Source organism: Coralliovum pocilloporae (genome assembly GCF_030845175.1).
Lineage (GTDB): Bacteria > Pseudomonadota > Alphaproteobacteria > Rhizobiales > Cohaesibacteraceae > Coralliovum > Coralliovum pocilloporae.
Genome location: NZ_CP132542.1, coordinates 288,358 through 346,028 on the forward strand (window position 1 = coordinate 288,358; position 57,671 = coordinate 346,028).

Annotated in this window: 49 protein-coding genes and 4 tRNA genes (2 of these 53 only partly in view); 15 read left to right on the forward strand and 38 right to left on the reverse strand. The window is 54.3% G+C overall.

What is annotated here, in order from left to right; all coding sequences use genetic code 11:
- From rplB to RA157_RS01530, 24 genes are all read right to left on the reverse strand, one after another.
- Positions 1-657: the 5' portion of a 50S ribosomal protein L2 gene (rplB, locus tag RA157_RS01415; protein ID WP_350334704.1), read on the reverse strand. It extends 183 nt beyond the left edge of the window; only the first 657 of its 840 coding nucleotides appear in the window; its start codon is at positions 655-657; the stop codon falls past the left edge of the window.
- Positions 658-685: 28 nt separating this feature from the next.
- Positions 686-979, reverse strand: coding sequence for a 50S ribosomal protein L23 (locus RA157_RS01420; protein WP_350334705.1), 294 nt, complete (start codon positions 977-979; stop codon positions 686-688).
- Entirely contained in the window at positions 976-1,596 is a 621-nt protein-coding gene (gene rplD / locus RA157_RS01425) for a 50S ribosomal protein L4 (RefSeq protein ID WP_350334706.1), read from the reverse strand. Before rplD ends, RA157_RS01420 begins: the two co-directional genes overlap by 4 nt.
- Positions 1,593-2,312 (reverse strand): 50S ribosomal protein L3, encoded by a 720-nt coding sequence (gene rplC / locus RA157_RS01430; protein ID WP_350334707.1) that lies wholly within the window; start codon positions 2,310-2,312, stop codon positions 1,593-1,595. Before rplC ends, rplD begins: the two co-directional genes overlap by 4 nt.
- 25 nt (positions 2,313-2,337) lie before the next feature.
- On the reverse strand, positions 2,338-2,646 hold the full coding sequence (gene rpsJ, locus RA157_RS01435) for a 30S ribosomal protein S10 (protein ID WP_350334708.1): 309 nt from the start codon (positions 2,644-2,646) through the stop codon (positions 2,338-2,340).
- Between the two features lie 60 nt (positions 2,647-2,706).
- Positions 2,707-3,897, reverse strand: a complete 1,191-nt coding sequence (gene tuf, locus RA157_RS01440) for an elongation factor Tu (RefSeq protein ID WP_350334709.1) — start codon at positions 3,895-3,897, stop codon at positions 2,707-2,709.
- A gap of 49 nt (positions 3,898-3,946) precedes the next feature.
- Positions 3,947-6,022: an elongation factor G gene (fusA, locus tag RA157_RS01445; protein WP_350334710.1), complete on the reverse strand. Its 2,076-nt coding sequence runs from the start codon at positions 6,020-6,022 to the stop codon at positions 3,947-3,949.
- A gap of 20 nt (positions 6,023-6,042) precedes the next feature.
- Positions 6,043-6,513 (reverse strand): 30S ribosomal protein S7, encoded by a 471-nt coding sequence (rpsG, locus tag RA157_RS01450; protein ID WP_350334711.1) that lies wholly within the window; start codon positions 6,511-6,513, stop codon positions 6,043-6,045.
- A 22-nt stretch (positions 6,514-6,535) separates the two neighbouring features.
- Positions 6,536-6,907 (reverse strand): 30S ribosomal protein S12, encoded by a 372-nt coding sequence (rpsL, locus tag RA157_RS01455; RefSeq protein WP_350334712.1) that lies wholly within the window; start codon positions 6,905-6,907, stop codon positions 6,536-6,538.
- Between the two features lie 464 nt (positions 6,908-7,371).
- Positions 7,372-11,583, reverse strand: coding sequence for a DNA-directed RNA polymerase subunit beta' (rpoC, locus tag RA157_RS01460; RefSeq protein ID WP_350334713.1), 4,212 nt, complete (start codon positions 11,581-11,583; stop codon positions 7,372-7,374).
- Between the two features lie 88 nt (positions 11,584-11,671).
- Entirely contained in the window at positions 11,672-15,811 is a 4,140-nt protein-coding gene (gene rpoB / locus RA157_RS01465) for a DNA-directed RNA polymerase subunit beta (protein WP_350334714.1), read from the reverse strand.
- Positions 15,812-15,969: 158 nt separating this feature from the next.
- The gene (rplL, locus tag RA157_RS01470) at positions 15,970-16,347 is read right to left on the reverse strand and encodes a 50S ribosomal protein L7/L12 (protein ID WP_350334715.1); all 378 of its coding nucleotides are present in this window, start codon (positions 16,345-16,347) and stop codon (positions 15,970-15,972) included.
- Positions 16,348-16,392: 45 nt separating this feature from the next.
- Complete coding sequence (rplJ, locus tag RA157_RS01475; RefSeq protein ID WP_350334716.1) at positions 16,393-16,911, reverse strand: 50S ribosomal protein L10; 519 nt, start codon at positions 16,909-16,911, stop codon at positions 16,393-16,395.
- Between the two features lie 299 nt (positions 16,912-17,210).
- Positions 17,211-17,912 carry a 50S ribosomal protein L1 gene (gene rplA, locus RA157_RS01480; protein WP_350334717.1) on the reverse strand — a complete coding sequence of 234 codons (702 nt, stop codon included), beginning with the start codon at positions 17,910-17,912 and terminating at the stop codon, positions 17,211-17,213.
- A gap of 4 nt (positions 17,913-17,916) precedes the next feature.
- Positions 17,917-18,345 carry a 50S ribosomal protein L11 gene (gene rplK, locus RA157_RS01485; RefSeq protein ID WP_350334718.1) on the reverse strand — a complete coding sequence of 143 codons (429 nt, stop codon included), beginning with the start codon at positions 18,343-18,345 and terminating at the stop codon, positions 17,917-17,919.
- Positions 18,346-18,443: 98 nt separating this feature from the next.
- Positions 18,444-18,974 (reverse strand): transcription termination/antitermination protein NusG, encoded by a 531-nt coding sequence (gene nusG, locus RA157_RS01490; protein WP_350334719.1) that lies wholly within the window; start codon positions 18,972-18,974, stop codon positions 18,444-18,446.
- A gap of 14 nt (positions 18,975-18,988) precedes the next feature.
- Positions 18,989-19,186, reverse strand: coding sequence for a preprotein translocase subunit SecE (gene secE, locus RA157_RS01495; protein WP_350334720.1), 198 nt, complete (start codon positions 19,184-19,186; stop codon positions 18,989-18,991).
- Between the two features lie 103 nt (positions 19,187-19,289).
- A tRNA-Trp gene (locus tag RA157_RS01500) sits at positions 19,290-19,365 on the reverse strand.
- A 156-nt stretch (positions 19,366-19,521) separates the two neighbouring features.
- Positions 19,522-21,297 carry a gamma-glutamyltransferase gene (gene ggt, locus RA157_RS01505; RefSeq protein WP_350334721.1) on the reverse strand — a complete coding sequence of 592 codons (1,776 nt, stop codon included), beginning with the start codon at positions 21,295-21,297 and terminating at the stop codon, positions 19,522-19,524.
- A gap of 199 nt (positions 21,298-21,496) precedes the next feature.
- The gene (gene tuf / locus RA157_RS01510; protein ID WP_350334709.1) at positions 21,497-22,687 is read right to left on the reverse strand and encodes an elongation factor Tu; all 1,191 of its coding nucleotides are present in this window, start codon (positions 22,685-22,687) and stop codon (positions 21,497-21,499) included.
- Between the two features lie 248 nt (positions 22,688-22,935).
- Positions 22,936-24,291: a cytochrome P450 gene (locus tag RA157_RS01515; RefSeq protein ID WP_350334722.1), complete on the reverse strand. Its 1,356-nt coding sequence runs from the start codon at positions 24,289-24,291 to the stop codon at positions 22,936-22,938.
- Between the two features lie 235 nt (positions 24,292-24,526).
- Complete coding sequence (locus RA157_RS01520) at positions 24,527-26,746, reverse strand: di-heme-cytochrome C peroxidase (RefSeq protein ID WP_350334723.1); 2,220 nt, start codon at positions 26,744-26,746, stop codon at positions 24,527-24,529.
- A gap of 312 nt (positions 26,747-27,058) precedes the next feature.
- Positions 27,059-27,132 (reverse strand) — tRNA-Gly (locus RA157_RS01525).
- Positions 27,133-27,154: 22 nt separating this feature from the next.
- Positions 27,155-27,239, reverse strand: a tRNA-Tyr gene (locus tag RA157_RS01530).
- Positions 27,240-27,433: 194 nt separating this feature from the next.
- Between RA157_RS01530 and rlmB the strand changes: the two genes are divergently transcribed.
- Positions 27,434-28,258, forward strand: a complete 825-nt coding sequence (gene rlmB / locus RA157_RS01535; RefSeq protein ID WP_350334724.1) for a 23S rRNA (guanosine(2251)-2'-O)-methyltransferase RlmB — start codon at positions 27,434-27,436, stop codon at positions 28,256-28,258.
- 60 nt (positions 28,259-28,318) lie between these two features.
- Here rlmB and RA157_RS01540 read toward each other — a convergent pair whose 3' ends face one another.
- The gene (locus RA157_RS01540; RefSeq protein WP_350334725.1) at positions 28,319-28,654 is read right to left on the reverse strand and encodes a hypothetical protein; all 336 of its coding nucleotides are present in this window, start codon (positions 28,652-28,654) and stop codon (positions 28,319-28,321) included.
- Positions 28,655-29,011: 357 nt separating this feature from the next.
- On the opposite strand from RA157_RS01540, the gene RA157_RS01545 reads away from it, so the two are divergent.
- Positions 29,012-29,087: transfer RNA gene (locus tag RA157_RS01545), tRNA-Thr, on the forward strand.
- 35 nt (positions 29,088-29,122) lie between these two features.
- On the opposite strand, the gene RA157_RS01550 is transcribed toward RA157_RS01545, so the two are convergent.
- The gene (locus RA157_RS01550; protein WP_350334726.1) at positions 29,123-29,764 is read right to left on the reverse strand and encodes a response regulator; all 642 of its coding nucleotides are present in this window, start codon (positions 29,762-29,764) and stop codon (positions 29,123-29,125) included.
- A gap of 58 nt (positions 29,765-29,822) precedes the next feature.
- Positions 29,823-31,202, reverse strand: coding sequence for a cache domain-containing protein (locus tag RA157_RS01555; RefSeq protein ID WP_350334727.1), 1,380 nt, complete (start codon positions 31,200-31,202; stop codon positions 29,823-29,825).
- Positions 31,203-31,412: 210 nt separating this feature from the next.
- On the opposite strand from RA157_RS01555, the gene RA157_RS01560 reads away from it, so the two are divergent.
- From RA157_RS01560 to RA157_RS01580, 5 genes are all read left to right on the forward strand, one after another.
- Positions 31,413-32,495 carry a TRAP transporter substrate-binding protein gene (locus RA157_RS01560; RefSeq protein ID WP_350334728.1) on the forward strand — a complete coding sequence of 361 codons (1,083 nt, stop codon included), beginning with the start codon at positions 31,413-31,415 and terminating at the stop codon, positions 32,493-32,495.
- Positions 32,496-32,575: 80 nt separating this feature from the next.
- Complete coding sequence (locus RA157_RS01565; RefSeq protein ID WP_350334729.1) at positions 32,576-33,571, forward strand: TRAP transporter small permease subunit; 996 nt, start codon at positions 32,576-32,578, stop codon at positions 33,569-33,571.
- 12 nt (positions 33,572-33,583) lie between these two features.
- The gene (locus tag RA157_RS01570) at positions 33,584-36,250 is read left to right on the forward strand and encodes a TRAP transporter large permease subunit (protein WP_350334730.1); all 2,667 of its coding nucleotides are present in this window, start codon (positions 33,584-33,586) and stop codon (positions 36,248-36,250) included.
- 104 nt (positions 36,251-36,354) lie between these two features.
- On the forward strand, positions 36,355-36,516 hold the full coding sequence (locus RA157_RS01575) for a hypothetical protein (protein ID WP_350334731.1): 162 nt from the start codon (positions 36,355-36,357) through the stop codon (positions 36,514-36,516).
- 84 nt (positions 36,517-36,600) lie between these two features.
- Positions 36,601-37,521, forward strand: a complete 921-nt coding sequence (locus RA157_RS01580; protein WP_350334732.1) for a CHAD domain-containing protein — start codon at positions 36,601-36,603, stop codon at positions 37,519-37,521.
- Between the two features lie 56 nt (positions 37,522-37,577).
- On the opposite strand, the gene RA157_RS01585 is transcribed toward RA157_RS01580, so the two are convergent.
- The 4 genes from RA157_RS01585 to RA157_RS01600 are packed head-to-tail and all read right to left on the reverse strand — an operon-like array spanning position 37,578 to position 42,443.
- Positions 37,578-38,366 carry a carnitinyl-CoA dehydratase gene (locus RA157_RS01585; protein WP_350334733.1) on the reverse strand — a complete coding sequence of 263 codons (789 nt, stop codon included), beginning with the start codon at positions 38,364-38,366 and terminating at the stop codon, positions 37,578-37,580.
- A 25-nt stretch (positions 38,367-38,391) separates the two neighbouring features.
- The gene (locus RA157_RS01590; protein ID WP_350334734.1) at positions 38,392-40,488 is read right to left on the reverse strand and encodes an acetate--CoA ligase family protein; all 2,097 of its coding nucleotides are present in this window, start codon (positions 40,486-40,488) and stop codon (positions 38,392-38,394) included.
- Positions 40,488-41,648: an acyl-CoA dehydrogenase family protein gene (locus RA157_RS01595; RefSeq protein WP_350334735.1), complete on the reverse strand. Its 1,161-nt coding sequence runs from the start codon at positions 41,646-41,648 to the stop codon at positions 40,488-40,490. The genes RA157_RS01590 and RA157_RS01595 overlap by 1 nt, the downstream gene beginning before the upstream one ends.
- 27 nt (positions 41,649-41,675) lie before the next feature.
- Positions 41,676-42,443 carry an SDR family oxidoreductase gene (locus tag RA157_RS01600; RefSeq protein ID WP_350334736.1) on the reverse strand — a complete coding sequence of 256 codons (768 nt, stop codon included), beginning with the start codon at positions 42,441-42,443 and terminating at the stop codon, positions 41,676-41,678.
- Positions 42,444-42,556: 113 nt separating this feature from the next.
- On the opposite strand from RA157_RS01600, the gene RA157_RS01605 reads away from it, so the two are divergent.
- Positions 42,557-43,492 (forward strand): GlxA family transcriptional regulator, encoded by a 936-nt coding sequence (locus RA157_RS01605; RefSeq protein ID WP_350334737.1) that lies wholly within the window; start codon positions 42,557-42,559, stop codon positions 43,490-43,492.
- A 49-nt stretch (positions 43,493-43,541) separates the two neighbouring features.
- Here RA157_RS01605 and RA157_RS01610 read toward each other — a convergent pair whose 3' ends face one another.
- From RA157_RS01610 to RA157_RS01625, 4 genes are all read right to left on the reverse strand, one after another.
- Complete coding sequence (locus RA157_RS01610; protein ID WP_350334738.1) at positions 43,542-45,203, reverse strand: ABC transporter ATP-binding protein; 1,662 nt, start codon at positions 45,201-45,203, stop codon at positions 43,542-43,544.
- A 4-nt stretch (positions 45,204-45,207) separates the two neighbouring features.
- Positions 45,208-46,101 carry an ABC transporter permease gene (locus RA157_RS01615; protein ID WP_350336251.1) on the reverse strand — a complete coding sequence of 298 codons (894 nt, stop codon included), beginning with the start codon at positions 46,099-46,101 and terminating at the stop codon, positions 45,208-45,210.
- 18 nt (positions 46,102-46,119) lie between these two features.
- Complete coding sequence (locus RA157_RS01620; protein ID WP_350334739.1) at positions 46,120-47,076, reverse strand: ABC transporter permease; 957 nt, start codon at positions 47,074-47,076, stop codon at positions 46,120-46,122.
- A gap of 78 nt (positions 47,077-47,154) precedes the next feature.
- On the reverse strand, positions 47,155-48,717 hold the full coding sequence (locus RA157_RS01625) for an ABC transporter substrate-binding protein (RefSeq protein ID WP_350334740.1): 1,563 nt from the start codon (positions 48,715-48,717) through the stop codon (positions 47,155-47,157).
- A gap of 519 nt (positions 48,718-49,236) precedes the next feature.
- On the opposite strand from RA157_RS01625, the gene RA157_RS01630 reads away from it, so the two are divergent.
- The 5 genes from RA157_RS01630 (at position 49,237) to RA157_RS01650 (ending at position 53,013) form a co-directional block, all read left to right on the forward strand.
- The gene (locus RA157_RS01630; protein WP_350334741.1) at positions 49,237-49,683 is read left to right on the forward strand and encodes a c-type cytochrome; all 447 of its coding nucleotides are present in this window, start codon (positions 49,237-49,239) and stop codon (positions 49,681-49,683) included.
- Positions 49,684-49,692: 9 nt separating this feature from the next.
- Positions 49,693-50,610 carry a c-type cytochrome gene (locus RA157_RS01635; RefSeq protein ID WP_350334742.1) on the forward strand — a complete coding sequence of 306 codons (918 nt, stop codon included), beginning with the start codon at positions 49,693-49,695 and terminating at the stop codon, positions 50,608-50,610.
- 458 nt (positions 50,611-51,068) lie between these two features.
- Positions 51,069-51,851: an NAD kinase gene (locus tag RA157_RS01640; protein WP_350334743.1), complete on the forward strand. Its 783-nt coding sequence runs from the start codon at positions 51,069-51,071 to the stop codon at positions 51,849-51,851.
- A 114-nt stretch (positions 51,852-51,965) separates the two neighbouring features.
- Complete coding sequence (locus RA157_RS01645) at positions 51,966-52,481, forward strand: response regulator (RefSeq protein ID WP_350334744.1); 516 nt, start codon at positions 51,966-51,968, stop codon at positions 52,479-52,481.
- 25 nt (positions 52,482-52,506) lie between these two features.
- Positions 52,507-53,013, forward strand: a complete 507-nt coding sequence (locus RA157_RS01650) for an Hpt domain-containing protein (protein WP_350334745.1) — start codon at positions 52,507-52,509, stop codon at positions 53,011-53,013.
- 92 nt (positions 53,014-53,105) lie between these two features.
- Here RA157_RS01650 and RA157_RS01655 read toward each other — a convergent pair whose 3' ends face one another.
- From RA157_RS01655 to RA157_RS01665, 3 genes are all read right to left on the reverse strand, one after another.
- Positions 53,106-54,257, reverse strand: coding sequence for a DUF2336 domain-containing protein (locus RA157_RS01655; protein ID WP_350334746.1), 1,152 nt, complete (start codon positions 54,255-54,257; stop codon positions 53,106-53,108).
- 185 nt (positions 54,258-54,442) lie between these two features.
- Positions 54,443-55,132 (reverse strand): FkbM family methyltransferase, encoded by a 690-nt coding sequence (locus RA157_RS01660; RefSeq protein ID WP_350334747.1) that lies wholly within the window; start codon positions 55,130-55,132, stop codon positions 54,443-54,445.
- Between the two features lie 371 nt (positions 55,133-55,503).
- Positions 55,504-56,412: a transglycosylase SLT domain-containing protein gene (locus RA157_RS01665; RefSeq protein WP_350334748.1), complete on the reverse strand. Its 909-nt coding sequence runs from the start codon at positions 56,410-56,412 to the stop codon at positions 55,504-55,506.
- A gap of 155 nt (positions 56,413-56,567) precedes the next feature.
- Between RA157_RS01665 and RA157_RS01670 the strand changes: the two genes are divergently transcribed.
- Positions 56,568-57,023, forward strand: a complete 456-nt coding sequence (locus tag RA157_RS01670; protein ID WP_350336252.1) for a MaoC family dehydratase — start codon at positions 56,568-56,570, stop codon at positions 57,021-57,023.
- Between the two features lie 4 nt (positions 57,024-57,027).
- Positions 57,028-57,671: the 5' portion of an HpcH/HpaI aldolase/citrate lyase family protein gene (locus RA157_RS01675; protein ID WP_350334749.1), read on the forward strand. 244 nt of this gene lie beyond the right edge of the window; only the first 644 of its 888 coding nucleotides appear in the window; the start codon lies at positions 57,028-57,030; the stop codon falls past the right edge of the window.

Consider the following 57,671-nt stretch of genomic DNA (forward strand, 5'->3'; position numbering starts at 1 on the left):
AGATGGGCGCTTGCCGAGCCAACGGGAGCGACCAGCTTTACCAAGGCTTGTGTTTGCGTGATCGGGGTTGGATACAGCACCAACCGTCGCCATGCAAGAGCCATGTACAAGACGCTGCTCGCCAGAGTTAAGACGAAGGATCGCATAACCCTGATCGCGGCCCACATACTGAACGTAAGCACCGGCTGAACGAGCGATCTGACCGCCCTTGCCTGGCTTGAGTTCGACGTTGTGCACGATCGTTCCGACCGGCATGCTGGCCAGCGGCATCGCGTTACCCGGCTTGATGTCGGCTTTCTCGGAAGAGATAACCGTTGCACCAACTGCCAGACGCTGCGGAGCCAGGATGTAGGCCTGCTCGCCGTCCTGATACGTGATCAGGGCGATGAATGCTGAGCGGTTCGGGTCATATTCCAGACGCTCAACAGTTGCCGGTACATCGAATTTACGACGCTTGAAGTCAATCAGACGGTAAGCGCGCTTGTGACCACCACCACGACGACGGGCTGTAATACGGCCCGTGTTGTTGCGGCCACCGGACTTTGTCAGGCCTTCGGTCAGTTTCTTGACCGGCTTGCCCTTCCAGAGACCGGAACGATCAACGATCACCAGCTCGCGCTGGCCCGGTGTGGTCGGTTTAAAAGTTTTAAGTGCCATGGCTGAAGCCTGTCCTTAAACCTGTGCCTTAAAGACCGGTGGTCACGTCGATGGACTGACCGTCTTCAAGAGTTACAATTGCCTTCTTGACGTCGGACTGACGTCCCGGAATGCCGCGGAAGCGCTTGCTCTTGCCCTTCCGGACCAGCGTGTTGACGCTCTTCACCTTGACGGAGAACAGAGCTTCAACAGCCTTCTTGATGTCCGGCTTGGACGCATCGCTTGAAACGTTGAAAACAATTTTGTTTTCTTCAGAAGCGAGCGTGGACTTTTCCGTCAGCACCGGGCTCCGGATGATGTCGTAATACCTGAGGTTGGTCATTTGAACCGCTCCTCCAGTGCGCTGACAGCAGCTTTCGTCAGAACCAGTGTTTCATGACGAAGGATGTCATACACGTTGATGCCCTGAACCGGCAGAACGTCAACATGCGGGATGTTGCGTGCAGCCAGGGAGAAATTCGTGTCGAGCTCGGAACCGTCAATGATCAGAGCATTGGACAGGCCCAGTGCACCGAACTGGTCTCTCAGAGCCTTCGTCTTGGCTTCAGCGGCTTTCGCATCTTCCAGAACGATCAGGGTCTGATCTTTCGCCTTGGTCGACAGAGCATGCTTCAGAGCCAGAGCGCGGATCTTCTTCGGCAGGTCATGGGCATGGCTGCGAACAACCGGGCCAAATGCCTTACCACCACCACGGAACTGAGGAGCAGAACGGGCACCATGACGTGCACGACCACCACCCTTCTGACGACCAAACTTGGCACCTGTCATCCGGATTTCTGCACGCTGCTTGGACTTATGCGTACCGGACTGGCGCTTTGCCAGCTGGTAGCGAACCATGCGGTGCAGGATGTCCTCACGTGGATCAAGGCCGAAAATCTCATCGGACAGATCCACGTTACCGGAAGCTTTGCCCTCAAGGGTTTTTACTTCGAGTTTCATTCTTCACCCCCTTCGGATGCAGCTTCGGCTTCTGCAGCAGCAGCGGCGCGAACGGCACCCGGTGTCGGAACACCTTCCGGAAGAGCGCGCTTGACAGCATCACGAACCAGGATCCAGCCACCTTTTGAACCAGGGACAGAACCCTGAACCAGGATCAGGCCACGTTCTGCGTCCGTGCGGACAACGCGGAGATTCTGGGTGGTGACCCGCTCAGCGCCCATGTGACCGGCCATCTTCTTACCTTTGAAGACTTTGCCCGGATCCTGACACTGACCGGTAGAACCATGTGAACGGTGGCTGATGGAGACGCCGTGAGACGCACGCAGACCACCGAAATTGTGACGCTTCATAGCACCGGCGAAGCCTTTACCGATCGATGTACCGGTTACGTCAACAAACTGACCGGCTACAAAATGATCGGCTGTAAGCTCGGAGCCAACCTCAATGAGGTTGTCCGGGGAAACCCGGAATTCAGCGAGCTTACGCTTCGGCTCAACCTTGGCAACGGCAAAATGGCCGCGCATTGGCTTGGAAACGTTTTTTACTTTTGCGGAACCGACGCCGAGCTGCAGCGCTGTGTATCCGTTTGCCTCTTCAGTCCGCTGAGCGACAACCTGGCAGTTCTCCAGCTTGAGAACTGTTACCGGTACGTGCTCACCCGCATCGTTATAGATGCGTGTCATGCCGACTTTCTGGGCGATCAATCCTGAACGCATAATGATCCGTCCTCTCTTCGCCGACTTAGAGCTTGATCTCGACGTCGACACCAGCCGCAAGGTCAAGCTTCATCAAAGCATCGACGGTCTGCGGGGTTGGCTCGATAATGTCAAGCAGCCGCTTGTGGGTCCGGATTTCAAACTGTTCGCGGCTCTTCTTATCGATGTGCGGCGAACGGTTAACTGTGAATTTCTCGATCCGTGTAGGCAGAGGGACTGGGCCCCGTACCTGGGCACCCGTGCGTTTCGCCGTATTGACGATTTCCCGGGTCGATGCATCGAGAATACGATGATCAAACGCCTTAAGACGGATCCGGATGTTCTGGCCGTTCATTTGGTTAAATCCTCAAAGAACCGGGATGCATTGTTATTGCATCCCGTCTTGATGCGTTTGTTATTCGACGATTGTTGCGACGATGCCGGCGCCGACGGTACGACCGCCTTCACGGATAGCGAAGCGCAGCTTCTCTTCCATAGCGATCGGCACGATCAGCTCAACATTCATTTCAACGTTGTCCCCAGGCATAACCATCTCGGTGCCTTCGTTCAGCGTAACAACGCCGGTCACATCCGTTGTACGGAAGTAGAACTGCGGACGGTAGTTCGTGAAGAACGGCGTATGACGACCACCCTCTTCTTTCGTCAGAATGTAGGCTTCTGCCTTGAACTTCGTGTGCGGGTTAACAGAACCCGGCTTACAAAGAACCTGGCCACGCTCAACTTTCTCACGGTCAATACCGCGAAGCAGTGCGCCGATGTTGTCGCCAGCTTCACCGCGGTCAAGCAGCTTGCGGAACATTTCAACGCCCGTGCAGGTCGTGGTCTGAGTGTCTTTGATACCAACGATCTCGATGGAATCACCAACATTGATCACGCCACGCTCAACACGACCGGTCACAACCGTACCACGGCCGGAGATCGAGAAAACGTCTTCGATCGGCATCAGGAACGGAAGGTCCATCGGACGGTCCGGGGTTGGGATGTAAGCGTCAACTTCAGCCATCAGCTTCTTGACAGCTTCACGGCCGATTGCCTCATCGCGGTTCTCAACGGCTGCAAGAGCAGAACCGGCTACGATGGGGATATCGTCGCCCGGGAAATCGTAGGAAGACAGAAGTTCACGAACTTCAAGCTCAACAAGCTCAAGAAGCTCTTCGTCGTCAACCTGGTCAACTTTGTTGAGGAACACAACGATAGCCGGAACACCAACCTGACGCGCAAGCAGAATGTGCTCGCGGGTCTGTGGCATCGGGCCGTCAGCTGCAGAACAGACCAGGATAGCGCCATCCATCTGGGCTGCACCGGTGATCATGTTCTTCACGTAGTCGGCGTGGCCTGGGCAGTCAACGTGGGCGTAGTGACGGTTGTCCGTCTCATACTCAACGTGAGCTGTCGAAATGGTGATGCCGCGGGCCTTCTCTTCAGGGGCAGCGTCAATCTCGTCATAAGCCTTAGCAGTCGCACCGCCAGCCTCAGCAAGCGTCATCGTAATAGCAGCAGTAAGCGTCGTCTTGCCGTGGTCAACGTGACCAATCGTGCCAATGTTTACGTGCGGTTTGCTGCGCTCAAATTTCTCTTTAGCCATCGGAAACTTCTCCGTAACTTACCTCTGAGAGGTCACATCTAAATCAGGATCAGGCGTATTTGGCCTGGACTTCGTCGGCCACCGCCTGCGGGACCTGCTCATAGTGATCGAACTGCATTGAGTACTGGGCACGGCCCTGAGACATAGAACGCAGGTTGTTCACATAGCCAAACATGTTGGCCAGCGGCACCATTGCATTGACAACAGTCGCGATACCGCGGGATTCTGTACCCGCAATCTGTCCGCGGCGGCTGTTAATGTCGCCAATGATGTCGCCCATATATTCTTCCGGCGTGACCACTTCCACTTTCATGATTGGCTCAAGAAGCTTCGGACCAGCTTTCTGACAGGCTTCGCGGAAACCGGCACGACCGGCGATTTCGAAGGCCAGAACACTGGAGTCAACGTCGTGGTATGCACCGTCCGTCAGGGTCGCCTTGATGTCGACCATCGGGAAGCCGGCGATCGGACCGGAAGTCATAACACTGCCGATACCTTTTTCAACGCCCGGGATGTATTCTTTCGGAACGTTACCGCCAACAACGGTTGATTCAAAGACGTAGCCCGCACCGACTTCTGCCGGCTCGATGGTCATCTTGACGCGAGCAAACTGACCGGAACCACCAGACTGCTTCTTGTGGGTATAATCCACATCGGCAGAACGGGTAATGGTTTCGCGGTAAGCAACCTGCGGCGCACCGATATTGGCTTCAACCTTGAACTCGCGCTTCATGCGGTCAACGATGATGTCCAGGTGAAGTTCGCCCATACCAGCAATGATGGTCTGGCCGGATTCTTCATCGGTTTTGACGCGGAAAGACGGATCTTCAGCAGCCAGGCGGTTGAGCGCGAGGCCCATCTTTTCCTGGTCGCCTTTGGTTTTCGGCTCAACAGCGATCTCGATAACCGGATCCGGGAATTCCATACGCTCAAGGATAACCGGCTTCAGCGGGTCACAAAGCGTATCACCTGTGGTGGTCAACTTCAGACCGGCAATAGCAACGATATCGCCTGCATATGCTTCCTTGATGTCTTCACGGGAGTTGGAGTGCATCTGCATCATACGACCGATACGCTCGCGCTTGTCTTTCACCGTGTTCATCAGGGAACCGCCGGTCTCCAGTTTACCAGAGTAGATGCGGCAGAAGGTCAGAGAGCCAACAAACGGGTCGTTGGCAATCTTGAACGCCAGCATGGAAAGCGGCTCTTCGTCAGAAGACTTACGCTCTGTTTCGCTGTCATCCTTCGGATCGATACCCTTAATGGCAGGAACTTCAACCGGGCTCGGCAGGTAATCAACAACAGCATCCAGAAGTGGCTGAACACCTTTGTTCTTGAAGGCCGTGCCGCAGAGGATTGGAACAAAAGTTCCATCAATCGTACCCTGACGGATGAGAGCCTGGACTTTCTCGACAGATGGCTCTTCGCCTTCGAGATAAGCTTCCATGGCTTCTTCGTCGAGCTCAACAGCAGCTTCGATCAGAGCTTCACGGTATTCCTGAGCACGATCAGCCAGATCAGCCGGGATATCTTCCTCGTGGAAGGAAGCGCCGAGGCTTTCAGCGTCCCAGATGATTGCTTTCATCTTCAGGAGATCAACAACACCGGCAAAATCGCTTTCAGCGCCGATTGGCAGCTGCAGGCAAAGCGGGTTGGCACCCAGGCGCTCCTTGATCATCTCAACTGAGCGATAGAAGTCAGCACCAAGCTTATCCATCTTGTTGACAAAGATCATACGAGGAACGTTGTACTTGTCAGCCTGACGCCAGACAGTTTCGGTCTGCGGTTCAACACCGGCGTTTGCATCGAGAAGAGCAACGGCACCATCAAGAACACGCAGGGAACGCTCAACTTCAATGGTGAAGTCAACGTGGCCTGGGGTGTCAATGATGTTCAGACGCTTGTCATTCCAGAAACAGGTGGTTGCAGCAGAGGTAATCGTGATGCCACGCTCCTGCTCCTGCTCCATCCAGTCCATGGTCGCAGCGCCATCATGAACTTCACCGATTTTGTGACTACGACCGGTGTAGTACAGAATACGCTCGGTCGTGGTCGTCTTGCCGGCGTCAATATGCGCCATGATACCGAAATTGCGGTAATCTTCGATTTTGTGGGTGCGGGACATTGCCTCAGCCTCAACCAGTCTTACCAGCGATAGTGCGAGAACGCGCGGTTGGCTTCAGCCATCCGGTGCGTGTCTTCACGCTTCTTGACGGCCGTACCACGGCCATTGGATGCATCGAGCAGCTCGCCGGACAGACGATCTACCATCGTGCGCTCATTGCGGTTCCGCGCAGCTGTGATCAGCCAGCGAATAGCCAGAGCCTGACGGCGCTCAGCGCGAACCTCTACAGGAACCTGATAGGTCGCACCACCAACACGGCGGGAGCGAACCTCAATCTGCGGCATGACATTTTCCAGAGCCTGATGAAACAGGACAACCGGATCTGACTTTGCCTTCTCCTCAACCTGATCGAGAGCGCCATAGACGATCCCTTCAGCTGTGGATTTCTTACCGTCCAGCATGATGCTGTTCATGAATTTTGAAATCACAACATCTCCGAACTTCGGATCCGGAATGATTTCACGCTTTTCGGCGCGGTGGCGACGAGACATATGCTAACTCCTCGCGTGCCGATTATTTCGGACGCTTTGCGCCGTACTTCGAACGACGCTGCTTACGATCTTTAACACCCTGCGTATCGAGTACGCCGCGAAGGATGTGGTAACGAACACCCGGCAAGTCTTTCACGCGACCGCCGCGGATCATGACAACGGAGTGTTCCTGGAGGTTGTGACCTACACCAGGAATATAGCCAATGACCTCAAAACCGTTGGTCAAACGTACCTTTGCCACCTTACGCAGAGCCGAGTTCGGCTTCTTCGGTGTGGTTGTGTAAACACGGGTACAAACACCACGCTTCTGAGGGCAGGCTTCCATAGCCGGCACCTTATTCCGCTTTGGCGGGGTCTTCCGCGGCTTGCGGATCAGCTGGTTAATCGTCGGCATGCTTAGCCCTTCACTTGTCCAAGCTCAAAAAATAAACTTAACTTGCAACGCTCGAGTCATAGGCGAATGGCGCCAATACCGTAAATTCAACGGCGGCGCTCCATGAACAGAGGATCCCACAGCCAAAACCGGGGATCATGCAAACGTCACTTTTTGACTTCTGTAAGCGGAGCAGCGTTTAAGAACAGAGTTCAAAGGAAGTCCAGAGAACGAGTCGTCCTTACCGCCTGCCCAGCAAGTGCGCGGAAACTACTGTCTCTCTGGGGTTTCGTCAAGATGGCCCGGAAAACTTTTTGCAGTTTCGCAGCTTGGGCCCGATACGAGCAAGAAACAGGTTTAACGGACCTCAAAGACGAAAGAAAGTTACTGCCCTTCCCGCGTCTATCCGCCAGCTTGCCTGATTCCAGCCAGACAACAAAAAAGGCCGCCCGAAGGCGGCCTTTAAAATCTTGAGAATCGCCTGCTTATTCAGCAGGTGCTTCCGGCTGGGAACCGCTTGCATCAAACAGCGCTTCCGCAGCATCCAGCGGCGTTTCTTCCTTCTCCGCTTCCAGAATGAGGTCATCCCGGTGAGACGCGATATTCTGGATACGGCTGATGGTTCCGCCGGTACCGGCCGGGATCAGGCGACCCACGATCACGTTCTCTTTCAGACCTTCGAGCGTATCGCTCTTACCATTCACAGCAGCCTCGGTCAGGACACGTGTTGTCTCCTGGAACGATGCGGCGGAGATGAAGGATCGAGTCTGCAGGCTGGCTTTGGTGATACCCAGCAGAACCGGAGATGCCTTGGCTTCCGTGCGGGCCTCATCCTTCAGACGCTCATTGACAGCATCCAGCTCAAGCCGATCGATCTGTTCACCTGGCAGGAAGTCTGAATCACCTGGATCGGAGACTTCAACCTTCTGCAGCATCTGGCGAACGATCACTTCAATATGCTTGTCGTTGATCGTCACACCCTGCAGACGGTAAACGTCCTGAATCTCGTTGACCAGATAAGCGGCCAGTGCCTCGACACCCTTAATAGCAAGAATGTCATGCGGCGCCGGGTTGCCGTCCAGAAGATAGTCACCCTTCTCGATCCAGTCGCCTTCCTGGAAGTGGAAGTGCTTGCCTTTCGGGATCAGGTATTCCACTGGCTCCATCGTCTCATCATCAGGCTCGATGATGATCCGGCGCTTGTTCTTGTAATCCCGACCGAAGCGGATGGTACCGGTCATCTCGGCGATCAGCGCGTGATCTTTCGGACGACGGGCTTCAAACAGTTCGGCAACGCGCGGCAGACCACCGGTAATATCCTTGGTCTTGGCGCTTTCCATCGGGATACGGGCCAGAACGTCACCGGCATGAACCTGGGAACCTGGCTCAACGGACAGGATGGCATCCACTGAAAGCTGGTAACGGGCATCACCGCCGCGAGACAGTTTCATCGGCTTGTCATCAGAGTCCTTGATCAGCATACCCGGTTTGAGGTTTGCACCACGAGGGCTTGCACGCCAGTCGATAACCGAGCGCTTGGAAATACCGGTCGCCTCGTCAGCGGATTCACTCATTGATACACCATCAACAAGATCTTCAAACTCAACAATACCGGAAACTTCCGTCAGGATCGGACGGGTATACGGATCCCATTCTGCAATCCGCTGACCACGTTTGATCTCATCGCCCTCGTCCACAAACAGACGGGAACCATAAGCCAGACGGTGCGCAGCCTGCTCATTGCCTTCGCTGTCAACGATGGCAACAACCATGTTGCGGCCCATGACCATCAGCTTGCCATCTGAATCGCGAACCACATTGCGGTTACGAGTCTGGATGGTGCCTTCGAAGTTCGATTCAACGAAGGAGGAGTCAACAACCTGTGCCGTACCACCAATATGGAAGGTACGCATGGTCAGCTGTGTACCCGGCTCACCAATCGACTGGGCCGCGATAACACCGACAGCCTCGCCAAAGTTGACGATTGTACCGCGTGCAAGGTCACGACCGTAGCACATCTGGCAAACGCCGGTTTTGGTCTCACAGGTCAGAACCGAACGGATACGAACGGTCTGAACGCCTGCTGCCTCAATCAGGTCCACATGCTTTTCTTCAAGCAATGTGTTGGCTGGCGCAATCACCTCACCCGTTGCCGGGCTGGTGATGTCATCTGCCGTGGTCCGTCCGAGGATACGCTGACCAAGTGTTGCAACGATCTGACCGGAGTCGACAACAGCCTGAACCGTGATGCCACCTTCAGATCCACAGTCGTGTTCGGTGACGATGGAATCCTGGGCAACGTCAACCAGACGACGGGTCAGATAACCGGAGTTCGCAGTCTTCAACGCCGTATCGGCAAGACCCTTACGGGCACCATGGGTGGAGTTGAAGTACTCAAGAACGGTCAGACCTTCCTTAAAGTTGGAAATGATCGGCGTCTCAATGATCTCACCGGACGGCTTGGCCATCAGGCCACGCATACCAGCCAGCTGTTTCATCTGGGCGGGTGAACCACGCGCACCGGAATGAGACATCATGTAGATCGAGTTGATCGGCTTCTGACGGTTGTTTTCCTCGTTCACCTGAACCGATGAAATACGCTTCATCATCTCGTCAGCAACGCGGTCCGTGCACTTCGCCCAGGCATCAACAACCTTGTTGTACTTCTCGCCCTGAGTGATCAGGCCGTCATTGTACTGCTGTTCATATTCCTTGGCGAGCTCGTGCGTCTCTTCCACAAGACCGGACTTTGTATCCGGGATCACCATGTCGTCCTTACCGAACGAGATACCTGCACGGCAGGCATTGGTGAAGCCGAGCTGCATGATCCGGTCACAGAAGATAACCGTCTCTTTCTGGCCGCAGGCACGATAGACCGTGTCGATCATCTTGGAGATGTCTTTCTTGGTCATCAGGCGGTTACAGATATCAAACGGCACTTCATGATGCTTCGGCAGAAGCTCACCGATCATCATACGACCAGGTGTGGTCTCATGAATACCGGAAACCACTTCGCCGTTTTCATCAATGGTTCTGAAACGGCCCTGGATCTTGGTGTGCAGCGTGATCGCACCGGTCTCAATCGCGTGATGCAGTTCGCCCATATTGGAGAAGGCCATACCCTCGCCCGGCTCATTGTCATTCATCAGCGACAAATAATAGAGACCCAGAACAATATCCTGCGACGGCACAATAATCGGGCTACCGTTGGCCGGGTGCAGAATGTTGTTGGTGGACATCATCAGAACACGGGCTTCAAGCTGAGCTTCCAGTGACAGCGGCACGTGAACGGCCATCTGGTCACCATCGAAGTCAGCGTTAAAGGCCGCACAAACCAGCGGATGAAGCTGGATTGCCTTGCCTTCGATCAGCGTCGGCTCGAATGCCTGAATGCCAAGACGGTGGAGCGTCGGCGCGCGGTTCAAGAGAACCGGATGCTCGCGGATCACCTCGTCCAGGATATCCCAGACTTCCGGCTTTTCCTTCTCAACAAGCTTTTTCGCCTGTTTGACCGTCGAGGAATAACCCTTGGCATCAAGACGCGCATAGATGAACGGCTTGAACAGTTCCAGAGCCATCTTCTTCGGCAGACCGCACTGATGCAGTTTCAGTTCCGGACCAACCACGATGACGGAACGGCCGGAATAGTCAACGCGCTTACCGAGAAGGTTCTGACGGAAACGGCCCTGCTTACCCTTCAGCATGTCACTGAGAGATTTCAGCGGACGCTTGTTGGCACCGGTGATGACACGGCCACGACGACCATTGTCGAACAGCGCGTCAACGGATTCCTGAAGCATACGCTTCTCGTTCCGGATGATGATGTCTGGCGCACGCAGCTCAATCAGGCGCTTGAGGCGGTTGTTACGGTTGATCACACGACGATAAAGGTCGTTCAGATCAGACGTCGCGAAACGGCCACCATCCAGCGGCACGAGCGGGCGCAGATCCGGTGGGATAACCGGCACGACTTTCAGGATCATCCATTCCGGACGGTTGCCGGATTCGATGAACGCGTCGATGACTTTGAGACGCTTGGCCAGTTTCTTCGGCTTCAGCTCTGTGGTGGCTTCAGCGATCTCGACCTTGATCTGCTCGCGAATGCGAACAAGATCCATGCTGGCCAGGATTTCATAGATAGCCTCGGCACCGATCATGGCAGTGAAGGAATCTTCGCCATACTCGTCCTGGGCACGGATGAAATCTTCCTCGGACAGAAGCTGATGCTCCTTCAGAGGTGTCAGGCCCGGCTCTGTGACCACATAGTTCTCAAAATAGAGAACCCGCTCAAGATCCTTGAGCGTCATGTCGAGCAGAAGACCGATCCGGCTCGGCAGAGACTTCAGGAACCAGATATGCGCAACCGGCGCTGCCAGTTCGATATGGCCCATACGCTCACGGCGCACACGGCTCAGTGTGACTTCCACGCCGCACTTCTCGCAGATGATGCCTTTATACTTCATCCGCTTGTACTTGCCGCACAGACATTCATAGTCCTTGATCGGACCGAAGATCCGAGCACAGAAAAGGCCATCACGTTCCGGTTTGAATGTCCGGTAGTTGATGGTTTCCGGCTTCTTGATCTCGCCGTAAGACCAGGACAGAATCTTTTCCGGGCTGGCGATCGAGATCTTGATTTGATCAAAGACCTGCGCCGGCGCCTGCGGATTGAACAGATTCATGACCTCTTGGTTCATCGGCTCTCTCCTTTAGGTCAGCGGGTCCGCAAGCCGGCGGCCCGCCCTAGAGACATTTCTTTCAACAATGAAGGCGGGACGCCGCGGATTATTCCGCAGCGTCCTGAGATTCTTCGGCCTCGTCTGCCGGATTGTACTGTGCGGAGTCCTTGAGTTCCACATTGAGACCAAGGGAACGCATTTCCTTGACCAGAACGTTGAAACTTTCCGGGATACCGGCTTCGAATGTGTCATCACCGCGAACAATGGCTTCATAAACCTTTGTACGACCGGCAACGTCATCCGATTTCACAGTCAGCATTTCCTGCAAGGTATAGGCGGCACCATAAGCTTCCAGAGCCCAGACCTCCATCTCACCGAAACGCTGTCCACCGAACTGAGCCTTACCACCAAGCGGCTGCTGGGTCACAAGGCTGTACGGGCCGATGGAACGGGCATGGATCTTGTCATCAACCAGGTGATGCAGCTTGAGCATATAGATATAGCCCATGGTCACCTTACGGTCGAATGGCTCACCTGTCCGGCCATCATAGAGCGTGGACTGACCGGATCCATCGAGACCGGCAAGTTCCAGCATGTCAACCACATCCGGCTCGCGGGCACCGTCAAAGACTGGCGTCGCGATGGAGACACCCTTGCGCAGGTGTTTGCCAAGCTCGATGACAGAGTCATCATCAAACGAGCTGACTTTCTCGTTCTTGAACGATCCGCTGTAGATATCGTCCAGAACACCACGCAACGGAGCAATGTCGCCCTGCTTCTTGTAGACATCAAGCATCTCGCCAACCTTGCGGCCCATACCGGCACAAGCCCAGCCCAGATGCGTTTCCAGAATCTGACCCACGTTCATACGGCTTGGAACGCCGAGCGGGTTGAGAACGATATCCGCATGGGTACCGTCTTCCAGATAAGGCATGTCTTCAATCGGCAGAATGCGGGAAACCACACCCTTGTTGCCGTGACGGCCAGCCATTTTATCGCCCGGCTGCAGCTTGCGCTTGATGGCGATAAAGACCTTGACCATCTTCATCACGCCCGGGGGCAGCTCATCACCGCGCTGGACTTTGTCGACCTTATCGATGAAACGCTGTTCGAGACGCTTGCGGCTCTCATCATACTGAGCCCGCAGCGCTTCCAGCTCGCCCATCAGGGTTTCATCATCAAAGGCAAACTGCCACCACTGACTGCGCGGGAAGTCCGACAGAACCTCATGGGACAGTTTCGTGTCCGCCTTGAAGCCTTTCGGGCCGCCGATCGCTGTGTTTTCAATCAGCATCTCTGCCAGACGACCATAGATGTTACGGTCCAGAATGGCCTGCTCATCGTCACGGTCTTTTGCGAGACGTTCGATCTCTTCACGCTCGATTGCCATAGCGCGTTCGTCTTTGTCGATGCCGTGGCGGTTGAATACGCGCACTTCAACGACCGTACCGAACGTGCCCGGAGGCATCCGCAGGGACGTGTCACGAACGTCAGAAGCTTTCTCACCGAAGATGGCCCGGAGGAGTTTTTCTTCCGGTGTCATCGGGCTTTCACCCTTCGGTGTGATCTTGCCGACGAGAATATCGCCTGGCTTCACTTCCGCACCGATATAGGTAATGCCGGCCTCATCGAGATTCTTCAGCGCTTCCTCGGAAACGTTCGGAATATCGCGAGTGATTTCTTCCGGTCCAAGCTTGGTGTCACGCGCCATCACTTCGAATTCCTCGATGTGAATGGAGGTGAACACGTCATCGCGCACGATACGCTCTGACAGCAGGATGGAATCCTCGAAGTTGTAACCGTTCCAAGGCATAAACGCGACAAGCACGTTCCGGCCAAGAGCCAGATCACCAAGATCCGTTGACGGGCCATCGGCGATGATCTCACCAGCCTGCACCCGGTCACCAACAGTCACCAGCGGACGCTGGTTGATGCAGGTTGACTGGTTGGAGCGCTGGAATTTCATCAGACGATAGATATCAACGCCGGACTTGGACGGGTCACGCTCTTCTGTTGCTCGGATAACAATACGGGTCGCATCCACCTGGTCCACAACACCGGTCCGGCGTGCGGCAATGGCGGCTCCGGAATCGCGTGCAACAACCGGCTCCATGCCTGTACCGACAAACGGTGCCTCGGCGCGAACCAGCGGCACAGCCTGACGCTGCATGTTGGAGCCCATCAGTGCGCGGTTGGCGTCATCGTTCTCGAGGAACGGGATGAGCGACGCGGCAACAGATACGAGCTGTTTCGGAGAAACGTCCATCAGGTCAGCACGATCACGCGGAACCATCATCACATCGCCAGCATGGCGCACAACGATCAGTTCTTCTGTGAAGAGGCCGTCATCATCAACGGAAGCGTTCGCCTGGGCAACGTAGTACTTCGCCTCTTCCATTGCGGAGAGATAGACGATTTCATCCGTTACCTTGCCATCTTTGACGCGCATATACGGGCTTTCGATGAAGCCGTATTTGTTGACGCGGGCGAAGGTGGCCAGCGAGTTGATGAGGCCGATGTTCGGGCCTTCCGGGGTCTCAATCGGGCAGATACGACCGTAATGGGTCGGATGCACGTCGCGAACCTCAAAGCCCGCACGTTCGCGGGTCAGACCACCCGGACCAAGCGCAGACAGACGACGCTTGTGGGTAATCTCGGACAGCGGGTTTGTCTGGTCCATGAACTGGGACAGCTGGGAAGATCCGAAGAATTCACGGACCGCAGCAGCAGCCGGTTTCGCATTGATCAGATCCTGCGGCATAACCGTGTCGATCTCGACGGAAGACATCCGCTCCTTGATCGCACGTTCCATACGCAGAAGACCGATGCGGTACTGGTTTTCCATCAGCTCGCCAACAGACCGGACACGACGGTTGCCGAGGTTATCGATGTCATCGATCTCACCCTTGCCGTCACGCAGCTCAAGCAGGGTGGAAATAACGCCCAGAATATCATCACGACGCAGAACGCGAACCGTATCGTCACACTGAAGGTCAAGACGCATGTTCATCTTCACGCGACCAACAGCAGACAGGTCATAGCGTTCGGAATCAAAGAACAACGACTGGAACATCGCTTCTGCGGTCTCGATGGTCGGCGGTTCACCAGGACGCATGACACGGTAGATGTCGAACAGAGCCGATTCACGGCTGTCATTCTTGTCGACAGACAGCGTGTTGCGGATATAGGCACCCACATTCACATGGTCGATATCCAGCGTTGCGATCTCGTCAAAGCCAGCATCCATCAGAATGCCGAGATTCTTCTCAACAATCTCTTCACCGGCTTCCGCATAGATCTCGCCGGTCTCGACGTTGACCATGTCTTCAGCCAGGTAACGGCCATAGAGGTCTTCGGAACGGACCTGCAGAGACTGGGTCCCATTGTCAGCCAGCTGACGGATCAGGCGTGCGGTAATTTTCTTGCCGGCTTCAACAATCACTTCACCGGAATCGGCGTCGATCAGGTCGGTGAGCGGCTTGCTGCCACGCAGGCTCTGCGGATCAAACGGAACGCGCCAGCCTTCAGCAGCCTTGCTGTAGACAACCTGGTTGTAGAAGGTCGTCAGGATCTCTTCGGAATCAAGGCCGAGAGCAAACAGCAGAGACGTTACCGGGATTTTGCGGCGACGGTCGATACGGGCATAGACAATGTCTTTCGCGTCAAACTCAATATCCAGCCAGGAGCCGCGATATGGAATGATGCGAGCAGCAAACAGAAGCTTGCCAGAGGAATGGCTCTTGCCCTTGTCATGGTCAAAGAACACGCCTGGAGAGCGGTGCATCTGAGAGACGATCACACGCTCGGTACCGTTGACGATAAAGGTACCGTGACCCGTCATGAAAGGCATATCGCCCATATAGACATCCTGTTCCTTGATGTCTTTGACGGATTTTGCTCCGGTGTCCTCATCGATATCAAACACGATCAGACGCAGGGTCACCTTCAGCGGCGCTGCGTAAGTCATGCCGCGCTGACGGCACTCCTCGGTGTCATACTTTGGCTGTTCGAACTCGTACTTGACGAATTCGAGCAGGGATGCACCCTGAAAATCAGAAATCGGAAATACAGAATTAAAGACAGCCTGAAGGCCATCTTCAATCCGACCACCCTTCGGTTCATCAACCTGAAGGAACTGATCATATGATGCCTTCTGAACCTCAATGAGGTTCGGCATCTCAGCAACTTCCTTGATGTGACCGAAGAATTTACGGATTCTTCTGCGACCGGAAAACGTGTTGGCCATATTCGTTCCTCGTATCGCTCCTGAGACGACAGTCCGGAGTGCCGGTTAGCGGCAATCGGGATTATCGTCCTGAGCCCCCAGTGATCGCGCCTGCTGAGACGCGGAAATCCGGGCCTTGGAAAGGCCCGGACAGCAATTCTGCAAATGCAGCGTCAAACTTACTTGAGTTCGACGGTTGCACCAGCTTCTTCGAGCTTTTTCTTGAGCTCTTCGGCTTCTTCCTTGGAAGCGCCTTCTTTAACTGCTTTCGGAGCGCTTTCAACCAGCTCTTTAGCTTCTTTCAGGCCGAGACCTGTGATGCCGCGAACTTCTTTAATGACGTTGATTTTCTTGTCGCCGGCAGAAGCCAGGACAACGTCAAATTCGGTTTTCTCTTCAGCAGCTTCGCCACCAGCAGCAGCACCGCCAGCAGCAGCAACTGCGACAGGAGCAGCAGCAGAGACGCCCCATTTTTCTTCAAGCATCTTGGACAGCTCAGCGGCTTCCATGACGGTAAGGGAAGAAAGATCTTCAACAATCTTTTCAAGATCAGCCATTGTTCAATTCCTATCAGTTCGAACCTGTTGTGATGGTTAACGGCCTCACGCCGCTTCGTCCTTCTTGGCATATGCTCCGATAACCCGTGCGACCTGACCGGCCGGGGCCTGAAGAACACCAGCGATACGGGTTGCAGGCGTATTGATCATGCCCACAATCTTCGCGCGGAGTTCATCCAGTGACGGCATCGAGGCCAGAGCCTTGACACCTTCGGAGTCGAGATTGGTCGCGCCGAGCGCGCCACCGAGAATCACAAGCTTCTCGTTTTTCTTGGCGAATTCGACGGCAACCTTCGGTGCTGTTACCGGATCATCGGAATAAGCGATGACGGTCGGGCCCTGAAACAGGTCCGCAATATGCTCAGCATCCGTGCCTTGAAGAGCAAGCTTAACGAGACGGTTCTTGGCGACTTTCAGGTTACCGCCGGCTTCCTTCATCTGCGCACGCAGCGAAGTCATGTCCGCAACGGTGAGACCTGCATAGTGGGCCACGACAACAACACTTGCACCCGAAAGTGCTTCGTTGAATGACGTGACGAATTCGCGTTTTTCCGCTCTTTCCACTGCCTCTCTCCAACGGGTGCAATCGATCAAAATCGATTGCGGTTACCAATACCGCCCTCTTTTCGGAGATGAAAAGGGGACGATGCTCGAATCCTGTCCCCTTACCCTCCATTAAGGCTGGCAAGGTCTGAGGTCCGAACCGATACCGGGCATTCGCCTCAAATACGGTTCTTCACCACGTCTATGCAGGACGATTAAGCCTTTCGGGCACCTGCAGTCTCGGACAGGGGTGCTGATTCCCGACAAGCAGGAATCAGCGAAACCGCCCGGCAACAACCGGGCGGAATTGCGCTTATAGCCTAACTGTTAGCAACAGTCGATGGCTCAATTTTAACACCTGGGCCCATTGTCGAGGACACGGCCACACGGCGTACATATGTGCCTTTCGCACCAGACGGCTTGGCCTTCTGGACTGCATCGGCAAAAGCCTTGATGTTTTCCACCAGAGCTTCAGCACTGAACGATGCTTTGCCAACACCAGCGTGAATGATTCCGGCCTTCTCGACACGGAACTCAACAGCACCACCCTTGGCAGATTTAACAGCCTCGGTGACGTCAACGGTAACAGTGCCGACTTTCGGGTTCGGCATCATGCCACGCGGGCCGAGCACCTTACCAAGACGACCAACCAGCGGCATCATGTCTGGCGTCGCGATGCAGCGGTCAAAATCGATTGTGCCGCCCTGGATGGTTTCCATCAGGTCTTCTGCACCAACGATATCCGCACCGGCAGCTTTCGCTTCTTCAGCTTTATCGCCACGAGCGAAAACAGCAACACGAACACTCCGACCGGAGCCATTCGGCAGCTGGCACACGCCACGAACCATCTGGTCAGCGTGACGCGGGTCAACGCCGAGGTTCATCGCAACTTCGACGGTCTCGTCGAATTTTGCAGAGGCACGCTCTTTGATCAGAGCCACAGCTTCATCGATGGAATAAAGCTTGGCGCGGTCGATACCCTCGCGGGACGCGGCAATGCGTTTTGCAACTTTGTTCGCCATAACCTTACTCCACAACCTCGAGACCCATGGACCGCGCAGAGCCTTCGATCATCAGCATTGCTGCTTCAATCGTGTCTGCGTTCAGATCCTTCATCTTCTTCTCGGCGATGTCACGAACCTGGTCTTTTGTCACTTTACCAGCAACATCACGACCCGGAGCCTTGGACCCACCCTTCAGACCAGCGGCCTGCTTGAGGAAATAGGATGCCGGAGGTGTTTTCAGCTCAAACGTGAAAGACTTGTCCTGATAGATGGTGATCAGGGTCGGAATCGGAGAGCCCTTCTCCATTTCCTGGGTCTGTGCGTTAAAAGCCTTACAGAATTCCATGATATTCAGGCCACGCTGACCGAGAGCCGGACCAATCGGCGGCGACGGATTAGCAGCACCTGCCGGTACCTGAAGTTTCAGAGTACCTGTAACTTTCTTAGCCATTGTTCATTCCTTAACAAAGCCCGCTCAAGCGGGCACATGTCAGTTTGTGGTGCGACTGGCAGCTCCTGGCGAGAACTACCCCTCTCCCACAGGTTTAATCAGAGTTTTTCAACCTGACCGTATTCAAGCTCGACCGGCGTCGCGCGACCAAAGATGGACACAGCGACCTTCAGGCGAGCCCGCTCCTCGTCGACTTCCTCGACAAGACCATTGAACGATGCAAACGGGCCGTCTGATACGCGAACCTGCTCGCCCACATCGAAACTGATTGACGGCTTCGGACGCTCGACGCCTTCCTGAACCTGGTGCAGGATCCGCTGCGCTTCCGCTTCGGAAATCGGCATCGGCTTCAGGTCTGCGCCAAGAAAGCCGGTCACTTTCGGGGTGTTCTTAATCAGATGAAAGGCCTCATCGGTCATTTCCATCTTCACCAGAACGTAGCCCGGGAAGAACTTGCGCTCTGCGTCAACCTTACGGCCGCGGCGCACTTCAACCACCTTTTCAGTCGGGACGAGCACAGCTTCAAACAGGTGCTCAAGCCCCGTTGCTGCAGCCTTCTCCTTGATGGCTTCAGCAACCTTGTTTTCAAAATTCGAGTATGCGTGGACGATATACCAGCGCTGCGCCATAGTCTTGCCTCCGCTTAGCCAGCTACGCCAAGGAGCAGACCAATGCCCCAGCTCATGAGCTGATCAGCAGCAAGGAAGAACATTGCAGCCAGAAACACCATGACAAAGACCATCGCCGTCGTAATACCGGTCTCGCGCCGGGTTGGCCACGTTACCTTGCGGGTCTCGGAACGAACCTGCTGCAAAAATGTAAAAGGGTTGGTCTTCGCCATCCGCCTGCTCATGCACGTTGTGCGCGCGACCTGTTGCCCGCGCGCTATACCGGACTGCGTATGTAGAACGCTTTGTCCATGGACACAACAAAAAAATCCCGAATGGCAGGGGCGGAGGGACTCGAACCCCCGGCCCTCGGTTTTGGAGACCGATGCTCTACCAGCTGAGCTACACCCCTACACCTTTCAGGATGGAGCGGTCTTAGAAAAAAACGGCTAACACTTCAAGGGTGAATTTGCCGGACAGCGTGTTTTGTTCACATACCTTGTCAGGAAACAGACAAAACAGGCGACGCAATTGCGCCGCCTGCTGCAAAATCAACTCTGTTCGGTCTTCATTCACCCATCGCAATGCCTTCACGGCGCGGGTCAGCCGCACCAATCAGCTTACCGTCCCTGATGAGAATCGCGTGGAGACCGGAATTCAGGTCGCGGACCTCAACATTGTGACCCTTTGTTTTCAGGTCATCGGCGAACAATTCAGCTGATGTGCCCTGCTCCAGATCCAGCGTCTTGCCGTTACGATGGAGGAAATGCCCCGTCTCCATGGCATCCTGCGGGTCCATATCCCAATCGAGAATGGCAATGATGGACTTGGCCACATAGTTGATGATTCGGCTGCCACCCGGAGAGCCGATCAGAAGGTAAGGTTCATCATCCTTCATCACGATGGTCGGCGACATGGAGCTGCGAGGCCGTTTGCCGCCTTCAACCCGGTTGGCTACCAGGCGATCACCGGATTTGGGCTGGCGGTCAAAATCCGTCAGTTCATTGTTCAAGAGGAAACCGCGTACGAAAACCCGACTGCCGAAGAAGGTTTCAATGGTCGTCGTCATCGACAGCGCATTGCCGTAAGAATCACGGATAACGATGTGGCTGGTCCCAGGACGGCCCAGATTGGCGCTCGGGGCGAAGTTGAACGCATGATCCTTCGGTGGCTCACCAGCCGTTCTCTTGTCACTGGCGTTGGCCTTATCAATCAATGCGGCCCGGGACTTCAGATAGCCTTTGTCGAGCAGTCCCTTCACGGGCACCGGCGCAAAATCCGAATCTGCCATATAGAACCCGCGATCAGCATAGGCCAGCTTGGCAGCTTCTGAATAAAGATGGGCAAACTCCGACGTCCAGCCGATCGATTTCACATCAAAATTATTGAGGATACCCAGAATCTGGCCAACGGTGAGCCCGCCGGATGTTGGCGGCCCCATACCGCAGACATCATAGCCGCGATAATCCGCACAGACTGCCGGGCGAACCTTGACCTTGTAAGCCGCCAGGTCGTCCATGGTAATGTTGTTCTCAACAAAGGAAGTCTCATCCACCGCCTTGACGATATCCTCGGCAATCGGCCCGCTGTAAAATGCGTCTGCTCCCTCTTTGGCAAGGATACGCAACGTATCAGCAAAGGCCGGGTTTTTCAGATTGTGCCCGGTCTTGTGCGGCTTGCCTGCCTCGTCAAAGAAGTAGGCTTTGGCGGCTGGGAACACATCTAGAGGACGGTTGCGGTCGATCGTCGACTGAAGGCTGTTTGCAAGCCGTGGTGAAACCAAAAAACCGGACTCAGATGCTTCAATCGTTGACTGGAACAGGCTGTCCCACGCCAGTTTTCCGTATAGATTATGGCTGACTTCCATCAGGCGCAGAATACCCGGCACCCCGACGGCCTGACCACCTGATATGGCCTTGGCAAATGGAACCTTCTCGCCATTCTCATCCAGGAAACGCTCCGGCTTCGCCTTGGCAGGCGCAGTTTCGCGGGCATCAAACGTATTCAGGGTCTTGGACGAGGCATCCCAGTAGAGCATGAAGGCACCGCCTCCAATGCCGGATGATGTGGGCTCAACCAGGTTCAGCATCAGCTGGACGGCAATCATGGCATCTGCAGCCGTGCCACCTGCCTTCAACACATCATAGCCAGCCTTAACCGCCATTGGATGTGCGGCGGCCACCATGAAGTTGTCGGCCTGAACAGAGGTCTTGTCCTCCCAACCATAGCCCTGCTCCGGCTGTGGGTCTTGCGCTAATCCAGCCTGCACAGAGACTGCCAGCATGGAACCAGCGGCCAGCATAGCAGACAGGATTCTCGATCGGATGGTTTTTGCTTGAAGCATTTCACTCTCCCCAACAAGCACTTCAAAAAATGAATTTCACACTCAATAAGGGAGAGCGTAAGGCAGAGAGGTACCACCTGCAAGATGTAAGTCCAATTCTGCAGACAGTGGCACAAACAAAAGGCCCCGCACATGGCGGGGCCTTAAGATCACGAAGAACCGGGATGCATTGTTATTGCATCCCGTCTTGATGCGTTTGTTATTCGACGATTGTTGCGACGATGCCGGCGCCGACGGTACGACCGCCTTCACGGATAGCGAAGCGCAGCTTCTCTTCCATAGCGATCGGCACGATCAGCTCAACATTCATTTCAACGTTGTCCCCAGGCATAACCATCTCGGTGCCTTCGTTCAGCGTAACAACGCCGGTCACATCCGTTGTACGGAAGTAGAACTGCGGACGGTAGTTCGTGAAGAACGGCGTATGACGACCACCCTCTTCTTTCGTCAGAATGTAGGCTTCTGCCTTGAACTTCGTGTGCGGGTTAACAGAACCCGGCTTACAAAGAACCTGGCCACGCTCAACTTTCTCACGGTCAATACCGCGAAGCAGTGCGCCGATGTTGTCGCCAGCTTCACCGCGGTCAAGCAGCTTGCGGAACATTTCAACGCCCGTGCAGGTCGTGGTCTGAGTGTCTTTGATACCAACGATCTCGATGGAATCACCAACATTGATCACGCCACGCTCAACACGACCGGTCACAACCGTACCACGGCCGGAGATCGAGAAAACGTCTTCGATCGGCATCAGGAACGGAAGGTCCATCGGACGGTCCGGGGTTGGGATGTAAGCGTCAACTTCAGCCATCAGCTTCTTGACAGCTTCACGGCCGATTGCCTCATCGCGGTTCTCAACGGCTGCAAGAGCAGAACCGGCTACGATGGGGATATCGTCGCCCGGGAAATCGTAGGAAGACAGAAGTTCACGAACTTCAAGCTCAACAAGCTCAAGAAGCTCTTCGTCGTCAACCTGGTCAACTTTGTTGAGGAACACAACGATAGCCGGAACACCAACCTGACGCGCAAGCAGAATGTGCTCGCGGGTCTGTGGCATCGGGCCGTCAGCTGCAGAACAGACCAGGATAGCGCCATCCATCTGGGCTGCACCGGTGATCATGTTCTTCACGTAGTCGGCGTGGCCTGGGCAGTCAACGTGGGCGTAGTGACGGTTGTCCGTCTCATACTCAACGTGAGCTGTCGAAATGGTGATGCCGCGGGCCTTCTCTTCAGGGGCAGCGTCAATCTCGTCATAAGCCTTAGCAGTCGCACCGCCAGCCTCAGCAAGCGTCATCGTAATAGCAGCAGTAAGCGTCGTCTTGCCGTGGTCAACGTGACCAATCGTGCCAATGTTTACGTGCGGTTTGCTGCGCTCAAATTTCTCTTTAGCCATCGGAAACTTCTCCGTCATCCCACTTGACCGGTCACTTAACCGGGCATCCAAACACACGGGCCAAGCGACACAGCCCTGATTTCCGCTGGTCCTTTACCCAAATCTGAGCCCGGTTTCAACCGAAAGAATGACGTAATTCACCGCAGATCCCAATTCGCCCCCGAAAAAGCGGATGAGTCGCCGAATTCAAAGACAGCCGATGATCCATCAAGGCACCGGATATGGCATGAGATATGACGTATCCACGGTTAGCCCCAATTCAGATTCAGTTTTTCGGGGAACGGTCCGTCCTCATAGTCAATACCGCCATCATGAGCGAGGTCATGCAGGCGGAAGACCTGACGGACCATTTCCGGGATCATCATCATGCCCACATATTTGCCAAGGCACTCATGAGAGGCAAAACCGAAATTGAAATTGTGATACCAGTTCCGGTCCGCCTGGAACACTTCCGGATTGGAATAGGCATAGGTATCGAACATGGCTGATTGCGTAAGCACCAGAACATTGGTCCCGGCATCAATCAATGCTTCCCTGTCCGTCCCCTTGGCTACGGTATAGTCTTCCGCCGCCTGTCGGAACATATAGGGGCTGATCGGTACAAATCTCAGCGCCTCCCAGACCATGGCATCAAATTCCGCCGTATCGGTCAGCTGTGCCTTGGCATGTGCCAGCCGGTGCAGCTCCGGATTATCGAGAAAATACTCAATCACCTGCGCCACAGCCTGGGATGTTGTCTCAATCGAGCCAATCAACAACCCGCCCGCATTGATGGCGACGCGCTTCAGGTCAAATTCCACGCCCTTGTCAAAGCTGGTTCCAAGCATCCGCTTCACCATATCCGTGGAGGGTTCCGGCACTGCCTTGCCAAAAGCTGCGTAGATCATGCGCCGTAGAATCTTGAATGGCAGAAGCGGCCACTTCAGCGCCTGCATGATCTTCACCGCAATCACCTTGCGGAGGATGAGAGAGCCGATATAGGCCTGCAATTCCTCATTGACCCGGTCATGCTCGCTCACAATGTGCTGGAACTTCTCCCTGGGGTTAAGATCAAACGGCTGATTGTGGAAGACATCATACTGGTTCCAGAAAGACCACTCGATCAGGTCCTCGCGATCAATCCCGTCCAGTCCGAAATAGTCCTGGACCAGAATGGCCGGGACCATCCGGCAGTAAGACTGGACAATCTCAATCCGCCCACCCGCGTTTTTCAGAATGTCGGCGGAGGCCTCCTCAATCAGGGCCCGGACTTCCGGCAGATCATTCCTGTTCAGCATTCCCTGCATGATGGACTTTTCGCGATAATGCAGGGCGTCATCATCATAAGCCATCAGATAACCGTCAGGGATACCAACAGCGCCCATCTTGGGCTTATAGAGGTTGACCGTGAAGATTTTCGGCATCTGCAGTATATCGCGCACATCATCAAACCGCGCCACAAGTGTACAGACAGGCGTCTTGAGAATGGGCCGCTCTGCCCGCAATTGCGCGAAGAAGGGCAGCGGCTCGGTCTTCATCCACTTTTTGACGAGCGGGTATTTCGCGTCCTCTGACGCTTTGTCGTATTCTTCAAGATAGTTTTTGGTGCTGGTGGTCTCTGCCATAATCGGCTCCCGTCACATGCTGTTAGAGCATATTCCCGAAATGCGTGTGCGGTTTTCGGATAAGAATATGCCTAGAAACAAAGAGATAGAGCATTTGGGGTAACTTCGTTTTCTCACAAAATGCTCTAGCTGGAACAGCGCCAGGGCTCTGAAAACATGCATAAAGCCCATGAACCGCTTGTCCTGCAGGATCAATCAGCCCGGAGCCATAAACCGGCACCGGGCTGAGAAAGCATCAGAGCGTTTTCAGGTATTCAAGGAGATCAAGACGCTGCTTCCTGTTCAAAGCTTTAAGAACAGTCTCGCCATCGGCCTGAGGTGTCAGTCCGCCTCCATATTCGTGGCCTCTGTTGGAATTCCCTCGGTCGGCAGTATTGAACAGGGTGTAGCCTTTCCCCGCTTCACCGATGTCCCGTCCCTTGAAGCCGACATGTTTGGGATCAAATTCCCGCCAACCAACAGCAAATATATCAGGTCGGTATTCTCCATACTCCGGGTCCCCTTCCCGCTTGGCGGGAAGCAAGAGATCATAGAGCGTCGGCACAGACCCGTTGTGGAGATAAGGCGCCGTGGCCCAGATACCGTTCAAAGGCCTCGCCTTATATGACAACAAGGAAGCGTAAGGGCTCGATGTTGTGTCCGGCAGATAGTTACCGGCCTTCATACTCGGTTCAATCGGGTTCTCGGTTTTGGATGCAACCAGATTGTAGATTCTCTCCGCCCAGCGACGGAAGAACCACTTATCGGGATCAGGCGTTGCGATGACCCCTCGGGCGGCCCAGGTGAGGAGCTGGATCACAGGTGCATCCTGATCAACCACCACATGACCAAGTGAATCGACCTCTTGGCGCGTATGCTTAAAGTTTCCCGATTGGCCTGTGTAGTTCACGCTGTTCTCTGCCATGACCGGATCTGTCCCTATCAGTTCGATATTTGACATCTTGGCAATGGCCAGCCGATCCGCATTGTTCCGGTCGATCACCTCATGACATCCGAGACAGTATTGATTGTATATCAACCGGCCACGCTGGGCTTTAGTCCAGTCAATCGATCCGAGAATATCCTCAGGCCAAACCGGCGATTTCAAGCTGCGAAGCTTTCGCTCAAGACGCTGCAGATTGGAAATGTCAACGGATGAGTCAAAAGTGACATGCTTTTTCTTGTTCTTCTGTCCGGTAATGTAAGCAGAAAGGCTTGGCATCCAGCGGTCTTCAGCCTTCCAGTCCAGAATACCAAAGACACCAATCACCTCACCGGTATTCCGGCCCAGAGGGCCTATGCCGGCGTTTGAGGCCAGACCGTTCCACTGCACATAATCCGACTGGGCGATATCCCAGAGGAAAGGATAACTTACCGGTGCATTGGCTTCATTGAAGACCGCATCGCGGAGAGCTATCTGACTATCAGAACTCAGCGGTATCGTCTTCAACCGTGAGAGGATAAGTGCGAAGTTCCTGTCACCGAGGATGATATCGTCGCTCTCGATACCGTCGAACAGAACATCAAGCTGAGCGGTATCCAGAATCCGTTCGCCGTCAAGCGTGGCATCAGCCAGCACCTCACGGGCCTGCTCTGTGCTGATCACGTATTGCAGCACGCGATTGTAGATCCGGCCGAAAGCATCCAGCCTAGAAAACCCGTACTCCGTGGAGCTGTGATTGATGTAATTGTAGTTCTCGACCGTACCGGTCCACTTTTTCAGATCGTCATCCACTTCCTCGGCAGACGAATAGTCATTGTTACGCGCCAGAACACGCTCAATGAATTTGTCTCTCTTCGGCCCGGACTGTGCCGCTTTCATGGCCTTTTCCAGGGCATCAAGAAAACCGACCATATCCGCCATGGCCGGGCCGCCATCAATACGGATGGCAACAGCAGGTTTTTCAGGATCTTTGGTGTAGTTGATCTGTCCGGTGTGGCAGGCAGCACAGGTATACCCGACATAATCCTTGCCGGGATTGAACATCTGATACCACTTGTATTCGCCGAGATAAGTGGTCTTCACAAACCCAACAGCCAGCCCGTCCGGATTGAAAGGTGTGGGCTTCTGGGGAAGGTAACGAAAGTCGTTCATCACTTCATTGGAACTGAGAAGACGATCTGAACCGGCCTCTTCCAGTGCCAGGAAAAAATCATAAGGCAGTAAGGCTGACCCTTGAGTGGTATTGTAGAACCAGAGGCTGTCAGTGTTATTCCAACCTTGCTGAGCCGTATAACCGCCGCGGTCACTATGATCCTTCAGATAAATTGGCGTACTGAAACGTTCCCCCAGTTTATCAGGCTCTGTCATGGCAATAGCGCCACGATCAGCATCCTGATCACCAAAGTTCTGGTACAGTTTTGATGCGATCAGAGAAACAACAGGAATAAGAATCGCAAGTATCAGCAGGTACTTGAATACATTCTTATGACGAGAAAGAAACAGGAAAATCCTGTATAGAAGCCGGCTCAGCATCTGTTCCCCCCAACATTTGCTTTAGAAACAATCTAAAATAGCATAATGCATAGAAACAACTTTATCAAATCACCATGTATAATCCTGCCAGCAGCCATGTCGCTATAGCGCGCTTCCGAAAAGTTGGCAGACTTTTCGAATAAGAGCCCGCGTTGAAAACGACCTGTTAGGGTCAAGACCCATTGATAAGGAAAAGCAGGTCATTCGGTGGGGAAAATCGGACGTCACAAGGCTTATGAAGAACCGGCCACGACAAATACGCGCTGACAATCAGTGATCAGAAAAACCGCAGCAATGAAAAATGGAAAACGATGGAGCGGGTGAAGGGAATCGAACCCTCATCTTCAGCTTGGAAGGCTGTTGCTCTACCATTGAGCTACACCCGCTCGAATAGCCTTGCAGGACGCATGGTGGAGGGAGTTGGATTCGAACCAACGTAGGCTAAGCCAACGGGTTTACAGCCCGTCCCCTTTAACCACTCGGGCACCCCTCCGGATGCGTCGCCGCCGCCTCTTTGGCAGGCTTGAGGCTTGATGCGCACTTGAAGTGCATCAACCTTGCGGCGCGTTTATGACCACCTGAGCCGGAACTGTCAACGCCCCTTTTGCACTTGCCCACGATTTTTCGTCATCTTCCTTTCATCTTTGCTATAGAAGCGCAGTGATTTGCACATGGAGACGAGCAGGCGTGACCAGAAACAATTCAAGACCGGCAGCGAAACGGCGTGCTTCGGACAGTGGCCCCAATGGCCGGAAACGGCGACCGGGTGAGCGTGCGAGGACCGATGACAAGCTCTATCTCTATGGCCTGCATACCGTTGCCACCGCTCTGAAAAACCCTGACCGCGTTATCCACAAGCTTATGGTCAGCCAGAATGCCCTGCCCCGATTGCAGGCACTCTGCGACGATCTTCGCACGGAACCGGAAATGAAAGATCCGCGTCGTCTTGACGATCTGGTCGGGAAGGATGCAGTGCATCAGGGCGTTGTACTCGAAACAGGTCCATTGCTGGAGCGCCCGATCACATCACTGGCAGACGCCCGGCTGGTTCTGCTGCTGGATCAGGTCACGGACCCACACAATGTTGGCGCGATTCTCCGCTCTGCCACCGCTTTCAATGCCGATGCGGTCATTGTTACCCGCCGACACAGTCCGGTTGAAACAGGCGTACTGGCAAAATCAGCCTCCGGGGCACTGGATACGATACCGCTTCTCACCACCCGCAACCTCTCCAACACACTGGTGGAGTTGAACGAGCTTGGCTTTCTGACACTGGGTCTCGACAGTGAGGGCGCGCAATCACTTGAACAGGCGATCGATCCTGAAAGGCCAATCGCTCTGGTGATGGGCTCCGAAGGCAAAGGCCTCAGACAGAAAACACGGGAAACCTGCACAATGATGTGCCGCATGGACATGCCCGGTCCAATCGCCAGCCTGAACGTCTCCAACGCAACAGCCCTGGCGCTTTATGCAATCGATCGCATTTCTTCCGGGAAGCTGACAGCACGTTAAACAAAATGAGGCGCAACACCTCTTCAATGTCGCGCCTTTAGAACCTGCCGGTAACCAGTCTCAGCGGCGTGAGTTGATCTGCGGATAATTGTACTCCTGGCGATCATCGACATGATACCGATGGTACCGTTTAGGGTAGTGGCGATGCCGCTTGGGATAATAACCGATATAAGGTCTGTAATACCGGTTCTTGTAACGCCGGTGCTTATAATGGCGGGATTTGTAATAGCGTCGCTTGTAGTAACGCTTCTTGTGATACCGCTTCTTGTGGACCCCGATGTGGAATCCGGATGGTCCGATATAGACGTTCACACCGGCCTGAGCCGATGGCGAACCGCCGATTGGCAGCAGAAACAAGCCACCAAAAACCGTCAAAACTGCGAGGATTCTCTTCATTTTTCCCTCCTATCAGAAGGTTCGAGTGCCCCTCTCGCGTTGTGATCTTAACAAAATCTTAACGGTTTGGCGAGTGTGCGGACCAGATGAGAGCCGGCCATTCATAAAGCACCAGACCCTTAACCTGAATTGGCAGCGGTGCTTTAAGAATCTGTCTCTACGCGCGCTTTGATCCGAAAAGTCTGTCAACTTTGCAGAAGCACGCTTTTGTTTCTGCGCGAGCTTTGATCTGAAAAGTCTGTCAACTTTGCAGAAGCACGCTGTAGAAGAAAATAACCTCAAATTGGAATAGCGCGTGGAAAACTGAAAATTCATGCTGGACAGCAGCAACTGATATCTCTAAAGAAACGCGCATGTGCCGGTATAGCTCAGCTGGTAGAGCACCTGATTTGTAATCAGGGGGTCGGGAGTTCGAATCTCTCTGCCGGCACCATTCCCAAAAATTCCAATCCTGTAATCAGATGATGCCTACAATCCCAGCTTTGCTGCGATTTTAGACAGTGCGATGGCGTTACCGCCTCCGGTTTTTTCACGGATTGACAATCTGTGGCTTTCAACAGTCCGAACGCTGATGGTCAGTTGCTCTGCGATTTCCCGGTTGGTGAAGCCCCTCGAAATCCCGGAAAGCACTTCACGCTCTCTGCCCGACAACCCGTATGCATCCTCACATTCGGACGTGTCTGGTGCGGGTTCAGCGCTCTGGGCGGCATTGATGCTGGGACCAAGATAGGTACATCCCCGCGCCACAGCCTGGATTGCGAGGATCATCTCGCCCTTCGACACATCTTTCAGAATAAAGCCGTTGGCACCAATCCGAAGGGCCTCCTGCACATACTCCTCATTGTCATAAATGGAGAGAAACAGGATTCGGATAGCCGGATGTGTCTTGCGGATCTCGGAAGCCGCCTCCAGCCCGTTCATCCCGGGCATGGAGATATCCAGAAGAACAACATCCGGATCAAGCGAGCGACAGAGTTCAATCGCGCCAAAGCCATCACTGGCCTCACCAACAATGGCAATGGAAGCCTCGTCTGTCAGGCGGGCCCTGATACCATCACGAAGCAAGTCGTGATCATCCACAATCAGAAGTCTGATCGGATTCTCGAACATGGCGATTGCGCCCTCCTCGCGGCGATTGCGCCTTATTGTTTTTGCCGGCGCATTGAGGTCAGGCCTCGTTTATCTCCGCCAGCATGGACTGTTCTATGGGCAATCTTGCATGGATGGCAAGTCCTCCACCCGCGGTTCGGGAGAATCTTATGCGTCCGCCAAAGCTCTCAACCCGCTCCTGCATGTTTCTGATACCCAAGCCAGAGGAGACTGCTCCCCGATTTTCCTCTGAAGCCAGACCGACACCGTTGTCCTCCATCGTCAGATCCACATAGCCCCTCTTCACCTTGAGGCCGATCTTGACTCTGTCTGCACCGGAGTGGCGCGCAACATTGGTCAAAGCCTCCTGCACAACACGATAAAGCGCTGTACGGGCCTCATCAGACAGAAGCTTGCGGGACCGCTCTGTATCGACGTCTACATCAATGCCGGTTTGTCTGGAAAACTCCGATGCCAGGCTCTTGACCGCTGCGGCAAGCCCCATATCGTCAAGAACAGACGGTCGCAATGCCATGGAAATCCGACGCACTTCTGAAATCGCATTGTCCAGAGTTGTCATTGACTTGCTAATCGGGTCGGAGACAGCGCCCCGCCCCTTTGCCCTGTCGAGTGCGAGATCAAGGCCATAACGGGCAGAGACAAGAAGTTGACTGATCCCATCGTGAAGCTCCCGGGACACACGCTTGCGTTCCTGCTCCTGAACATCCACAAGGCGGGCGGCAAGCTCCTTCAGACGGCTGTCCGCCATTTTCTGCTCAGAGAACCGTGCCACGGCAATAACCATGGCCGTCATCAAAATGGCCCCCAGAGACAGGACCACCAGAACAAGCTGCGTCTGCCTGATATTGTTCTCAAGTTCAGCCTGAACCGGCAAAACCTGTTTGGAGACATCATCCAGATAGATTCCGGTGCCCAGCATCCAGCCCCATTTCTCAAAGAAGACCGAATAGCCCAGCTTTTCCACATACTCGCCGCTTGAAGGCTTTTTCCACACAAAGGAATAGAACTCTCCCCCGCTCCGGGCGCGATCAATCAGGTCCTTGACCACATGACGGCCATCTTTGTCCGTGAGCCCTATCCAGCTGCTTCCAACCAGATAGGTCAGGCGTGGATTGACGATGTTCTTGCCCTCTTCGTCATAGATGAAGAAATAGCTGTCCTCCCCGAATGTCATTTTTCGAACAATCTCACGCGCCTGTCGCTGGGCCTGGCGGGTTGGCGTCAGGGTAGACTGGTAAATCGGCGAGAGCGCATTGCGGGCCAATGTAACATAGTTCTTGAGTTCCTCGCGCTTCAGGGCAATGACCATAGCCTCCACAGTCTGTGCCTGTGACTGCGCCAGTCTTGTGGACTGAAAGGTAATCACCCAGAGCATCAGGCCTGACACCAGGAGCACTGGAAACAGGGTAATGAGGAAAAGCTTGGTCTTGAACGTCATGACTCTCATTCCGTAATAGGCGCCTTGATCGAAGGCAGCCCTGCAAATCGCGGGCAGCCTATCATAACCTGCCGAAACGATTACCGTATTCGGTAGTACTACCGATCCATTCCGTACTTGCACGAATTGAGAATATATCGTGTAGTGAGTAGACACCTCTGCAACAGGCAGAGAGTCTGTATGCGTAAAAACTGATTTTGGGAGGACTTAATGGAACGCCGTACCTTTCTGAAGGGCGCAGCACTTGCCGGTGCCGCAACAACACTGGCAGCCCCGGCCGTCGCTCAGGCAAAAAAAGAAATGGTCATCGTCTCCACATGGCCACGGGACTTTCCGGGCCTCGGCTTGCCGGCGCAGCGCCTTGCAGCGCGTATCGCAGAGCTGACAGAAGGACGCATTGACGTTCAGTACTTCGCAGCTGGAGAGCGAGTGGGCGCTTTCGACAGCTTTGACGAAGTCGCATCCGGCAACGCTCAGGCCTATATCGCCGCCGACTATTACTGGAAAGGCAAGCATCCGGGCTGGGCACCGTTCACCGCCATCCCGTTTGGCATGACCTACACAGAAATTGACGCCTGGATCAAATATGCAGGTGGTCAGGAGCTCTGGGATGAGCTGGCCAGCGAATTCGGCCTGAAGAACTTCGCCATGGGTAACACCGGCGTCCAGATGGGCGGCTGGTTCAACAAGGAAATCGAAAGCGCTGACGACCTCAAAGGTCTGAAAATGCGTATTCCGGGCCTTGGTGGTGACGTCATGGCGAAACTGGGTGCATCTCCTGTATCCCTGCCGGGCGGCCAGATCTATGAAAACCTCGTCTCCGGCGCGATTGATGCCACAGAGTGGGTTGGCCCGTATAACGATTACTTCATGAAGTTCTACGAAGCCGCCAAGTACTATTACTGGCCGGGCATGCATGAGCCGGGCGCACAGCTGGCTCTTGGCATGAATGCATCCTGGTGGGGCACCCTCTCCAAAACAGACCAGGCCATCATTCAGGCCGCCTGTAACGAAGAGAATGCCCGCACAATGGCTGAAACAAACGCCAATAACGGTGCATTCCTCAATCGTCTGATCAATGATCATGGCGTGCAGCTGCGTGAGTTCAACGACGACGTTTATGACGCCTTCGGTGAAGCCGCTGCAGAGGTGATCGAGGAAGCGCGCGATCACAGCCCGCTCTCCAAGAAGATCTACGATGCTGTTCTGGAAAAACGCGCCGAGCTCGGTGCCTGGACCCAGCTGTCTGACACAGCTTACGTCCAGAAGCGGAACAACGTGATCAACCGCTGATCCGCGCAAATCCAAAACATTTCAGACAAATGCCAAGACGGGAACTTTCCCGTCTTGGTCATATATAAGGGCTGTAATTCATGTCATCCCAGGCGTTTGAGGGTCAGGTTACCTCAACCTCCGTCCCGAAGATGACCCGCCTCTTCGGCTGGTGTCTGCTGGCAGTCATGCTGGTTTATCTGATCAACAATTTTCTGACGTTCGGCGCAGGTTTGTCTGGCCCCGTTGATGCGCTTGCCGGAAACGGCAATGCCACGGCGTGGTTACTGACAGCGTTCTATCCGGTCAGCCTGGTGCTCGCGCTGCTGTATGTTCAGAGAACGTCAGCCCGCACTCTCAGGGAAGACAGCGACATTATCACCGGCATCAACACCTATTTCATCCGGGCCGCCTTCTGGTGCGTCCTGATTGTCGGGCTGGTTGATGTGACAATCTCGTTCCTGCGCGTTGAAGGTCTGCTGGAACAGGTGGTCGGGGAACAGCTGGCTAAAGACCTGGGACGGTCCCACTTCCGCGGCCCTTACGTTCATATGCCGCTTCTGGGCCTCAGTGTGGTACTTGCAGCCTTTACCCGGACACTCGGCTTCACCTGGCTTGCCCTGTTGATTGTGGTCGCCGAGCTGGCCATCGTCTTCATGCGGTTCATCTTCTCTTACGAGCAGGCTTTCATGGCTGACCTGGTACGCTTCTGGTATGGCGCATTGTTCCTGTTTGCCAGTGCCTATACCCTGCTGGAAGAAGGTCATGTGCGCGTTGATGTGTTCTATGCGGGGTTCAAAACCAAGACCAAGGCCCTGGTCAACGCCATCTGTACCCTGACAATGGGCTTCACCCTCTGCTGGACAATCCTGATTGTCGGCATGGGGCAGAAATCATCCGTCATCAACAGCCCGATCTTCAATTTTGAAACCACACAGGCCGGGTTCGGCATGTACGTGAAATACATGATGGCCGGTTTCCTTGGTGTGTTTGCTGTCTCCATGATGATCCAGTTCGTCAGCTATCTGATGAGCGCGGTTGCCGACTATTACGGCCATCCGGGCGGACGCGAACAAAACACAGACCTCACTCACTAGGCACCGGAAATCATGGAACTTCTCTTTCTTCTCATACTCGTGCTGCTCATGGCAGTGGCACTTGGATCTGGATATCCGGTTGCCTTTGCCCTTCCCGGATCCTCAATCATTGCTATCGCCCTGGCTGCTCTGTGTGGCTATCTGTTTGCAGGCGACCCCAGCGCTTACTTCGCACAGGGCGGTCCCTGGCAATGGCTCAGCGCCGGCGTCACCAACCTGCGCGGAGTTTATTGGGAACCTGAACGGGATACCCTGATTGCCATTCCGCTGTTTATCTTCATGGGCATCATGCTGCAGCGGTCCAAGATTGCTGAAGATCTGCTGATCACAATGGCTCAGCTCTTCGGCCCTGTTCCGGGTGGTCTCGGTATTTCCGTGGTCTTTGTGGGCGCACTTCTTGCTGCAACGACCGGCATTGTCGGCGCTACCGTTGTGGCCATGGGCCTGATCTCCCTGCCCGCTATGCTGCGCAACAACTATTCCCAGTCGCTGGCAACAGGTACAATCGCGGCCTCAGGCACGCTCGGGCAGATCATTCCGCCATCCATTGTCCTGATTATTCTGGCTGACCAGCTTTCAAGCGCCGCCGATCAGGCGGGGACCGCCCGTAAGACCCTGTTCAAGGAATCGACCGGCGAGCTGTCCATGCCGTCAATCTTTGACGTTGGCTCCACCAGTGCCGGTGAAATGTTCCTTGGTGCTTTCCTGCCGGGTCTTGTGCTTGTCGCGCTCTATATGATCTACATTCTGGTCTATGCCTATATGAAGCCGGACAAGGCTCCGCCGGTCCCCTATGAAGGCAAATATGACCGGGCATTTATCACCAAGGTCTTCCTGACCCTGTTCCCGCCGCTGACACTCATCTTCCTCGTGCTTGGCTCGATCATTGCCGGTATCGCGACAGTGAATCAGGCCGGTGCCATTGGTGCAGGCGGCGCGCTGATCATGGCAGGCTACCGACTCAGAGAAGGCCACAAGCGGGCCTACTGGCCAGCCCTGATTGCCATCTTCTCTCTCATCGCAATCGCCTTTGTGCTGTCATTCTTCAACACCAACGTCAAAGCCATCAATACGGATAGTGATCGTCTCGGCATCGCACTCGCAACACTGGCGGTTATCGGCCTGACAGTTGCCCTTGCATGGAGCGGCTGGCGTGCCCTGAAGATTGAGGACACCCTGCGCGGCGTAATGGTGGAAACCGCCAAGACCACCGCTCTGGTGTTCATCATCCTGCTCGGTGCTGCCATTCTGACAGCGGCCTTCCGTGCCTTTGGTGGAGAGCATCTTGTGAAGGAGTTCCTCAACGGCCTGCCAGGCGGGTTCTGGACCAAGTTTGTCATCGTCATGGCCGTGATCTTCATCCTCGGCTTCTTCCTCGACTTTATCGAGATTGCCGTTGTGGTCGTGCCCATCGTGGCACCGATCCTGCTGGCTGACCCCGGCGCAAACATCACAGCTGTCTGGCTTGGTGTGATGATCGGTCTCAACATCCAGACCTCCTTCCTCACACCACCTTTCGGCTTTGCCCTCTTCTATCTGCGCGGAGTTGCACCTGCCACGGTCAAAACACTCCAGATCTACAAGGGTGTGATTGTTTTCATCGGCCTGCAGCTTGCGGCTCTGGCCATCGTTGGCGCCCTGCCGCAACTGGTGAATTATCTGCCGAACCGCGTCGCGTTTCTTTCAGATACGGCACCGCCACCGCGCAATCCGCGCCTCACCTACTGCATTGACCGCTATGTGACAGAAGAAGTCACACGCAATGGTGTTGCAATCGCTCAGGCTGTTCTCAATGCCAAGGCTATCAACATCGATGCTCTGCCGCGTAAGCTGTCATCAGACGCGACAAAGAGCTTTGATAATGTGGCCAAGGCTATTGATCTCCTGAAACAGGCAAACGAGGCCGAGAAGCGGATTGAGGAAGCATCTGTCGCGTTCAGACCACTTCATACCGAGGTTCGGGCCATTGAAGCGGATATCCGCAAGATCCGGAAAGAGATCAAGGACTACGATACCCGTATCAGCCGCCTGAACGATCCGTCCGAGCTTGACGCTCGCAAGAAGCTGGAAGCGCGTGTTGAAGTTCTGAATGCGGAAATCAACGCTCTTGAGCAGACCATTCCATCCGGATGGGATGCGGCTTACGCCAAGTTCAATGAACTGAAGAAAGCGGAAACAGATCTCCGTCGCGCCTATATGCGGGCTTCAACGCAGGCCTACGAGCCTGTTGGGGAACTGCTGGCAGTGATCGACAGTTCAGATGCCTTCCGGGCTCTGGAAGCCGATCTGAAGGCCGTCAAGGGTCAGCTAGATGCAGCAACGGCTGACAATCTGGCGAACCTGGTTCCGGTCTTCAAAGAGCTTGAGCGCAAGGTACGCGATGTTGAAGGCACATCCGACATCAAGTCGGCTCTGTCCAAAGCCAGACGCGCTGTCCGTGCCCGCAAGCCGGATCAGGAAAAAGCGGTCAAGGAGTTCGATAAGGCCCTCAAGCTTTACGCTGAACAACTGGACTGGCGTGGCAAGGCTGAAGCGGACATTGCACCGGGCCTTCGCCAGTATGAAGCCGCTATCCGGGAGACAATCGGTATTCGGCAGCAGCAGAAAATGACAAAGGACCAGGCTCTCTATGTTGCCGCCTGTGCCTCTGATCACCGCGATATCTCGCTGCACTTCTGATCTCGTGTCAGAAAACAATTCAAAAGCCGACGGAACTCCCGTCGGCTTTTTCTGTTTCACTGCTATAATTGAGTCTCCGGAATGCCCTCAGAAGGTCATTGGCAATGAAGATTATTGGCGGCATGGCCAGAAAACTCAAAACACTGCATGAGCAGATTGAAGCAGAAAAGCAGGCGGAGAAGGCGGGAAAAGAAAAACGTCCCGCGTCCGAAAGCGATCTTCACCATACTGAGGACCAGGGACTGGATTATGACAAAGAGCTGTGAAACAGTTTGATATCCGGGACTTAGAGTACCATTCGCAGTCTCTGTCGCGGATAATGAAATCCGGATGTAAGGGGTACGGACTGAATGGCTCGTCGGTTAAAGGTCGGCAGAGGAATAGGCCAGGAACTGAAACGCATTGTCCGTTCCGGATTGAAGAAGACAATCAGCGACCTGGCCTCAGCAGCAGACGATCCCGATGCAAGAATTCTGTCCGCCAGAAAACGGATTAAGATCATCCGCGCCAATCTGGTTCTGGCGAAGTCCCAACTGGGTCCGCACTACCGGACGGAGACCGACAATCTTCGGTCCGTGGCCCATCGCCTGGCCAAGGCTCGTGATCTGCAGGCTCTTATTGTCATCGCGGAAAACCTGGCGCGCACCTCAAGAGCGCAAGACGCGGATACAGCCATTGCTCTCTGTACTCTTTCCGTGTCTCTTTCCCATCTTCTGACAGAGGAACGTCCTGGCAAGACGGAACTCACCGAGGCTATAGGAACTCTCACCGGGTGCCTCGAACGGGTGACACACTGGTCTTTGACCGATGACTGCACCCCCTATTTCGATGCCTATCAGAAAACCTATAGCGGTGTGCGCAAACGGTTGGACTTCGGGTTCCGAGAGAACGATCCGATCCACATCCATGATGGACGAAAGCTGGTTATCAGGCATCGTCATCATCTGGTCGCACTCTCACAAGCAGCACCGGACCATTTCATCTCACGGGCAGAAGACATCAGAACCCTGAGGCGCAGCCTGGGCGACTATGACGACCTGATGGCGCTTGTAGCCTTTGTCGGCAAGGAAGGCCCGGCCCTCTATGACCTGTCGCCCCGACAGAGGGATCTCATCGCAAACCGCGCCCGTGAAATAGCACAGCCGTTTGCCCAGGCGGCAAAAGCACACTTTGAGACCATGTTTGCCGAGAAACCCAAGCGTCACCGCTTCAATGCGCAGTCTCTCTGGAACCTTGCTGAAGCTGAGACCGGTCCTGCCGTGTCAGACTGACAAAGCTTCTGGTGAGCTTCTGGGGAGCCTCCGACGACTCCCCGTTTCAGAACATGTCAGCGTCCCTTCCAGACAGGGTCGCGCTTTTCTGCAAAGGCCCGGGCTCCCTCAAGCTGGTCCTCGCTGGCATAGAGTGTCTGAATGGACGCAAATTCACGCCGATTCATCTTGTTCATGGATTCCTGGAAACTCATGGTTTCAGACGCCCGAACCACTTCCTTGATTGCCGCATAGACAAGAGGCGGTCCGCTGGCCAGAAGTTCCGCCATATCCAGAGCTGCATCCATCAGCTCAGCCGCCGGTACAATCCGGTTTACAAAGCCCCATCGGTGCGCTTCCTCGGCGTCAAGGCGTCGGCCGGTAAACAGCATCTCCATAGCGATATGATAAGGAATACGCTTTGGCAGCTTGGCGGTTGCCGCATCAGCAATCGTTCCTGAGCGAATTTCAGGCAAGGCAAATGTGGCATGATCAGCAGCAATAATGATGTCTGCACTGAGCGCCAGTTCAAAACCGCCTCCAAAGGCAATCCCGTTCACCGCTGCAATAACCGGTTTGCCAAGATTGGGCAGCTCCTGAAGACCACCAAAGCCGCCTTCACCATAATCCGCATCCGGTTCTTCCCCTTCAGCTGCCGCCTTCAGGTCCCAACCCGGGCAGAAGAATTTCTCTCCGCCGCCGGTGATGATGGCAACACGCAGGTTCGGATCATCACGAAACTCCACAAACGCCTTGCTCATGACACGGCTGGTTGCCGCATCAATGGCATTCGCCTTGGGGCGATCAAGGGTCACGATAAAGATAGCGCCTTTGCGTTCTACCCGGATCGGGCTTGCCTCTGACATCAGATTATTCCTCTCAAAGCTTCAATCACGTCTGAATGCGCCGGATAACCGCATCCACAGCAACTGCCCCCTCACCTTTCGGGCGCAGCATGACAGGGTTCACATCAAGCTCCAGCAGCCCGTCACCCTCTTCCATCGCATAGTGCACGACTGCGAGAACAAGGTCAGCGGCGGCTTCAAGGTCTGCCGGAGCAGCACCACGATAGCCTGTCAGAAGCGCCGCTGTCTTCAGAGACAGTAATGCCTCTATAATCTCTTCCCGTGTAGTCGGCAGAAGAAGGGTCGCGCTGTCTTTCAGCAAATCGACAAGGACACCACCCGCCCCGAGCACCAGATGCAGGCCAAACTGTTCATCACGGTTGATACCGACAAGGATTTCAGCGACGGTCCCCGTCACCATGGCTTCGACCATAAATCGATCAGACAGATGGGCCATGGAGTTATAAGCAGCTCGCACCTCGTCGTCGGTCTGCAGACCAACAGCCACGCCGCCAACATCACTCTTGTGGGCAAGGGTGTCGCTGACAACCTTCAGCACCACCGGCAATCCAAGTGCGCAAGCCGCGTTGACCGCATCATCCTCAGACGTGACCAGCTGGCGATCCGGCACAGGCAGGCCATAGCCAGAAAGAACCGCCTTGGCAGCATCCTCATCAAGACTGACAATGGTCGCAATGTCATCAACACCGCCAGCACCAATGCAACGCAAGGATTCTCCAGGCTGTCGCCTGAACGCAGCCCCTATCTCTGCCGCAGCTTCAATCGCATCATAAGCGTCATCAATCCCGACCATCGGCACCAGGCCAAGGCGGCAGAGTTCAGCGGCACGGTCTTCTGACAGGTTTTCCTGCAATGTCGCCAGAACAGCGGCTTTGGCACCTGTCACATGACTGGCTTCGGCCAGAGCATTCACCGCGGCCTGCCAGGCCTCATCACCGCAACGATCAGTTCTTGGGAAATCCAGAACCAGGATGGACAGGTCAAACCCGTTTGACAGCATGGCCGTAAAGGTCGCCGTCAACTTCTCCTGATCGCCCCAGATGAAGGTGTGATAATCAAGCGGGTTGGCAACGGCAACAATCTCGTTCAGCGTGTCCTTGACCCTGCCCCTTTCATCCTCCGCAAGAGCGCGGAAAAAGACAGCCCGCCCTTCCGCACTGTCAGCCATCAGACTGGCCTCACCGCCTGAACAGCTCATGGATGTGATAGATGTCCCATCCAGCGGACCAAGCACATGCAGCAGTTTCAATGTCTCAAGGAAGGAGGGCAGTGAATAGACACGAGCGGCCCCCAGGCGGCGCAGAAACGCATTTGTCAGAGAATCAGATCCGGCCAGGGAGGCTGTGTGGGAGATGGTCAGGGCCTGCGCGGCTTCAGACCGACCTATTTTAAGCACAACGACCGGAATATTCTTCTCCCGAGCCTTGAGGACCGTGGCCTCAAAAGCAGCGATATCGTCAATACCCTCGATATGAAGACCAAGCACCGTCACGCGCGGATCATCAAGGGCGGCAGATGCCAGTTCAGAAAGCCCGCATTGTGCCTGATTGCCCGCAGTCAACACATAGGCAACCGGCAACCCACGCGCCTGCATGGTCAGATTAATCGCAATATTGGAGGATTGCGTCAGGATGGCCACACCCGTCTCAACCGCAGCACCACCATGCTGGTCCGGCCAGAGCAAGGCACCATCCATATAGTTGATACAGCCGTAGCAGTTGGGCCCGAGGATCGCCATGGGCCCGGCAGCCTCTATAAGCTGCTCCTGGAGGTCGGCACCATCATCAACTTCTCCAACCGCTTCCTTGAACCCCGACGCATAACAGACAGCACCACCAGCCCCGGCTTCAGACAATTGCCGAACCAGATCAATGGTCAGATAGCGATTCACGCCGAGAAAGGCTGCATCCGGCGCTGATGGCAGATCAGCAACTGACGCAAAGCATGGATACCCTTCCACAAGCGTCTTCTTTGGGTGAACCGGCCAGATCTGTCCCCGATATCCCATACGCTTGCATTGCCGAATGGCCTCGGCGGCTTCATTGCCACCAAAAAAGGCGATGGATCTTGGCCTCAGCAGTCGGCCAAGCCCCTCTCGAAACGATCGCGCCGCCATCAGCATCAGGCCCCCAGCGGACGCAGCAAATCGCGGCTGATAATGTGACGCTGAATTTCGGATGTGCCATCCCAGATCCGTTCCACACGGGCGTCCCGCCAGAACCGCTCAAGCGGGAAGTCATCCATCAACCCCATGCCGCCATAGATCTGGATCGCCTCATCCGTCACCCGTGCCAGCATTTCCGTGGCATAGACCTTGGCAGACGCGATTTCACGATTGGCAGGCAGCTCCTGATCAAGACGCCATGCAGCAGCCAGTGTCAGATAGTCAGCCGCATCAATCTCGGTAATCATGTCTGCAAGCTTGAAGGAAATGCCCTGAAACTTGCCAATCGGCTGACCAAACTGCTTCCGCTCCGCTGCATAGTTCAACGCATAGTCAAAGGCCCGGCGGGCACGGCCAACACTCATCGCAGCCACAGTAATCCGCGTTGCGTAGAGCCACTCATTCATCACGGCAAAACCACCATCAACCTCACCCAGAACCTGGGCATCCGGCAGACGGCAATCATCGAAATTCAGAACGTAGTTGAGATACCCACGATGAGAAACCGACTTGTAACCGTGCACCACCTCAAAGCCGGGCGTGCCACGGTCGACAAGGAATGTGGTGATCCGTTTTTTCGGCCCACGGGGCGTATCGTCCTCACCGGTTGCAACAAAAACGATAAAGAAATCCGCGTGTTCAGCACCGGAAATGAAATGCTTGGTACCGTTCAGAACCCAATCACCACCATCACGACGGGCGGTGCACTTCATGCTGCGCACGTCCGAGCCGGCATCAGGCTCGGTCATCGCCAGAGCATCCATCTTCTCACCACGTACAGCCGGGAAAAGATAACGTTCACGCTGCTCGTCATTACAGGCCATCAGAATATTCTGTGGTCGTCCCCAGAAATGGTTGAGCGCCATGGACGCCCGACCAAGCTCACGCTCCAGCAACGCAAACTCCAGATGGTTGAGACCGCCGCCGCCAACCTCTTCGGGGAAGTTCGGCGCATAAAAGCCAAGATCCAGCACCTTTTGCTTCAGTTCCTGGCCAAGCTCTTCCGGCACCCGACCAAGACGGTCGACTTCTGCTTCATGCGGATAAATTTCATTTTCAACGAAGGAGCGGACCGTCTCGACGATCATCTCCTGTTCCTGAGTCAAACCGAAATGCATGGTGCACCTCTTTCAGAACAGCGGTTGCTAGTTGATCGATTCCGTATGACCATCAACGGTCAGGGCCTGGCCGGAGATCATCTTCCCGGCAGGCGATGTGATAAACAGGATCATCTCTGCCAGATCATCGGCACTGACAAAGGACTTGAGAGATGTTCCTGCTGTATAACTGGCCCGGATTTCCTCTTCAGACCGACCGGTCGCTCTGGCATCTGCCGCAATAACCCGGTCCATCCGGTCTCCACTGACAGCACCCGGGCAGATGACATTGACCCGGACATTCGAACTCCCCAGTTCCATGGCCATGGACTTGGTCAGACCGATGACACCCCATTTGGCGGCAGCATATGGCGTGCGGTTCGGATAACCATAGAGCCCGGCGGTGGACGAAAAATTCACGATCGACCCGCTCTTCTGTGCCTTCATCAGAGGAATGGCTTTGCGGCTGCACAGAAAAGTTCCATCCAGCGTGACCGAGATACAGGCCTTCCACGCATCAAGAGAGAGGTCTTCAAGCGGACCCGTCGGCCCGCCGATACCAGCCGTATTGACCAGGATGTCGATGCCCCCGAGGCGGTCCAGAGCCTGTGCGAATAACTGATCAACCTGGCTTTCGTCGGTCACATCAGCCGCACAGCCGCCAGCAAGCCCCTCTGCTTCAACCGCTTGTGCAACGGTCTCATCATTAACATCGCAGATGAAGACCTGATCGCCGCGTTCTCTCAGACGCTGAGCCACCGTGCGTCCGATTCCGTTACCGCCTGCAGTGACAACAACACGTAAACTGTCGGCCATACTCGTCCTCCCAAACCCGCAGGCTTCCAAACATTATCGAAAGGCTATCGACATTTGCCGGAGTGATAAATACATTTTTCGACAGAGTTGATACGGTTTCCGAGGTATTTTTGATGCATATGGCCTTCGTCCTGTTTGATCATTTCAGCGGCCTGTGTCTCTCCAACGCTCTGGAGCCACTTCGTGCTGCCAATATGAAATCGGGGCGCGACCTGTATTCCTGGTCACTGGCCAGTCCGGACGGGAAACCTGCCGTGACCTCAAGCCAGTTACAGATCAACGCTGATTTCTCCATTGATACACTGCCGAGGCCCGATATTCTCTTTGTCATGCCGAGCTACCATTACACCCAGCATGAAACGCCCGCCGTCCTCCGTTCCCTGCGCCAATGGGCTCAGGCCGGACTGACTCTGGGTGGTCTTGATTCCGGTAGTCATCTGCTCGCGAGAGCCGGATTACTGGATGGATATCGCGCAACGATACACTGGGAAGAACTCGGCATCTTTGAAGAGCGATTCCTGAACGTGACTGTTGTCGCCGACCGCTTCGTCATTGACAGAAATCGCATCACCGCTGGTGGTGGAACCACAACACTGGACCTGATGTTGCATCTGATCAGACGCGACCACGGGGAAACGCTGGCCAATGATGTGGCAGGCACTTTTATCTATGACCATGAACGCGCATCCGGCGACCCGCAATGGTCCAATCCGGGTGGCATTCATGCAAAACGCTATCCCAAGCTGGCCCGCGCTCTGACCATCATGTCAGGCTCTCTGGAAGAGCCTGTCGCCATTGGTGAGCTGGCTCGCAAGACCGGGATGAGCCAGAGAGACCTGGAGCGATTGTTCAAAAAGGTTCTCTCCACCAGTCCGAATGCCTACTATCAGCATCTCCGCCTGGCCAAAGCCCGCAGTCTGCTGATGGAAACGGCGCTGACCGTTGCAGAGATCGCAGCACGCACCGGGTATACATCCGGCAGCGCCTTCTCTCGAGCCTTCCGCTCCCATTTTGGCCACGCCCCCGGCAAGCTGCGCCAGATGCGATAAAGGCCGCCCGGAGGCGACCTTTATACTATTCCATCGGGTCTGACATCTATCAGTTGCCAGCTGACTCCATGCCACCCTTCTGCTTCCGCTCTTCCAGCAGCTTGTCGAGCCAGTCCGGATCCATCTCCGGCACTGATGACAACAGAAGTTCCGTATATTCATGATGCGGCGGAATGAACATCTGGCTCTTTGGTCCGTGTTCAACCACCCGTCCCTGCAACATGACAACCACTTCATCGGCGATGGAGCGGACCGTCGCAAGGTCATGCGTGATGAACATGTAAGCCAGATCAAACTCGCTCTGCAGTTTGTCGAGCAGGCGCAGAATACCTTCCGCCACCAGCTGATCTAGCGCAGACGTCACCTCATCACAGATGATGAATTCAGGCTCGGCGGCAAGAGCGCGCGCGATACAGATACGCTGCTTCTGGCCGCCCGAAAGCTCACCCGGCAGCCGGTCAATGAACTGATCCGGCTCAAGCTCAATCATGTCGAGAAGCCCGCGGATACGCTCTTCCTTCTTTTTGCCTTTCATGCCGAGATAGAATTCTAGCGGCCTGCCGATCACATCCCTGATCCGCTGCTTCGGATTAAGGGCTGTATCCGCCATCTGATAAATCATCTGGACACGCCGCAGCAGATCCTTGGACCTGCTGCGATAATCCGCAGGAAGGATCTCGCCGTTAAACAGAACCTCCCCTTGCCGTGGAGGCAGGAGGCCGGTCACACAACGGGCTGTGGTTGACTTGCCTGAACCGGATTCACCCACAACAGCAACAGTTCTGCCACGATGGATCTTGAACGACACATCATGCAGAACCGGCACATTGCCATAGGCTGCCGTTACATTGCGGATTTCGACAACTGGCGTTTCACTCTCAGGGGCCGATGGTTTTTCAGCTCGTTGAAACTCGCGCACCGCCCACAGGGACTTGGTATAGTCTTGCTGCGGCGAAGACAGCATGGTCCGCGTGTCAGCCTCTTCCACCTCATTGCCATAGCGCAGAACCTTGATCTTGTCAGCCATCTGCGCCACGACCGCCAGATCGTGCGTGATGTAGATCGCGGCTGTGTTGAACTGCTCAACAATATCCCGGATGGCTGACAGCACCTCAATCTGCGTTGTCACATCCAGCGCGGTAGTCGGCTCATCAAAGATGATCAGATCCGGACGGCAGGACATGGCCATGGCCGTCATCGCACGCTGCAACTGACCACCGGAGACCTGGTGCGGATAACGGAAACCGATCTCCTCAGGGTTCGGCAATCGCATGCGCCGATACAATTCCACCGCATCCTCAGACGCTGTTTCAGCCGACAGAATACCATGCTGAACCGGTGCTTCATTATACTGATCGATGAGCTTGTGAGCCGGATTGAATGACGCAGCCGCTGACTGGGCCACATAGGCAATCCGGGCACCGCGAAGTTCCCGCTTGTGGCCTTCACTGGCTGTCACCAGATCCACACCATCAAACATCACCGAGCCGCCATTGATCCGGCAACCGCCTTTGGTATAGCCCATGGCTGCCAGACCGATTGTGGACTTACCCGCCCCGGATTCCCCGATCAGGCCCAGCACCTCGCCCTTGTGGAGTTTCAGATCCACGCCATGAACAATGCCATGCCATTTTTCGTCGGAATATCCCTCAATCTTCAAGCCTTTGATGTCGAGGAGTACTTCTCCAGAGGTCACAGATGTCTCTTTCATCTTCCTACTCCTTCAGACCGCTTGAACGATGCAGCATCCAGTCAACCACGAAGTTGACGGCAACTGTCAGCAGGGCAATAGCACCGGCGGGCAGAAGCGGCGTCAGACCAAGCGTGATGTCATCAGCAGCAAAGGTGATCAGGGTTGCGTTGTCACGCACCATGGATCCCCAGTCAGCCGTTGGAGGCTGAATGCCAAGACCAAGGAAGGACAGGGCAGCGATAAACAGGAAGACGAAGCAGAAGCGCAGGCCGAATTCCGCAATCAATGGAGCCATGGAGTTTGGCAGGATTTCATGCCGGATAAGCCACCAGAGCCCCTCTCCGCGCAGCTTGGCTGCCTCGATGTAATCCATCACCACGATATTGCCGGCAACAGCGCGGGTCAGGCGATAGACACGGGTCGAGTCCAGAACTGCAATCACCAGGATCAGAACGATCATCTTCATCTGTCCGTCACTGATGATGAAAAGACCAACATCGACCGCACCCACCTTGGAGAAAATCGTCAGCAGCAGCAGAGCAAAAATCAGAGATGGGATCGACATCAGAACATCGACAATCCGGCTGAAGAACTGATCAAGCCAGCCACCCAGCGTAGCCGCCAGCAGGCCCATCAATCCGCCAAGAACAAAGGCGATTACGGTTGTTGCCAGAGCAATACCCACTGTGTTCCGAGCACCATAAATCAGTCGGGACAGCATATCCCGGCCAAGATTGTCCGTGCCGAGGAAAAACTCGCCAAACCAGAGATCATATTCCGGACCAACAATTTCCGTCTCACCGTGCGGTGCCAGAATTGGCGCAAAAAGCGAAACCAGAATATAGGACAGGATCACGATCATGCCGAACCAGGCGCTGAGCGGAGCTGTTTTCAAACCTTTCCAGAGGTCTGTCATCATAAGTTTCCCCTCCCCTTAGCGCGGATGCAGCAAGCGTGGATTGCTGAGAATTGACAGGATATCGGCTGTCAGGTTCAGCAGGATATAGGTTGCTGCGAAAATCAGACAGGCTGCCTGCACAACGGTGATGTCACGCTTGGCGACCGAATCCACCAGCAACTGCCCCAGGCCCGGATAGACAAAGACCACTTCAACAACCACAACACCCACAATGAGATAGGCAAGGTTCAGTGCAATCACGTTGATGATCGGCGCCAGTGCATTTGGCAAGGCGTGTTTGACGATTACCCGTGACTTGGAAAGCCCCTTCAGATGAGCCATCTCGATATAGGGGGATGCCAGAAGGTTGATAATAGCCGCTCGCGTCATGCGCATCATATGCGCGATCACCACAAGCGTCAGCGTCAGGGCTGGCAGGAAGGACTTGTACATCCGTTCCAGGAATGGCGTACCCGCATCCACATTCGAGATCGGCGGGAACCAGCCAAGCTGAACCGACAGGAACAGGATAAGGATATAGGCAACAAAGAACTCAGGAAATGAAATCGATGTCAGCGTCGACACATTGATTGCACGGTCAAACAGTGAATTCCTGTAAAGCGCCGCCAGAACACCAAGCGCAATGGCAAGCGGTACGGCGATAACTGCTGCAAAAGCAGCCAGGAACAGCGTATTGCCAAGCCGGGAACCGATCAGTTCCGAAATTTCCCGCTGGTTAGCCAGGGATTTGCCGAAGTCCCCCTGAAGCACGCCACCAAGCCAACTGAAATAGCGCGTGAAAGCAGGCTGATCGAGACCAAGCTCCCGACGGAAAGCAGCAACTGTTTCTTCCGTTGCAGCCTGACCGAGAATTTCCTGTGCAAGATCACCTGGAAGAAGTTCAACGGCGGAAAAGATAATAACAGAGACGACAAAGAGCGTCAGAAGCCCCAGCCCCAAACGCTGAAAGACCATGCGTAGAATAGGATGCATATCCGGACCCCAAAACCGAGTTCAATGACAAAAAAGCTGGGGAAGATTGACTTCCCCAGCTCGGTATCGGTTCAGGTCTTAGGAATCGAACCACCAACGCTCAAGGGCCTTGTTGCCATCAAGATCCCAGTTGGAAGCGAACTTGTCATGGCCGACATTTGCAGCTGTCGCGAAGACATAGCTTGCATACATCGGAACAACCGTACCACCATCATTGCTGCAGAGTTCCTGCATTTCGTAATACATGGCACGACGCGTATCTTCGTTAAGCTCTGCACGAGCCTGAACAAGAAGTTCGTTGAAACGCTCGTTTTCCCAATGGGTATCGTTCCAGGCAGCGCCCTTGGAATAGGCAATTGAGAACATCCAGTCCTCTGTCGGACGGCCACCCCAATAACAGAAGCACCAGGGCTTCTTCAGCCAGACGTTGGACCAGTATCCATCATTCGGCTCACGGATGACGTTGATATTGATACCGGCCTTTGCTGCATGCTCTTTGTAGAGAACAGCGGCATCAACAGCTCCGGCAAAGGCTGCATCTGCAGACGACAGGTCCACATTGATGCTGTCAACACCAGCTTTCTTCAGGTGATACCTCGCCTTTTCAGGATCATAGGCGCGCTGCGGCAGATCCTTGTTGAAATATTTGTTGGCCGGGCTGATCGGATGGTCGTTGGCAACCTGACCATATCCGCGCAGCACTGTTTTCACGATAGCTTCACGGTCAATCGAATATTTCAGAGCCTGACGGACATTCACGTCATTGAACGGCGCAACATCCACGTGCATCGGAATGGTGTAATGCTGTGTTCCGGTTACCTGATGCACATTCAGTTTGCGATTGCGCTTGAGCAGGTGAACCGTTTTCAGATCACAGCGGTCCATAGCGTGGATCTCGCCGGACGTCAGGGCATTGGTCCGGGCCGCCACATCCTTAATTGAGAGAACTTCGATGGAATCAAAGTGAGCCCGCTCATCGCCACGCCAGTAGTTACCAAACTTCTTAAAGGTGGCTTTCACACCTGGCTCAAAGCTCTCGAGAACGTATCCGCCCGTTCCAATCCCTTCCTGCCATTTGCCGTCAGGCATAATTGACAGATGGTAATCAGAAATGATGTACGGGAAATCGGCATTGCCTTCTTTCAGCTCAAAGACAATCGTGTGGTCATCGTCTTTCTTGATTTCGACAACCGGGTCCAGAACGCTTTTCGCCGCTGACTTCGAATCGTCACCGCGATGGTGATTCATGGATGCGATGACATCATCTGCCGTCATCGTCTTGCCATTGTGGAACTCAACGCCCTTGCGGAGTTTCACAGTCCAAGTCTTGGCGTCAGCGGATGCCTCTACGCTCTCGGCCAGGTTAGGAACAGCATTGCCCTCATTGTCCACATCAACGAGACAGTTACGGGTCGCATAGTTCACCTGCTGGGGGAACGTATTGTCGATCGCGCCCGGATCCAGGGATTCCGTTGTGCTGCCGCTGCCGATACCGATCTTGAAATGCCCGCCTTTTTTCGGGGCAGCCTTTGCAGGGCTTGTCAGAAGTGCTGACGCAGCGCTTGCAGTGATCCCGACAGCAGCCGCACCCGCCATGAAATCACGACGGCTGAGATGGCCTGACAGAACCAGATCACGCATTTTATTGAGCTCATTTGACATTATGAGTCTTTCCTCCCTAGTCAAAGTTAAAGAATTGCCGCGTTAGTCGGCTATTCCCGATTTGTCACACGGACATATGACAGCTTGATAATGTGGGCCCTCGCATTGTCATTTTGATGCAAGACCTCCTCCCAGAGGTATGCCCGACATTGATCTGTTGAGTGGTATTACAGAACGAAGCGTCTGAACAATCAACCACTTTGGCGTTTTTACACAGCCTCATTCAGAAAGTCTAAAGGTCCAAACACAGGCATTATTAACACGAAACGACATCAATATTGCCAAAATCACCTCAAGACCCAAAAAATCCGATCAATTTTACCGGACATGCAGCCCAGTGAATTCAGCATCCATGGGAAAAATGAAGGTGATAACAGCGATTTGACCAGCGACTTGCACAGTTTTTGCGAAGCATTTCATATTGCTGGTACACTCACCGAATAGAAATCAGATTAATGTGTTAACAACAATATACACTGGAACCGGGAGAACATTACGATGAAACTGGCCATTTTTGCGCTTACCATTGCCGCAACAACTGTCTCTATACCGCTGCAGTCCGTGGCCGCTGATGATCCGATCTTGACACGTCAGGCTCTGATGAAATCCGTCGGCGCGGCAACCAAAGCAGCAGGCGCAATTGTTAAGGGTGAAGCCGAGTATGACGCGGTCACAGCCGAGCTGACCATGCGGGTCATGCATGGAGCTGCCGTTGGTTTCAGCCATTACTTCCCGGAAGGGTCAGACACCGGCCACAAGAATGAAGCAAGTCCGGAAATCTGGAAGGACATGACCGGTTTCATCGCAGCTCGTGACAAGTTCAAGGATGACTCAGCAGCCGCCATCGGCAATGCGTCTAAAGGTGCGGACGAGTTCAAACAGGCGTTCCTCTCAGTGGTTGCCAACTGCAAATCCTGTCACGAAAAATATCGCGTCAAGAAATAGGAAAATCACATGATGCGGCGTCTTACAGTCAGTGTGATTCTGCTCGCCATAGCGGGGTTCGCCGGATTCTGGTTTCTGACCAGCCCCCAACGCATAGACGCCGCCTCTCTTCCGGCTCATACCCCGGACCTTGATAACGGCCGCCTCATGTTTGATGCTGGCGGCTGTGCATCCTGTCACGCCCCCAAGGGTGCCAAGGGCGATGACCGGCTGGTTCTGACCGGGGGGCATGAGCTTAAAACGCCCTTCGGCATCTTCCGGGTTCCCAACATTTCATCTGACCCCGATCATGGGATCGGCAAATGGACAGATGAGGAATTTGTCACCGCTATGGTCAAAGGCGTCTCTCCGGAAAATAAGCATTACTATCCTGCGTTCCCGTTCAGCTCCTATCAGCGGATGACTTTACCGGATCTGCTTGATCTGAAAGCCTTTATGGATACGCTGCCAGCTTCAGACATACAGAATGCAGACCACGACCTTCCTTTCCCCTTCTCGGTAAGACGAGGCCTTGGTGTCTGGAAGCTGCTCTTTCTGGATGGCAAGCCTTTCGCTCCGGATCCTTCACAGTCGGACATCGTCAACAGAGGCGCCTACCTCGTATCAGGCCCGGCCCATTGCGGGGAGTGCCATACACCACGTAACCTTATAGGCGGCCCAATAGAAAACCGTCACCTGGCAGGCGCACCAGCAGCCGAAGGCGATGGTTTTATCCCCAATATTACGCCACACAAGACAGGCATCGGAAGCTGGAGCGAAAGTGACATCGTCTATTCGCTCGAAAGCGGCTTTACTCCGGAGTTTGATTCCTTCGGTGGCTCAATGGTCTCCGTGCAGGAAAACATGGCACGTCTTCCGGCAGAAGACAGAGCCGCAATAGCAGCCTATCTGAAATCAGTTCCAGCTCTTGTAACTGAAAAGAACTAATAACCAGACTTGCAGAGTCATGATTTTGGCACAATCCGCCAGAATAATGGAATTGGAATACAAATGGTGATCCGGCTCAGTATGGATCATCTATAAATAGAAAGAGACGCCATAGCAGGGAATTCATCGTCCATATAAGGAGGACACGATATGGGACGAGTAAGAACGATAGCTGAAAAACCGGACTTCTGCCTCTACGGAGCGGCTTTTGGTCTGTCTGCGGCAATCTGGCTGACCCTGACTGTGGTTATCCTGCTTTAAACAAAGCAGCTTATCCATAAGCGCAAACAGTGTCTCATAACACTTGGCTCGGCCAATCTCTTGGCGATTCAATAGGCAAAGCCGCGTCTTCTTTTGCTGTTCGGCCACCTTCCACCTGTCAACATCGCAAATAGCCAATGTAGCATTGGCGTTTGGCTCTACACATGGTACTGGCAATGGATCGTCAGGAAAGAGCCATGCGTAAAACCGATAAGCCGATTGAAAATATTGCTTTTATCTCCAGTCCTACGGATGAGGCAGAGCAAGCCCGTCGCCGTCTGGCCCATCGCTATGGTTCGGTTTCTCCCAAGAACGCAGATGCCATTGTTGCTCTCGGTGGCGATGGATTGATGCTGCAGACCCTTCATCGGTTTATGGGCAGTGATATTCCCATCTACGGCATGAACCGTGGATCTGTCGGCTTTCTGATGAATGAATTTCGCATGGATGACCTGATTGAGCGGATCAACGATGCTGAGATCACACGTCTGACGCCTCTCAAGATGGATGTGACAGACACATCAGGGCAACACCATTCCGCTATGGCGTTGAATGAAGTCTCCATGCTGCGTCAGGCCCATCAGGCAGCAAAGCTGCGTCTGTCTATTGATACTCAGATGCGTATGGAAGAATTGATCTGCGACGGTGTCATCGTGGCAACACCGGCAGGCAGTACCGCCTACAATCTGTCTGCTCATGGTCCGATTCTGCCGATTAACGCCCCGCTCCTTGCTCTGACACCAATCAGCCCTTTCAGACCAAGACACTGGCGCGGCGCTCTGCTGCCGAACCATGTTGCGGTTCAGATTGAGGTATTGGAAGCCAGCAAAAGGCCGGTCAATGCGGTCGCCGACCATACCGAATTCCGCTCAGTCCAGCATGTTTCCATAGAGCAGAACCCGGATGCCTGCTGCTACATCATGTTTGACCGTCGACACCCCTGGGAAGAGCGAATCCTCAACGAACAGTTCCGGTACTGACATACATCCAATCCACATGATCGCCGAGGCCATAAGAACACATCGCGCATTAGTCCGTTCTTAACAACCTGTTGTGCATAATCTGTCCAAACACATCGCAAGATGCGGGACGGCATGACAAGAGTTGACCTCAGTACAGTTCGAATTCTGATAGCAGATGACAATTCCCACATGCGTCGGATTGTCAGAACGCTGCTGAACAGCTACGGCGCGCGCGACATCACCGAAGCGGAAGATGGCGCAGAAGCGCTTGAACTCTTTAAGGCTTCCGGGCCGGACATCGTTATTACCGACTGGATCATGCCTATCTTTGATGGCCTGGAACTGACACGGATGATCAGAAGTGAGGATGCCTCTGGTAATCCTTACGTTCCTATCATCATGCTGACCGGCCATTCCGAGAAGAAACGAGTTGTCGAAGCCCGGGACGCCGGTGTGACAGAGTTCTTGTGCAAACCCATTTCAGCCAAGGGTCTGTACATGAGGGTGCTGAACTGCATTGTGAACCCTCGCCCATTCGTCAAAAGCAAAACCTTCTTTGGCCCGGATCGCCGCCGGTTCACCAATCCGCATTATGCAGGCGAGGAACGACGTACCGAACCCGCCCCGCAACAGGCAGAGAACGGCTAGGTCCGGATAGAGATCGAGAGTTATCATGACACAAGAGATCGAAGACAAAGGCACCCATCAGATTATCAAGCCGCCGAACGATCTGCGGCAAAAGACAAAGCCGTCGCGATCAAGCCCTCCGAATTTCGATCCGATTGCCAAAGCCGAACAGGCGCTGCATCAAATGTCCGGCAACTTCACACTGTGGATTGAAGAGGAAGTCGCAGCCCTGGTCAAAGCCTGGAGTGTGGCACGGGAAGCTGGCCTTTCAACAGACAGCATGGACGACCTCTTCCGCGCTGCCATTGACATCAAAGGGCAGGCTGAGACATTCGGTTATCCGATTGCAGGCTCAATTGCCGACAGCCTGTGTCGCCTGGTCGAACATGGTCAGGAAGGCAACCAATTACCTGAACCCCTTCTTGATCAGCATGTGCAGGCAGTTCGTGCCGTCGTCAGAGAGCGCGCTAAAGGTGATGACAGCCAGATTGCACTGTCTCTCCTGCATAACCTGACAGATGTGACGAACGACTATATCGCCCAGAGCGCCTGATACGTTATCGCGCTGAAGCCAAAGCATCCAAGCCTCGTCACTATTGGCGGGGCTTTGCTTTTTGGCTCATTGGTTGAAAAATCCAATCGGAATTACGCAGCCCGCTGTGAAGCAAAGGCATCGGCATCAGACCGTGCAGCATCGCGCGCCGCATCACTGGCAAATCGTCTGAGCATGGCCAGAAGTGCATCGGCATCACTACGATCAATATCTTCAAGACGGGTCAGAACCCGCTCCAGCATTCGACGAACGCGAGCGTATTCCGACATGCCTTCATCAGAAATCAAGTCATCGAGATAGGTTTCAATACCAACCACAATGGCCGGAATCATCTTGTCCGGCAAATGGGCCTGCCTGCAGACTGTTTCGATAGAAGCACTGCGACCGGAATAGAGCAAATCAGACACGCGCTCGACCGGTAACCGGGCCAGTCGGGCCAGAGCAATTTCGATAAAGCGGAAATGCCCGAGACACAGAGCCCGCAGCAACAGTGCGGGTGTCAGACGATTGCTGACCTTGAGATGTTCAACAAGGACATCCAGATCGTCCATCTGAAGATCAACGGCAAATCCGAGTGTCGCCTTCTCACAGGCCTCCCGAACAACCGTCTGGGCCCGTTCCGGCTTCATCCATGCCCGCTCAGTCACAAGAGACCGAAGAGCAGCAGCCAGCCTCTGCATCAGGTCTTCACGCACTCTGACCGGCAAATCATCCCGATCCAGCAGAAGCTGACGAATAGACGGGTCATTACCAAAACGCTCGACAATCCGTTCAACGCTGAAAGCCGCGATGGATGCAAATGCGTTCTCGAGAAGATCAACAACAGCGTCTTCCTCGCCCACTTCCGCAAGAGCGGCAGCAACGGCCCGGCTCACATCACCGCGCTGGGCAACGGCTCTCTGACGCGCCAGAGGACCAACTGCGACCAGATCAACCAGGTCCGCATCATCCAGAACAGGTGAACGAAGCAACACGGGCTCCGCAACACTCATCTGATCAGCAGCAAGACCCAGTACAATATGCTTTGGCGCATCAGGCTCAGAAGCCAGAGCGTGTGCCATAGCAGCCCGGACACGGGGGGCTGGATCATCAAGAAGGACAGTCATCACGGCCTCAAGCCGCTCACGGTCAAGTTCTGGCAAAGGGGAATGGAGATAGGTGCGCACCAAAGCATCTGCGCCCTCCGCTCGCCGATTGACAGGAGCGCTTTCCATCCATTCCAGAAACTGATCTGCGATCATCATGATATCCGAACTCAACCACCGTTGCCCCAGAATGGACGCCGGGTGGTTAACGTTCGGTTCACCATAAAATCGAATGCATCCAAAAAGATGAATTTGAACTGTATCAGGAGACTTTCCCGAGCGCTTATCTCTCCCTGCAAAAACCAGGGACAGAAGGCATAATTTCAGGCAATCAAAATAAGAAATCAGCCTCCGATATTGGAGAAATATGCATCACCTTCAATATAGTTCAGCAGCCTATACCCTGAATCATTCAGGAAGCTTTTGACTTCATCATCATTCTTGTTGCCCATCTCGATCTGCAACACCATCTCGTTATTCTGCAGAAAGGCTTTCATTCCCAGAAGGGTATTCAGTGTATAGCCTTCAACGTCAATTTTTGCCAAAATCCTCTCCCCTTTCATGGGAAGAAAATCATCAAGTCGCGCTATTTCGATTGTTTCGATATTGCTGTATTGCCGCGACCTTGCACATAATTCCGGATCAATAGCGGACACGCCTGTAGAATTCCGGTCGATATGAATCTGTGCCGTTTCATTCATCTCGCCCAGCGCGATGTTATGACACTGAACTCTATTCTCCAGACCATTGAGAAGGAGATTTGTATTAAGCCTGATAAAGGTTGACTTCACCGGCTCAAAGCTATGAACGGCATCAATATCCGTCAGTGTCGGCAATAATACACTGTACAGGCCAATATTGGCGCCAATATCAAGAAAACAGTTCAAGTTATTCTCTTTTATCAGCTCCGCACATCTCTCAATCTGGCGATTTTCAAAATCAATTCCTGAGAGAAGTCGATTGTCTATCCAGTCCTTTGGATTCAACAGGAGCAGGCACCCTCTCCTCCGGCAAACGATTGGTGTTTTGCGCAACCGATAAAATCTCTTCACGAGACTCAACAGTATATTTTTTCTCAAAATCAGCTTCCTGTTTTCTTCTTATTACAGCGTGCTTCTGAAAAGTTGCTAGATTTTTCAGATAAAGGCTCTTGCTAAAACAACCCCTTAAAGCACCGCTACCAGAGAACCGTAATCGGACCAACATTGACGTCAAAACACCGCCATTAGCAATGATTTTCAGCCTAACTATCTGAATTAGGTATTCCAAGTTAATTGTGGAGAAGCATGGTTCTGTCAGGCTGAAAGAGACCACGAATATGACAGCCGGAACCTCTCTCCCGTTGCATCGCGTCGAAAAGCCCAGGGCCAAGACTCATTGCGCTAAACAGGCCTGAAAACACGGTCTAAACCGACTTCTGAACCTTGAGGAAAGACAGGAGATTAAGAGGCTGTCTGCCATTCTCGGCTTCTGGAGGTGTCGCTGGCGCAAACAAGGCCCGGTCCGGTCTGTCCTGTTCTGCATATGCCGTTGACCAGCCACTTGTATTCAGAAGGTTTGCAGTCGGACTATCATCACGAAAGAGCCCGTGAAACGGATTTTCCGGTGCCTTTGCTGACCATCCGGCAAACCGGGGATCCTGTTGCGGGGCCTCGGCAACCGACCGTGTCTCTTCAGGTGCGGAGGCCAGACGTACCGGAACATTGTCATAGGAGCTTACAAGGTTCCGATAAACCTCTGAGACATCACGAGCCCGCCCGTCGCGGTGATAGAAGATGGGTTTATTAGCCCTTGCCTGTTCAGGAAACAGCTTGTCAGCACGCACATCCGGCGTCTGGTCCGCCGCCTTGATCAATCGGGCACCACCGCCCGGGCCAAGAAAATGGGCGATGTAGAGCTCACCGGCACTCGGATTGCGATCCAGCTGCTTGCGCAGATAATTCCCGTTGCCCTCGGCATAGGCACCGGCCAGCTTGGCTGATGCTTCAGGATTGAACCGAAGCGCCAGAACAGCTTCCCGGTCATCACGGTTCGGCACCACATATTTGCCGTTGGATTTCTTTGCAATCTTGTCAGCAAAGTCTCCATAGCCCAAACGGCTGCCATTCTCCTTAAGCGTTTCCAGCCAGGTCGATTCGATGAACTGGAACAGACCCGCAGCAGATGACGTGGAAGCCTTGGCTTGCGGGTCAAAATTGCTCTCACGTTTTGCTGTCTCCAGCAGAAAGTCAAAATTGGTGCCCGTGGTTTCACTGGCAGCACGAAAAGCACTTTCGATCCGATCGGATATCTTGGGTAGGCTTGCTGTCTCCATGATGCACCCCCGTGCCGGCCCCCGCAAAACGGAATGGTAAATGGTCCGTTAAGAATTCACCCAGCATGGTTAATGTTCCGTTAACAAAAGAACAGGTTGCACCGATCCGGCTCGGGCGGATACCAATGAACGAACGTGCGCAAAAGGGGGTCACCATGCCGGGTTTGTATTTCGAGGAATTTGAGGTCGGTCATATTTTCGAGCACAGCCTGCGCAGAACCGTGACCGAAATGGACAATATGCTGTTCTCGAACATGACCTTGAACCCGCAACCCCTGCACATAGACAAACACTTCTGCGAAACCCAGACCGAATGGGGTCAGCCGCTGATGAACAGTCTTTTCACGCTGGGGCTGATGATTGGCATTTCAGTCAACGATACAACCGTCGGCACGACCATCGCCAATCTGGGCATGACAGATGTGAAATTTCCTCACCCCCTGTTTCAGGGCGACACGGTCCATGTCACAAGCGAGGTTATCCTGAAGCGGGAATCAAGATCCCGACCAGATGCCGGAATTATCGAGTTTGAGCACAAGGCCTTCAATCAGCATGATGCCCTGGTGGCAATCTGCCGACGTCAGGCGTTTATGAAAAAGAAAGAGGCCTGACCTCATGCGTTCTCTGCTGTTTGTACCCGGCGACAGCCGCAAGAAGCTGGACAAAGCACTCACGTCCGGCGCTGACATCCTGCTGATTGATCTTGAGGACTCTGTCGCTGCTGCCAACAAGCAGCAAGGCCGAAGCACAACAGCCGACTTTCTGGCCGAACATCGTGACGCCGAGCAGCGCCCTCTCCTCTATGTGCGCGTCAATGCACTCGATACAGCCCTGATTGATGATGACCTCTCAGCAGTCATGCCCCATGGACCAGCCGGCATCATGCTTCCCAAATGTCAGTCAGGTGATGATGTGGAAGCGCTTCATGCCCGACTGTCAGTTCAGGAAGCCTATGCTGGCCTCAGAGACGGTGAGACCGGGATTATGGTGGTGGCAACGGAGACAGCGGGGTCTGTTTTCAATCTCGGGACCTACAAGGACAGAAGCCTTCGCCTGAAAGGGATGACCTGGGGCGGGGAGGACCTGTCCGCAGACATCGGAGCAGAGACGAACCGGGATACAAACGGACACTACACCGATCCCTATCGCCTCGCCCGGTCGCTCTGCCTGCTGGGTGCCGTGAACGCGGAAGCTGCGCCAATTGACTCCGTCTACACAAACTTCCGGGATCTGGATGGGCTCAAGGCAGAGGCTGAAGC

Coding starts and splice junctions, on each gene's coding strand:
- RA157_RS01665 (WP_350334748.1), bottom strand. CDS start 56,412: ATGGAGACAGCAAGCCTACCCAAGATATCCGATCGGATCGAAAGTGCT.
- RA157_RS01595 (WP_350334735.1), bottom strand. CDS start 41,648: ATGCATTTCGGTTTGACTCAGGAACAGGAGATGATCGTCGAGACGGTC.
- rpsJ (WP_350334708.1), bottom strand. CDS start 2,646: ATGAACGGCCAGAACATCCGGATCCGTCTTAAGGCGTTTGATCATCGT.
- rpsG (WP_350334711.1), bottom strand. CDS start 6,513: ATGTCTCGTCGCCACCGCGCCGAAAAGCGTGAAATCATTCCGGATCCG.
- nusG (WP_350334719.1), bottom strand. CDS start 18,974: ATGGCGCAGCGCTGGTATATCGTCCACGCATACTCGAATTTTGAAAAC.
- tuf (WP_350334709.1), bottom strand. CDS start 22,687: ATGGCTAAAGAGAAATTTGAGCGCAGCAAACCGCACGTAAACATTGGC.
- RA157_RS01565 (WP_350334729.1), top strand. CDS start 32,576: ATGTCATCCCAGGCGTTTGAGGGTCAGGTTACCTCAACCTCCGTCCCG.
- RA157_RS01645 (WP_350334744.1), top strand. CDS start 51,966: ATGACAAGAGTTGACCTCAGTACAGTTCGAATTCTGATAGCAGATGAC.
- RA157_RS01630 (WP_350334741.1), top strand. CDS start 49,237: ATGAAACTGGCCATTTTTGCGCTTACCATTGCCGCAACAACTGTCTCT.
- rplC (WP_350334707.1), bottom strand. CDS start 2,312: ATGCGTTCAGGATTGATCGCCCAGAAAGTCGGCATGACACGCATCTAT.
- RA157_RS01575 (WP_350334731.1), top strand. CDS start 36,355: ATGAAGATTATTGGCGGCATGGCCAGAAAACTCAAAACACTGCATGAG.
- RA157_RS01655 (WP_350334746.1), bottom strand. CDS start 54,257: ATGATGATCGCAGATCAGTTTCTGGAATGGATGGAAAGCGCTCCTGTC.
- RA157_RS01540 (WP_350334725.1), bottom strand. CDS start 28,654: ATGAAGAGAATCCTCGCAGTTTTGACGGTTTTTGGTGGCTTGTTTCTG.
- secE (WP_350334720.1), bottom strand. CDS start 19,186: ATGGCGAAGACCAACCCTTTTACATTTTTGCAGCAGGTTCGTTCCGAG.
- RA157_RS01615 (WP_350336251.1), bottom strand. CDS start 46,101: ATGACAGACCTCTGGAAAGGTTTGAAAACAGCTCCGCTCAGCGCCTGG.
- RA157_RS01550 (WP_350334726.1), bottom strand. CDS start 29,764: ATGTTCGAGAATCCGATCAGACTTCTGATTGTGGATGATCACGACTTG.
- rpoB (WP_350334714.1), bottom strand. CDS start 15,811: ATGGCCAACACGTTTTCCGGTCGCAGAAGAATCCGTAAATTCTTCGGT.
- RA157_RS01635 (WP_350334742.1), top strand. CDS start 49,693: ATGATGCGGCGTCTTACAGTCAGTGTGATTCTGCTCGCCATAGCGGGG.
- RA157_RS01585 (WP_350334733.1), bottom strand. CDS start 38,366: ATGTCAGAGGCAAGCCCGATCCGGGTAGAACGCAAAGGCGCTATCTTT.
- RA157_RS01560 (WP_350334728.1), top strand. CDS start 31,413: ATGGAACGCCGTACCTTTCTGAAGGGCGCAGCACTTGCCGGTGCCGCA.
- RA157_RS01590 (WP_350334734.1), bottom strand. CDS start 40,488: ATGCTGATGGCGGCGCGATCGTTTCGAGAGGGGCTTGGCCGACTGCTG.
- rpoC (WP_350334713.1), bottom strand. CDS start 11,583: ATGAACCAAGAGGTCATGAATCTGTTCAATCCGCAGGCGCCGGCGCAG.
- RA157_RS01600 (WP_350334736.1), bottom strand. CDS start 42,443: ATGGCCGACAGTTTACGTGTTGTTGTCACTGCAGGCGGTAACGGAATC.
- RA157_RS01555 (WP_350334727.1), bottom strand. CDS start 31,202: ATGACGTTCAAGACCAAGCTTTTCCTCATTACCCTGTTTCCAGTGCTC.
- RA157_RS01420 (WP_350334705.1), bottom strand. CDS start 979: ATGACCAACCTCAGGTATTACGACATCATCCGGAGCCCGGTGCTGACG.
- RA157_RS01625 (WP_350334740.1), bottom strand. CDS start 48,717: ATGCGTGATCTGGTTCTGTCAGGCCATCTCAGCCGTCGTGATTTCATG.
- rplK (WP_350334718.1), bottom strand. CDS start 18,345: ATGGCTAAGAAAGTTACAGGTACTCTGAAACTTCAGGTACCGGCAGGT.
- ggt (WP_350334721.1), bottom strand. CDS start 21,297: ATGCTTCAAGCAAAAACCATCCGATCGAGAATCCTGTCTGCTATGCTG.
- RA157_RS01650 (WP_350334745.1), top strand. CDS start 52,507: ATGACACAAGAGATCGAAGACAAAGGCACCCATCAGATTATCAAGCCG.
- RA157_RS01570 (WP_350334730.1), top strand. CDS start 33,584: ATGGAACTTCTCTTTCTTCTCATACTCGTGCTGCTCATGGCAGTGGCA.
- RA157_RS01620 (WP_350334739.1), bottom strand. CDS start 47,076: ATGCATCCTATTCTACGCATGGTCTTTCAGCGTTTGGGGCTGGGGCTT.
- rplA (WP_350334717.1), bottom strand. CDS start 17,912: ATGGCGAACAAAGTTGCAAAACGCATTGCCGCGTCCCGCGAGGGTATC.
- RA157_RS01605 (WP_350334737.1), top strand. CDS start 42,557: ATGCATATGGCCTTCGTCCTGTTTGATCATTTCAGCGGCCTGTGTCTC.
- RA157_RS01640 (WP_350334743.1), top strand. CDS start 51,069: ATGCGTAAAACCGATAAGCCGATTGAAAATATTGCTTTTATCTCCAGT.
- rpsL (WP_350334712.1), bottom strand. CDS start 6,907: ATGCCGACGATTAACCAGCTGATCCGCAAGCCGCGGAAGACCCCGCCA.
- tuf (WP_350334709.1), bottom strand. CDS start 3,897: ATGGCTAAAGAGAAATTTGAGCGCAGCAAACCGCACGTAAACATTGGC.
- RA157_RS01520 (WP_350334723.1), bottom strand. CDS start 26,746: ATGCTGAGCCGGCTTCTATACAGGATTTTCCTGTTTCTTTCTCGTCAT.
- RA157_RS01610 (WP_350334738.1), bottom strand. CDS start 45,203: ATGAAAGAGACATCTGTGACCTCTGGAGAAGTACTCCTCGACATCAAA.
- rplD (WP_350334706.1), bottom strand. CDS start 1,596: ATGAAACTCGAAGTAAAAACCCTTGAGGGCAAAGCTTCCGGTAACGTG.
- fusA (WP_350334710.1), bottom strand. CDS start 6,022: ATGTCCCGCACCCACAAAATCGAAGATTACCGCAATTTCGGTATCATG.
- RA157_RS01670 (WP_350336252.1), top strand. CDS start 56,568: ATGCCGGGTTTGTATTTCGAGGAATTTGAGGTCGGTCATATTTTCGAG.
- RA157_RS01580 (WP_350334732.1), top strand. CDS start 36,601: ATGGCTCGTCGGTTAAAGGTCGGCAGAGGAATAGGCCAGGAACTGAAA.
- RA157_RS01515 (WP_350334722.1), bottom strand. CDS start 24,291: ATGGCAGAGACCACCAGCACCAAAAACTATCTTGAAGAATACGACAAA.
- rplL (WP_350334715.1), bottom strand. CDS start 16,347: ATGGCTGATCTTGAAAAGATTGTTGAAGATCTTTCTTCCCTTACCGTC.